At 73.6% G+C, this 57,671-nt stretch carries 43 protein-coding genes (2 of these 43 only partly in view); 26 read left to right on the top strand and 17 right to left on the bottom strand.

Features of this window, described 5'->3' with window-relative positions; all coding sequences use genetic code 11:
• Both A6A06_RS20080 and A6A06_RS20075 read right to left on the bottom strand, forming a co-directional pair.
• Window positions 1-1,417 carry the 5' portion of a non-ribosomal peptide synthetase gene (locus A6A06_RS20080; RefSeq protein WP_073762662.1) on the bottom strand. The gene continues 4,538 nt to the left of window position 1, outside the view, so 1,417 of the gene's 5,955 nt are visible here — the first part of the coding sequence; it begins with the start codon at window positions 1,415-1,417; the stop codon falls past the left edge of the window.
• A 123-nt stretch (window positions 1,418-1,540) separates the two neighbouring features.
• The gene (locus A6A06_RS20075) at window positions 1,541-2,449 is read right to left on the bottom strand and encodes a LysR family transcriptional regulator (protein WP_073762661.1); all 909 of its coding nucleotides are present in this window, start codon (window positions 2,447-2,449) and stop codon (window positions 1,541-1,543) included.
• A 72-nt stretch (window positions 2,450-2,521) separates the two neighbouring features.
• Here A6A06_RS20075 and A6A06_RS20070 point away from each other — a divergent pair, with 72 nt between their 5' ends.
• Window positions 2,522-3,532 (top strand): EamA family transporter, encoded by a 1,011-nt coding sequence (locus A6A06_RS20070; protein ID WP_242440836.1) that lies wholly within the window; start codon window positions 2,522-2,524, stop codon window positions 3,530-3,532.
• Here A6A06_RS20070 and A6A06_RS20065 read toward each other — a convergent pair.
• Complete coding sequence (locus tag A6A06_RS20065) at window positions 3,504-5,456, bottom strand: sigma-54-dependent Fis family transcriptional regulator (protein ID WP_199931010.1); 1,953 nt, start codon at window positions 5,454-5,456, stop codon at window positions 3,504-3,506. The genes A6A06_RS20070 and A6A06_RS20065 overlap by 29 nt on opposite strands.
• Before the next feature lie 258 nt (window positions 5,457-5,714).
• Here A6A06_RS20065 and A6A06_RS20060 point away from each other — a divergent pair, with 258 nt between their 5' ends.
• Window positions 5,715-6,050 carry a hypothetical protein gene (locus tag A6A06_RS20060; RefSeq protein WP_073762660.1) on the top strand — a complete coding sequence of 112 codons (336 nt, stop codon included), beginning with the start codon at window positions 5,715-5,717 and terminating at the stop codon, window positions 6,048-6,050.
• A 10-nt stretch (window positions 6,051-6,060) separates the two neighbouring features.
• Here the strand turns inward: A6A06_RS20060 and A6A06_RS41850 are convergent, their stop codons facing one another.
• Together A6A06_RS41850 and A6A06_RS20055 are read right to left on the bottom strand one after the other, a co-directional pair.
• Window positions 6,061-6,219 (bottom strand): hypothetical protein, encoded by a 159-nt coding sequence (locus A6A06_RS41850; RefSeq protein WP_199931009.1) that lies wholly within the window; start codon window positions 6,217-6,219, stop codon window positions 6,061-6,063.
• A gap of 102 nt (window positions 6,220-6,321) precedes the next feature.
• On the bottom strand, window positions 6,322-6,549 hold the full coding sequence (locus A6A06_RS20055) for a DUF5133 domain-containing protein (protein ID WP_073763252.1): 228 nt from the start codon (window positions 6,547-6,549) through the stop codon (window positions 6,322-6,324).
• A gap of 196 nt (window positions 6,550-6,745) precedes the next feature.
• On the opposite strand from A6A06_RS20055, the gene A6A06_RS20050 reads away from it, so the two are divergent.
• From A6A06_RS20050 to A6A06_RS19995, 12 genes are all read left to right on the top strand, one after another.
• Window positions 6,746-7,540 (top strand): SDR family NAD(P)-dependent oxidoreductase, encoded by a 795-nt coding sequence (locus A6A06_RS20050; RefSeq protein ID WP_073763251.1) that lies wholly within the window; start codon window positions 6,746-6,748, stop codon window positions 7,538-7,540.
• Between the two features lie 70 nt (window positions 7,541-7,610).
• Window positions 7,611-8,948, top strand: a complete 1,338-nt coding sequence (locus A6A06_RS20045; protein WP_079194157.1) for an erythromycin esterase family protein — start codon at window positions 7,611-7,613, stop codon at window positions 8,946-8,948.
• Between the two features lie 100 nt (window positions 8,949-9,048).
• Window positions 9,049-10,341 carry an XRE family transcriptional regulator gene (locus A6A06_RS42880; protein ID WP_242440835.1) on the top strand — a complete coding sequence of 431 codons (1,293 nt, stop codon included), beginning with the start codon at window positions 9,049-9,051 and terminating at the stop codon, window positions 10,339-10,341.
• Window positions 10,342-10,575: 234 nt separating this feature from the next.
• Window positions 10,576-11,337, top strand: coding sequence for a DeoR/GlpR family DNA-binding transcription regulator (locus A6A06_RS20035; RefSeq protein ID WP_073762659.1), 762 nt, complete (start codon window positions 10,576-10,578; stop codon window positions 11,335-11,337).
• 212 nt (window positions 11,338-11,549) lie between these two features.
• Window positions 11,550-12,926: an ABC transporter substrate-binding protein gene (locus tag A6A06_RS20030; RefSeq protein ID WP_443333769.1), complete on the top strand. Its 1,377-nt coding sequence runs from the start codon at window positions 11,550-11,552 to the stop codon at window positions 12,924-12,926.
• Window positions 12,907-13,902, top strand: coding sequence for a carbohydrate ABC transporter permease (locus tag A6A06_RS20025; RefSeq protein ID WP_443333762.1), 996 nt, complete (start codon window positions 12,907-12,909; stop codon window positions 13,900-13,902). Before A6A06_RS20030 ends, A6A06_RS20025 begins: the two co-directional genes overlap by 20 nt.
• Entirely contained in the window at window positions 13,899-14,765 is an 867-nt protein-coding gene (locus A6A06_RS20020; RefSeq protein ID WP_073762658.1) for a carbohydrate ABC transporter permease, read from the top strand. Before A6A06_RS20025 ends, A6A06_RS20020 begins: the two co-directional genes overlap by 4 nt.
• Window positions 14,762-15,754 (top strand): zinc-dependent alcohol dehydrogenase family protein, encoded by a 993-nt coding sequence (locus A6A06_RS20015; RefSeq protein WP_073762657.1) that lies wholly within the window; start codon window positions 14,762-14,764, stop codon window positions 15,752-15,754. The genes A6A06_RS20020 and A6A06_RS20015 overlap by 4 nt, the downstream gene beginning before the upstream one ends.
• 187 nt (window positions 15,755-15,941) lie before the next feature.
• A complete protein-coding gene (locus A6A06_RS20010; protein WP_073762656.1) occupies window positions 15,942-16,925 on the top strand; it encodes a GNAT family N-acetyltransferase in 984 nt (327 codons plus the stop codon).
• The gene (locus tag A6A06_RS20005) at window positions 16,922-18,241 is read left to right on the top strand and encodes an extracellular solute-binding protein (RefSeq protein WP_073762655.1); all 1,320 of its coding nucleotides are present in this window, start codon (window positions 16,922-16,924) and stop codon (window positions 18,239-18,241) included. Before A6A06_RS20010 ends, A6A06_RS20005 begins: the two co-directional genes overlap by 4 nt.
• Before the next feature lie 63 nt (window positions 18,242-18,304).
• Entirely contained in the window at window positions 18,305-19,318 is a 1,014-nt protein-coding gene (locus A6A06_RS20000; protein ID WP_073762654.1) for a carbohydrate ABC transporter permease, read from the top strand.
• Window positions 19,315-20,187, top strand: coding sequence for a carbohydrate ABC transporter permease (locus A6A06_RS19995; RefSeq protein WP_073762653.1), 873 nt, complete (start codon window positions 19,315-19,317; stop codon window positions 20,185-20,187). Before A6A06_RS20000 ends, A6A06_RS19995 begins: the two co-directional genes overlap by 4 nt.
• Window positions 20,188-20,194: 7 nt before the next feature.
• Here A6A06_RS19995 and A6A06_RS19990 read toward each other — a convergent pair whose 3' ends face one another.
• Complete coding sequence (locus tag A6A06_RS19990; protein WP_079194156.1) at window positions 20,195-21,523, bottom strand: MFS transporter; 1,329 nt, start codon at window positions 21,521-21,523, stop codon at window positions 20,195-20,197.
• Window positions 21,524-21,711: 188 nt separating this feature from the next.
• On the opposite strand from A6A06_RS19990, the gene A6A06_RS19985 reads away from it, so the two are divergent.
• Window positions 21,712-22,452: an AraC family transcriptional regulator gene (locus tag A6A06_RS19985; protein WP_338015924.1), complete on the top strand. Its 741-nt coding sequence runs from the start codon at window positions 21,712-21,714 to the stop codon at window positions 22,450-22,452.
• Here the strand turns inward: A6A06_RS19985 and A6A06_RS19980 are convergent.
• The gene (locus tag A6A06_RS19980) at window positions 22,418-23,047 is read right to left on the bottom strand and encodes a ScbR family autoregulator-binding transcription factor (protein WP_073762650.1); all 630 of its coding nucleotides are present in this window, start codon (window positions 23,045-23,047) and stop codon (window positions 22,418-22,420) included. The two genes, A6A06_RS19985 and A6A06_RS19980, sit on opposite strands and share 35 nt — an antisense overlap.
• Window positions 23,048-23,306: 259 nt before the next feature.
• On the opposite strand from A6A06_RS19980, the gene A6A06_RS19975 reads away from it, so the two are divergent.
• Complete coding sequence (locus tag A6A06_RS19975) at window positions 23,307-23,567, top strand: hypothetical protein (RefSeq protein ID WP_073762649.1); 261 nt, start codon at window positions 23,307-23,309, stop codon at window positions 23,565-23,567.
• Between the two features lie 129 nt (window positions 23,568-23,696).
• Here the strand turns inward: A6A06_RS19975 and A6A06_RS19970 are convergent, their stop codons facing one another.
• The 6 genes from A6A06_RS19970 to A6A06_RS42875 all read right to left on the bottom strand — a co-directional run bounded on the left by A6A06_RS19970 (window position 23,697) and on the right by A6A06_RS42875 (window position 40,056).
• Complete coding sequence (locus A6A06_RS19970; RefSeq protein WP_073762648.1) at window positions 23,697-24,521, bottom strand: SigB/SigF/SigG family RNA polymerase sigma factor; 825 nt, start codon at window positions 24,519-24,521, stop codon at window positions 23,697-23,699.
• 239 nt (window positions 24,522-24,760) lie between these two features.
• Window positions 24,761-28,981 (bottom strand): hypothetical protein, encoded by a 4,221-nt coding sequence (locus A6A06_RS19965; protein WP_073762647.1) that lies wholly within the window; start codon window positions 28,979-28,981, stop codon window positions 24,761-24,763.
• Between the two features lie 3 nt (window positions 28,982-28,984).
• A complete protein-coding gene (locus A6A06_RS19960) occupies window positions 28,985-32,614 on the bottom strand; it encodes a hypothetical protein (protein ID WP_073762646.1) in 3,630 nt (1,209 codons plus the stop codon).
• A gap of 206 nt (window positions 32,615-32,820) precedes the next feature.
• Entirely contained in the window at window positions 32,821-36,588 is a 3,768-nt protein-coding gene (locus A6A06_RS19955) for a WD40 repeat domain-containing protein (protein ID WP_073762645.1), read from the bottom strand.
• Window positions 36,589-36,910: 322 nt separating this feature from the next.
• The gene (locus A6A06_RS19950) at window positions 36,911-37,525 is read right to left on the bottom strand and encodes a hypothetical protein (RefSeq protein ID WP_073762644.1); all 615 of its coding nucleotides are present in this window, start codon (window positions 37,523-37,525) and stop codon (window positions 36,911-36,913) included.
• Between the two features lie 221 nt (window positions 37,526-37,746).
• Complete coding sequence (locus A6A06_RS42875) at window positions 37,747-40,056, bottom strand: NHL repeat-containing protein (protein WP_242440834.1); 2,310 nt, start codon at window positions 40,054-40,056, stop codon at window positions 37,747-37,749.
• 563 nt (window positions 40,057-40,619) lie between these two features.
• On the opposite strand from A6A06_RS42875, the gene A6A06_RS41835 reads away from it, so the two are divergent.
• Window positions 40,620-40,925, top strand: a complete 306-nt coding sequence (locus tag A6A06_RS41835) for a hypothetical protein (RefSeq protein ID WP_073762643.1) — start codon at window positions 40,620-40,622, stop codon at window positions 40,923-40,925.
• Entirely contained in the window at window positions 40,919-42,298 is a 1,380-nt protein-coding gene (locus A6A06_RS19920) for a glycosyltransferase (RefSeq protein WP_073762642.1), read from the top strand. Before A6A06_RS41835 ends, A6A06_RS19920 begins: the two co-directional genes overlap by 7 nt.
• 36 nt (window positions 42,299-42,334) lie before the next feature.
• Here A6A06_RS19920 and A6A06_RS19915 read toward each other — a convergent pair whose 3' ends face one another.
• A complete protein-coding gene (locus tag A6A06_RS19915) occupies window positions 42,335-42,763 on the bottom strand; it encodes a DUF3224 domain-containing protein (protein ID WP_073762641.1) in 429 nt (142 codons plus the stop codon).
• A gap of 103 nt (window positions 42,764-42,866) precedes the next feature.
• Between A6A06_RS19915 and A6A06_RS19910 the strand changes: the two genes are divergently transcribed.
• Window positions 42,867-43,871 carry a helix-turn-helix transcriptional regulator gene (locus A6A06_RS19910; protein WP_073763245.1) on the top strand — a complete coding sequence of 335 codons (1,005 nt, stop codon included), beginning with the start codon at window positions 42,867-42,869 and terminating at the stop codon, window positions 43,869-43,871.
• 36 nt (window positions 43,872-43,907) lie between these two features.
• On the opposite strand, the gene A6A06_RS19905 is transcribed toward A6A06_RS19910, so the two are convergent.
• Both A6A06_RS19905 and A6A06_RS19900 read right to left on the bottom strand, forming a co-directional pair.
• Window positions 43,908-48,071, bottom strand: a complete 4,164-nt coding sequence (locus A6A06_RS19905) for a non-ribosomal peptide synthetase (RefSeq protein WP_073762640.1) — start codon at window positions 48,069-48,071, stop codon at window positions 43,908-43,910.
• Between the two features lie 328 nt (window positions 48,072-48,399).
• Window positions 48,400-49,356 (bottom strand): threonine/serine dehydratase, encoded by a 957-nt coding sequence (locus A6A06_RS19900; protein ID WP_073762639.1) that lies wholly within the window; start codon window positions 49,354-49,356, stop codon window positions 48,400-48,402.
• Between the two features lie 273 nt (window positions 49,357-49,629).
• Between A6A06_RS19900 and A6A06_RS19895 the strand changes: the two genes are divergently transcribed.
• Entirely contained in the window at window positions 49,630-50,619 is a 990-nt protein-coding gene (locus A6A06_RS19895; protein ID WP_199931008.1) for a hypothetical protein, read from the top strand.
• A 142-nt stretch (window positions 50,620-50,761) separates the two neighbouring features.
• Window positions 50,762-52,156, top strand: coding sequence for an amidohydrolase (locus tag A6A06_RS19890; protein WP_073763244.1), 1,395 nt, complete (start codon window positions 50,762-50,764; stop codon window positions 52,154-52,156).
• Here the strand turns inward: A6A06_RS19890 and A6A06_RS19885 are convergent.
• Entirely contained in the window at window positions 52,144-53,013 is an 870-nt protein-coding gene (locus tag A6A06_RS19885) for a helix-turn-helix domain-containing protein (RefSeq protein ID WP_073762637.1), read from the bottom strand. The genes A6A06_RS19890 and A6A06_RS19885 overlap by 13 nt on opposite strands.
• A 411-nt stretch (window positions 53,014-53,424) precedes the next feature.
• Between A6A06_RS19885 and A6A06_RS19880 the strand changes: the two genes are divergently transcribed.
• The 5 genes from A6A06_RS19880 to A6A06_RS19860 form a co-directional block, all read left to right on the top strand.
• Entirely contained in the window at window positions 53,425-53,616 is a 192-nt protein-coding gene (locus tag A6A06_RS19880) for a hypothetical protein (protein WP_073762636.1), read from the top strand.
• Window positions 53,613-53,846 carry a hypothetical protein gene (locus A6A06_RS19875; protein ID WP_073762635.1) on the top strand — a complete coding sequence of 78 codons (234 nt, stop codon included), beginning with the start codon at window positions 53,613-53,615 and terminating at the stop codon, window positions 53,844-53,846. Before A6A06_RS19880 ends, A6A06_RS19875 begins: the two co-directional genes overlap by 4 nt.
• 156 nt (window positions 53,847-54,002) lie before the next feature.
• A complete protein-coding gene (locus tag A6A06_RS19870) occupies window positions 54,003-55,787 on the top strand; it encodes an ABC-ATPase domain-containing protein (protein ID WP_073762634.1) in 1,785 nt (594 codons plus the stop codon).
• A 312-nt stretch (window positions 55,788-56,099) separates the two neighbouring features.
• Window positions 56,100-56,951 (top strand): GntR family transcriptional regulator, encoded by an 852-nt coding sequence (locus A6A06_RS19865; protein ID WP_073762633.1) that lies wholly within the window; start codon window positions 56,100-56,102, stop codon window positions 56,949-56,951.
• On the top strand, window positions 56,948-57,671 hold the start of the coding sequence (locus A6A06_RS19860) for an MFS transporter (protein WP_073762632.1). Its footprint extends 800 nt past the window's final position; only the first 724 of its 1,524 coding nucleotides appear in the window; the start codon lies at window positions 56,948-56,950; the stop codon falls past the right edge of the window. Before A6A06_RS19865 ends, A6A06_RS19860 begins: the two co-directional genes overlap by 4 nt.

Raw genomic sequence — 57,671 nt, 5'->3', positions numbered from 1 at the left:
TGTCCCCGTGCACGACCGCCGCCCGGTCCCGGCAGCGCTCCACGACCCGTGCGAACGCGCCGGTCACCGTCTCCTCCGCGGTGCCGGGCGGCCCCACGTTCACCCCGGCCGTGAGCCGCTCCCGTTCGCCGTCCAGCAGGGCGTCGATCTCCGACGGCCGGACGGGCGCGTCCCCCGCGAGCTGCTCCAGCACCCGCGCGAGGCGGGCCGCCAGGGTCTCGGCCGTGTCCCGGTCGAACAGGTCCGGCCGGTAGGTCAGCAGGAACCCGCCGGACAGCGCGTTGAGCACAAGAGGGTAGTGGGCCGCGGCCCGGCCGGTGACCCCGTCGAGCCGGACCCCGCCGCCGAGGTCGCGGGCGGGCAGGCCCAGGGGCAGGTTCTGGCAGACCACCAGCGTGTCGAACAGCTCCCGGACGCCGGTGAGCTGGTGCAGCTCCCCCAGGCCGACGTGCTCGTGGGCGAGGAGCGCGCCCTGCTCCCCGACGAGCCGGTGCAGGAAGCCGTCCAGCGACTCCCGTGCTTCCCAACGCACCCGTACGGGGAGCGTGTTGATGAACATTCCGACCATGTTCTCGACGTCCGGCACGTCCGGCGGGCGGCCGGACGTCGTCGTGCCGAACACCACGTCGTCACGTCCGGTCAGCCTGCCGAGCAGGATGCCCCACGCGGCGCGGACCAGGGTGCTCACCGTCACGCCGAGGGCGCGTGCCCGGCGGTCCAGCGCGGCGTACAGGGCCGCGCCCGCGCCGACCGGAATCTCGACGGGATCCGCCGGTGCTCCGGTCCCCCGGCCCGCCGCCACCAGGGTGGGCCGGGCGCCCGGGAGCACCTGCCGCCAGGCCGCGAGGGCGGCGTCCCGGTCCTGGGCGGCCAGCCAGGACATGTACGTGACGTAAGGCGTCACGGGCGGCAGGCAGGTCCCGTCCCCCGCGTGCTCGTACAGCGTGGCCCATTCGTGCAGCAGGATCGCGAGGGACCAGCCGTCACAGAGAATGTGGTGCAGCCCCAGGAGAATGCGGTGCCGCCCGGCGCCGTGCCGTATCACCGTCACCCGTATCAGCGGTGGTGTGGCGAGGTCGAAACGGCGCAGCCATTCCCGGTCCGCCACCTGGCGTACCCGGGATGCGTCCGCCTCGCCCAGGTCGGTTTCCGTCCAGGGAATGTCCACCTCGCGCAGGACGCACTGTACGGTTTCCCCGGATTTCAGGGTGCGAAAGCCCGCCCGTAACGGCGCGTGCCTGCGCGTCAGCTGTTGGAGAGTGGACCGCAGAAGGCCCGGATCGACCGGTCCCGTGAAATCCAGTGCGGTCTGGCTGCGATAGATGTCGGTGGCCTGCGGATCGTAGCCGGCATGAAAGAACATGCCTTTCTGCATGGCTGTCAGCGGCCATATGTCAGCTAATTCGGGCTTTCCCATGTGCGCGGCCCCCGCTCCGCTCAGCGTCCGCTCAGCACGACATGCCGGTCATGTTAACCAGCTCCGTGCGGCGAAAGGAGCGTCCAACTGTGCAGTGCGCCGGGCGATATTGAGGTGCCCGGGTCAGTCATTCAGGACCCGGGCGGCGCGGGCGCGCAGCGCCGCCAGCCCGCGGGCGATGCCCGCCTGCCGGTGGCTGCCGCGCCGTACGCAGGTCAGCACGCGGCGCAGCGGCCGGGGCTCGCCGAGCACCGGCACCCGCACCACCCCCGCGTGCGCGGCGCAGGAGACGAGGCGCGGTACGAGGCAGACGCCGAGGCCGTGGGCCACCATGGCGAGGACGGCGTGCCATTCCTCGGCGTGGTGGGTCATCCGGGGTGCGAAGCCCGCCGCCGTGCACACCGCGCGGGCCAGCCGGTTCTGGTCGTGGTGGGCGGAGATCCAGTCCTCCGTCGCGGCGTCGGCCAGTTCGACGTGGTCCCGGACGGCGAGGGGGTGCCCGGACGGCACCGCGAGGTCCTGGAACTCGTCGAGCAGCGGCTGCTGGTCGAACCGTTCGTCGTCCTGGGGCGGGCTGCCGGGCACCGGGGTCAGTACGGCGATGTCCAGCTCCCCGGCGAGCAGCTGGCGGAAGCACTCGTCCGTGTCGGTCTCGGTGAGCAGCGCTCCGACCGGCCGGGGTTCGCGCAGCAGTGCCTGCGCGGCGGGCGCCAGGAGCGGGCCCATGCTGGTGGCGAAGCCGCCGACGCGCAGGGTGCGGTACGGGCTGGAGTCGTGCCGGCTGAGGTCCGCCCGTACCCGTTCCCACTGTGCGGTCAGCGCGTCGGCGTGGCTGAGCAGGACGCGGCCGGCCTCGGTGAGGCGCAGGCGGCGGCCGTCGCGCACCAGGAGGTCGGCGCCCACCTGCCGGGAGAGCTGGCGCAGTTGCTGGGAGACCGCGGACGGCGACAGGTTCAGGGCGCGTGCCGTGGCCGTCACCGTGGCCTGGGCGTGCAGGACACGCAGGGTCTGGAGCAGCCGCAGATCGATCATGCGGTGATTCAACACGATGCCGTACGGAAATCCGCGATGGACCCGCACGATCACCGGGCGCAGGCTGGCCGCATGGTGATGAGGCGAAGCAGCGCCGGTACGGATGACGCGCGGGTGCCGCCGTCGGCCGGGAGGGGATCCGGCCGGCCGTCGGCACCGGCGCCGCGGCGGCTCCGGCCGGTTCTCCCCGCGCCGGTGCTCGTCCTGGGCAGCGTCGTCAGCGTGCAGTTCGGCCAGGCTCTCGGCAAAGGGCTGATCGGCGAAGCGGGCGGGCCGTGGGGCGTGGTCGCGCTGCGGCTGTCCCTGGCCTCGGCGGTCCTCCTGGTGTGGTGGCGGCCCCGGCTGCCCGCGACGCGCGGGGACCGCCTGCTGGTTCTCGCCTTCGGTACGTCGATCGCCGGTATGAACCTGGTCTATCCGGCGATGGCCCGCCTGCCGCTGGGAGTTGCCGTGACCCTTCAGCTGATGGGCCCGCTCGCGCTCGCGCTCGGTTCCGCGCGGCGGTGGCGTGACGCCCTGTGGGGTGTCCTGGCGGTCGCCGGTGTCCTGCTGTTCGCGACTCCGGGTCCGGCCGGTTCCCTGCCGCTGTCCGGACTGGCCTTCGCCCTCGCGTCCGCGGCGTCCATGGGGACGTATCTCCTCCTGAGCAGGCGGGTGGGCGCCCGCCTGTCCGGGGGCGGTCCGCTGGCACTCGCGGTGGCGTGGGCGGCCGTGCTCACCGTCCCGTGCGGGCTGCTGGAGAGCGGCGGGTCCCGGCTGGTCCAGCCGCCGCTCCTCGCCGTGGCGCTCGGTGTGGCGGTCCTGTCGTCGGTGGTGCCCTACTCCCTGGAACTGACGGCACTGCGGCGGATGCCGGTCCGGGTCGTGGGAATTCTGCAGAGCCTGGAACCGGTGCTGGCGGGCCTCGCCGGTCTGCTGCTCCTGCGGGAACGGCTGACGGTGGCGCAGTGGGCGGCGATCGGCTGTATCGCGGCCGCGTCAGCCGGAGCGGTCGCCACCGGACGGCCGGAGGCGGCGGGGACGCGACGGGACCGGGACAGCGTCCGGCGCCGCCTCACCGGGCTCTCGCGGGCGCCACGGTGACGCCGTAGAGGCGGATCTTGCGGTAGATGGTGGCCCGGGAGATGCCCAGTTGCCTCGCGGCCGTGTCGCGGTTGCCCGCGGCGTCGTGCAACGCCCGGACGATCGCGTCGCGTTCGGCGGCTTCCCAGGGTGTGAGGGTGCGGCGGCAGGAACTGTGGCACTCCGGCGCGAGATCGTGCGGTTGCAGGTCGGCCTGCCGGCGCCCGCGGGCCGCCTGCTGGAGCACCTGGTTCAGATGCCGTACGTTTCCCGGCCAGTCGAAGCGGGTGAGGACCTGCATCGCCGCGGGCGCGCAGGACACGGTGCCGCCGCGGCCGTGCCGGGCCAGCAGCACGGGGACGAGGTCGCGGATGTCCTCGGGCCGGTAGCGCAGCGGTGCCACCGCCACCGTGCACGGGAAGACGGCACTGTCCAGCGCCGGGGAGACGGCGTCCGCCGGGGCGGTCGGCGGGACCGGCCCCTGCCCGGGGACCGTGTACAGGCCGACCACCCACGGGCCGGTGCCGCGGTTGCGCCGGGCGCCGGTGAGCAGCGCCTCCAGCCGGTACATCAGCTCCCGGCCCGCCAGTTCCAGGTGCTGGAGTACCACCGTGCCGTCCTCGTCCCGGAGTGCGTCTTCGGTGCGGTCCAGTACGTGCGGGGTGCGCGGGCCCGCCGACAGGTCCACGACCTGCAGCCGGTGTCCGGGCCGTACCCAGTGGTGGGCGGCGCGGACCAGCGCCAGCTTGCCCACCCCCGCCTCGCCCACCACGCGGGCCGCGAGCCGCTGCCGACAGGCGGACGCGACGTCCCGGCTCGCGGAACGCCAGGACTGCGAGCCGCCGGCCAGCCCCGGCAGGAGCACCGGGAGCGGGGCCGCGGGCAGCTGCTGCTGCCCGGTCCGCGTGCCGGGCGTCCGGTCCGCCGCGGCGGACGTCCCCCGGCCCTCGGGCAGCGTCATGCCGACGACGCAGCCGATCGGACGGCCGGGCGGGCCGACCAGGGTGCAGCGGGCCCGTACCTCGGCGCCGGAGGCCACTCGCAACGACACGTCGACGCGCTGTCTGCGGCTGCCCGCCGGTGCTGCCAGCAGGTCGGCGGCGAGCGCGCCCGCCTGGCGCAGGTCCTGCGGGTCCAGGAGGCGGACCGCCTCGGTGTTGGCCGTCCGCAGCGTGGGCGTGACCAGGAGCACCGGGCCGCTGGTGCGCCGCCCGGCGGCGAGGAACGCGTCCAGGGCGGCGCGCTCGTCACCGGAGTACCGGTCCAGCATCCGCTCCTCGATGTCGGCGGCGGCCTGCCGTACCACCGCGGCCATCAGCGGGGAGGCGTCCTGCCGCAGACACGTCAGGTTGACGACGCCTTCCTGCCGTCCGGTCAGCGGGTTGCGTACGGGGATGCCTGCGCACGCGGCGCGCTGGAGGGGCTCGGCGAAGTGCTCGGGGCCGAAGACGGTGCTCAGGCGCCGTTCGGCCAGCGCGGTACCGATCCCGTTGGTGCCGACGGCCTCCTCCGCGTAGCTGAATCCCGGTGCCAGGTGCACCCGGTCCATCAGCCGGACGACCGCGGTGTCACCGCCCCGGCGGGTCAGGACGCGGGCCGCGGCGTCCGCGAGGACCACGCCCGCCGTGCAGTCGGCGAGGAGCTGCTCGACGCGGTCGAGGACCGGTGCCGCCGCGGACAGCAGGCGGCTGTCCCAGTCGATGTGTTTCTCCACGTGCGGGACGTGCAGCCGGTCGGCGTCGACCGCGTGCAGGCGGCAGCGTCTCCAGGAGGAGAGGACCGCGTCCCCGGTCCGTGGGTACGGCACGCCGGGTGCGGAGGCGGAGGGGCCTGCCGTGCCGCGTCCGTCCGGTCCGCGCGCCGCTGCCGATGCCTCCGGGGCGCCGCTCAGCATTCGCTCACGTGCCCGCATGACCGTCCGTTCGGGGACATCCCGGAAATCCATGGTTGCAGACATGCCCCGGGCGCCGAACCGCGATCCCCGCGAGCGGATGCAATCGCCCCACCGGGTACGGCACTCCCGCGGCGCGGGCCGAAAGCCCGTCCGCAGCACGGCAGTTGCCGTCGTACCGTCTCAGAGTGAGACATCGCGGCCCAGCGGCGGCGTGCTGTACTTCCGAGTGCGGCAGAACCTTCGAGCGCCGCCCGACGGCAGAGCCTTCACCGGGGGCGTGGCGCTCCGACCTCCACGCAAGGACCGCCCATGCCGATCAGGCCGCAGGAGCCGACCGTGACGCTGCGCCGGAACGGACGCCCGATCACCCTCGACACGAGCCGGCCCCTGGACCAGTGCGCGTTGAAGCTGACCGAGGCGAACCGGTCGGCGCTGGCCGACCTCTTCGCGTCGCTGGACATACTGGAGAATCTGATCGGCCAGATCCGGGACAACGCGCACGACACCGTGTCGGGCGCCGGCACGTGTCTCGCCCAGTCCCTGCACCATGTGCAGACCAGCCTGGCGGCCGTGGAGGCGCTCGACGACCTGACCCGCCATCTGCTGCCCCGGCTGGTGCCGCCGCACGAGAGCGGCAGCGCCTGAGCGGGGGCCGTCAGTCCCGGCCGGCGCGGAGCTCGCTCCAGTCCAGCAGTTCGTTGGCCTCGCGCTCCGTCTCCTTGGCCAGCTGGCGGACCTGGGTCAGCACATCGCCGTGCTCCTCGATGAGACTGTCGTAGATCGGTGGGCCGGCGGGCAGGCGGGCAGCGGTCATCTGGGGTCAGTCCTCGAACCATTCAGCCGCACCGTCCCCCGCCGGCGGCGGGGGTGGGATGCGGAATCTACAACGACGCCGGAACTGCGGACGGAGCGCGTTTCAGGCGGCCAGGAGAGAGTCCTCCCGTACGCCCGTGCCGGGCAGCCGGTGCCTGGCCGCGACCAGTGCCGCATCAACATCCTTCGTTCCGGTGGAAATGCACAGCGAGTAGGCGAGATCGTCCATTCGCCTGCGCAACTCAGGACTGCCGTCCTGCGCACGCAGCACCCGCAATGTCTCGTACTGCTCGACGAGGTTACCCAACACCACCGGGTGCGCCAACAACATCATTCTCTCCTTCCACCACATGATCGCCTTCGCGTCACAGGGGCGGCTACCCCTCCCACGGGCCGCCATGCGCACGGAGAAGGAGATACATCACACGCCTCACGGCTCACACCGTGTCCCGCGCGCCCCGCACACCGGACCCGCCGCACCCGCGATGCTGGCACCGGACGTACACAACAGCGAAGGGAGCCCGGACATGCACATCGATCTCTCCGGCCGGACGGCCGTGGTGACGGGTTCGCCCCAGGGCATCGGCCATGCCATCGCGACCGCCCTGGCGCGGGCGGGCGCGGACACCGTGCTCACCGGCCGCGACACCGGGCGGCTCGACGAGGCCGCCGGGCGGCTGCGGGAGGCGGTGCCGGATGCCACGGTTTCGGGGGTGACCGCCGACCTGGCCACCGAGAGCGGCGCCCGGGACCTCCTGTCCGCCGTACCGCGGGCCGACATCCTCGTGAACAACCTCGGCATCTTCGGCGCGCGCCCCGCCCTGGAGATCACGGACGCGGAGTGGCGCACCTACTTCGAGACCAACGTGCTCAGCGCCGTCCGCCTGATCCGGCTGTACCTGCCGGGCATGAAGGACCGCGGCTGGGGGCGCGTGCAGAACATCGCCAGTGACTCCGCGGTCGTGGTGCCCGCGGAGATGATTCATTACGGCATGTCCAAGACGTCGCTGCTGGCCGTCTCGCGGGGGTTCGCCAAGGAGGCCGCCGGGACGGGGGTCACCGTCAACTCCGTGATCGCCGGGCCGACGCACACCGGCGGCGTCGAGGACTTCGTATATCAGTTGGTCGACCGTGATCTTCCGTGGGACGCTGCCCAGCGGGAGTTCATGCGGCTGCACCGTCCGCAGTCGCTGCTGCAACGCCTCATCGAGCCCGAGGAGATCGCCAACATGGTCGTGTACCTCAGCTCACCCCAGGCATCGGCGACCACGGGCGGCGCGCTGCGCGTCGACGGCGGATACGTGGACGCGATCCTGCCCTGACGGAGCCGGGCCGCGCCCTCCGGGCAGCTGTCCGCACCGGTTCCCCGCCACCGAGAAATGAGCCTGCGACATGCCCGACCACGACCACGAACAGCACCCTGCCCCCGGCCGGGACGACGCCGCCGGGAACGGGTTCGCCGGCCTGCTCCGCGAACGGACCGCGGTGCTCGGCACCCTCGACCCCGGGGAACCGCTCGACGACCTGGAGCCGCTGCGGGCGCTCATCGGTGACGCCCGCGTCGTCGCACTGGGCGAGAACTCCCATTTCATCCGGGAATTCGGCCTGGCCCGCGAACGCGTGCTGCGATTCCTCGTCCAGCGCTGCGGATTCACCGCCCTGGCCTTCGAATTCGGTTTCAGTGAAGGCTTCGCGCTGGACGCGTGGGTCCAAGGAGAGGGCGCCGAGGAGGACTTCGCGCGGCAGACCGAGGCCAACATCCCCATCGGGCTGTCCGGCCCGCTGCACTGGCTGCGCCGCTACAACCGGACCGCGACCCTGCCCGTACGGTTCGCCGGTATCGACGTCCCCGAGGCCGGGGGCTCCCTGCTCCCGGCCCTGGTGCCGGTGGCCGCGTACCTCCGCGAAGTCGACCCGGACGGCCTGCCGCTCGTCCAGGACGCCGTGCGGACCGCCGAGCGGTTCGCCGGCGCGTCCATGGCGCTGGCCGCGCCCGCCTGGGCCGAGCTGGGCGCCGACGAGCAGGACACCCTCACCGCGACGCTGGCGCGGCTGCGTACCCGGCTGCGGGCCATGGAACCGCTGTACGTCGAGCGCGGCGGCCGGTCCGCGTACGACATCGCGCTGCGCCGCGCCGAGGCGGCGTGCCACACCGACCACCAGTTGCGGGCCATGGCCGCGCTGTACGCGGGCGGTGGTTCACCGGCCGACACCTCGGCCCGTGAGGTGTTCATGGCCGACTCGGTCCGGTGGCTGCTGGACCGCTCCGCGCCCGGCACGCGTGTCGTGCTCCCCGCGCACAACGCCCACATCCAGCGGACGCCGGTCTCCTTCGACGGCCGTCTCACCGGACTTCCCATGGGCCTGCACCTGAGCCACGCCCTGGGCGAGGACTACTTCGCCCTCGGTATGACCAGCGTGGGCGGCCGTACCGCCGAGATGCACCTCGACGAGAACACCGCCTTCGGCTTCCGCGTCGAGGACACCCCGCTCGGCGCACCGGAGCCCGGCAGCGTAGAGGCCGCCTTCGCGGAGGCCGGGCTGGGGTCGGACATCGGCCTCGCCGGACTGCGGGGACTGCGGAGCACGGCCCCGGGCGGGGCCGCGGCGGAAACGGGCCCCGACCGCGTCCGTATGCACAGCGGATACCTGCACACCCCCGTTGCCGAAGCCTTCGACGGCCTCCTGAGCGTCCCGGTCTCCACCGTGGCCGACGACCTCGGGTTCTGAACCGGCGCCCCGCTCCTGCCCGATGCCGGGACAGCGGGCGGGCCGGAACGGCACAGTGGAAGCCGGGAGCCGCGCGGGGCTCGCCGGGAATGAGGCCGTCATGACGTACGGGCTGGTGATGACACGTGAGGCGCGGAGCAGGCTGAACCGCCTGCGCCGGGACGACGTCCGGGCGGCGCGGCTCGTCGGGGAGGCGGTCACCGCGCTCCTCGACCACGGCCTGCGCCTGGGACCTCCCCTGGTGGTGCCGGTCGGCGCCGCCCTGCGGGCGGGCGAGCCGCGGGAGAGCCTGGACTACTGGTACCGGCGCCAGCTCACGCTGTTGCAGAAGGTGCGGCAGGCGGTGGCCGATGTGGCGGTGTCGCGGCGGCAGCTCGACCGGCAGGTCACCGAGTTGGGGCGGCAGGCCCGGCGGCTGGCCGATCTGGGGGCGCAGGCCGCCGGGGCGGGCCGTGGGGACCTCGCGGAGGCGGCGAAGGACCGCTGGTCGGTCGTACGCCACCAGCAGGTGCTGCTCGACGCGTCGTGCGCGGACGTCCGCAAGCGGGAGGCCGCGCTCCTCAGGATCAGCCGGCAGGTGCAGAACCAGGTCGACACCTTCCGGTCCCGCAAGGCGGGGGTGGAGGCGGTCCAGCGGGCCGGGCAGGCCCAGCAGGCGGTCCACGACGCGTGCACCGAGGCGGACGGCTCGGCCGCCGAGGACGCGGAGTCGTGCGCCGCCGCGGACGGAGCGGTCGCCGCGGCCCATGCCGCGGCCCGCGACATGGCCGCCGGGGCCGAGCGGCTGGAGCACGAGGTGCGCGGGCCGCTCGGTGTCGGACCGCCGGCGATGGAGTTGTACGAGTTGCGGCTCGGCACGCTGACAGGCCGCGACCTGCGGGTGCTGTGCACCATCGAGACCGGTGGGACCACCGCGGGCAAGGCAGCCGGGGAGGCCGGGGCGGACGCCGGGACCGTGGTGCTGCTCGCCGTGGCCGGGGACCGCACGCAGTGGTGGGACTGGTACGACTACGCCTTGCCGCTGGCCCGCAAGCGCCTGGCCAGGCGCGCGTCGCGGGGCCGGGAGCCCGGCGCGGAGGACGAGGCCTTCTGCGGCAGCCGGACCTTTCTCCACAACTGGTACCCCGGCCGGGACGAGGAGCGGCACGACGGCGCGGCCCGGCTCGTGGCGCGGAACCGGGGACAGCGGCTGGCCGCGGTACGCCGCCGCCGGGGGCTGACGCAGGGACAGCTCGCCCTGCGGATGGGGGTGACGGCCGCCCGGGTGGCGGCGATCGAGGAGGCCGAACCGGGCGCTGTCGAAGTGCGCACCCTCGCGGACTACGTCGAGGCCTTGAGCGGACGGCTGGAGGTCGTGGCGGATTTCGGTACCGAGCGGCTGATTCTCGACTGACACCCCGTCAGTGCACCGGGGAACGGGCCCGGCAGGGACGCGAACGGGCGGGGGCGCGAGGGCCAGGGCCCCGGACGAGGCGGCGGACGCGGGCCCAAGCGGGCAGGTTTTCCGCCATGACGGGCGGCGGAACGCGCCCTTCTGCTTGCTATAAACCTGGTGCCGGGCAGAAACGGGCGGGACGATGACCGAACGGAACGCCGTGGGACCGAAGGAACCGAGCAGGAGAGCGCCGTGAGAGCCGAGGAACGCCAGCACCGCATTCTCGTGCTGGCCCGCCAGGCCGGACGGGTGGACGTCACGGACGTCGCCGGAGAGTTCGGGGTGGCGCGCGAGACCGTACGGCGGGACCTGAGCGAGCTGGAGCGGCGCGGTCTGGTCCGGCGTACGCACGGGGCCGCGTACCCGGTGGAGAGCGCGGGTTTCGAGACGACGCTGGCCCGGCGCGAGACCCAGCAGGTGGCGGAGAAACGGCGGATCGCGGCGGCCGCCGTCCAGCTCGTCGGCGAGGCCGAGACCGTGTTCGTCGACGAGGGCTACACGCCGGAGCTGCTGGCGATGCTGCTGCCCACCGACCGGCCGCTGACGGTGGTGACCTCCTCGCTGCGCACCGCGTCGCTGGTCTCCGCTTCCGACACCACCACCGTGCTGCTCCTCGGCGGGCGGGTGCGGTCCGGGACGCAGGCGGCGGTGGGGTCCTGGGCCCGGGACATGCTCGCCGGGTTCGTCATCGACCTGGCGTTCCTCGGGGCGAACGGGGTGTCGCGGGAACACGGCCTGACCACCCCGGACCCGGCCGTCGCCGATGTGAAGGCGCAGGCCGTGCGGTCGTCGCGGCGGCGGGTGCTGATCGGGGTGCACAGCAAGTTCGGGGCGAGCAGCTTCTGCCGGTTCGCCGCCGTACGGGACCTGGACACGATCGTCACGGACACCGGGCTCTCCGCCCCGGAGGCCCACCGGTACACCCTGCTGGGCCCGCAGGTCCTGCGGGTCTGACGCGAACAGCGCGTCCCCCGCGCGAGGGGCGCACTCCGCCCATTACGGGCGCACGGGGCGTGCGCCCGTGGCGCGCGGTCCGTCGCGCCCGCTGACCCGTGCCCTCGCGCACCAAGACCGTAACGGCCGGTGCGTTCCCGGCATTTTCCCCACAACCCACAGCAGAGAGGTGTCGAGCCGTGCGAGCACGATCTCCCGGAAGGACCGTCCGCCTGTGGCGGTCCCTGCCGCGTACCGGACGGCGGGGTCCGCTGGGACTGGCGGCCGTCGTGGTGGCGGTCTCCCTGTCCCTCGGCGGCTGTTACCGGGGCGCCGGCGCCCTCGGCAACGAGGGCCGGGACACCATCAACGTCCTGATGGTCAACAACCCGCAGATGGCGGACCTGCAGCGGCTCACCGCCGAGCACTTCACCAAGAGCACCGGTATCAAGGTCAACTACACCGTGCTGCCCGAGGACGACCTGCGCGACAAGATGAGCCAGGACTTCTCCAGCCAGGCCGGCCAGTACGACGTGGCCAGCCTCAGCAACTACGAGACGCCCATCTACGCCCGCAACGGCTGGCTTTCCCCGCTCGGCGGCCGGGCCGCGCGGGACACCGGGTTCGACGAGGCGGACCTGCTCGCTCCCGTACGCACGTCGCTGACCGCCGCCGACGGGAAGGTCTACGCGCAGCCCTTCTACGGCGAGTCGTCGTTCCTGATGTACCGCAAGGACATCCTGCGGGACCTGGGACTGACGATGCCCGCGAAGCCCACCTGGCGGCAGGTCGCGGCGCTCGCGGCGAAACTGGACGGGGCGCGCCCGGGGATGAAGGGCATCTGCCTGCGCGGCCAGCCCGGGTGGGGGCAGCTCGCGGCGCCGCTGACCTCGGTGGTGAACACCTTCGGCGGCACCTGGTTCACCAAGGACTGGCAGGCCCGGGTGAACAGCCCGGAGTTCACCGCCGCCACCCGCTTCTACGTCGACCTGCTGCGGACGCACGGGCAGGCGGGTGCCCCGCAGGCCGGGTACACCGAGTGCCTGAACGACATGCAGCAGGGCAAGGTCGCCATGTGGTACGACGCGACCGCCGGCGCCGGTTCGCTGGAGAGCGGCGATTCCAAGATCGCCGGGAAGGTCGGCTACGCGCCCGCGCCGGTCGAGCGGACGGCGAGTTCGGGCTGGCTCTACACCTGGGCGTGGGGCGTGCAGAAGGCGAGCACCCACCAGGACGCGGCCTGGGAGTTCATCTCCTGGGCCTCCGGCAAGGACTACGAGCGGCTGGTGGGCGAGCGGCTGGGCTGGTCGAAGGTACCGGCCGGGAAACGCGCCTCCACCTACCGCGACCCCGACTACCTGCGGCACTCCGGGGCGTTCGCCGCCGCGACGAAGAACGCGATCACCTCGGCCCGGCCCGACGACCCCGGAGTGCAGCCGCGGCCCGCGCCCGGCATCCAGTTCGTCGGCATCCCCGAGTTCTCCGACCTGGGCACCAAGGTCTCCCACGAGGTCAGTTCGGCCATCGCGGGACGGCAGGGCGTGACCGAGGCACTCGACAAGAGCCAGCGGCTGGCGGAAGAGGTGGCCCGTGCCTACGCAGAGCGTTGAGACACGCAACGAGCCGGTCGGCCGGGACGGCACCCGGCGGCCCGGCGGCGCCGCACGGCCCCGCGGGGGCACGAGCGGCGCCCGGCGTGCCGCGGGCTGGGCCCGCCGCGCCCCGCTGCTGCCCGCCCTGGTCTTCCTGGTCGTGGTGACCCAGCTGCCCTTCGTCGCCACCGTCGTCATCTCCTTCACCCGGTGGAACGCGCTGGCGCCCGAAAACCGGGGCTTCGCGGCCCTCGACAACTACAAGGCCGTCTTCACCGACCCCGCGATGCGCTCGGCGATCTGGACCACGGTCCTGCTCACCGTCACCGTCGTGCTGGTCAGCCTCGTCCTGGGGCTGGGCCTCGCGCTGCTGCTGGACCGGAAGTTCTGGGGGCGCGGCGTCGTCCGTACGATGCTGATCACCCCGTTCCTGGTCGTGCCGGTGGCCGCCGCGCTGCTGTGGAAGCACGCGCTCTACAACGCCTCGTACGGGCTGATCAACGGCACGCTGACCTGGATATGGAAGCTGTTCGGCAGCGCGGACCCGCCGCAGCCGGACTGGATGACCGCCTCGCCGCTGGCGGCGGTCGAGATGTCGCTGATCTGGCAGTGGACGCCGTTCATGATGCTGATCCTGCTGGCCGGGCTGCAGAGCCGGCCCGCCGACGCGGTCGAGGCGGCGCGCGTCGACGGCGCCTCCACCTTCGACGTGTTCCGCTACCTCACCCTCCCCCACCTGCGCCGCTACCTGGAGCTGGCCGCACTGCTCGGCACCGTCTACGTCGTGCAGAACTTCGACGCGGTGTTCACCATCACCTCGGGCGGCCTGGGCACGGCCAACCTCCCCTACACCATCTACCAGACCTTCTACCAGGCCCACGACTACGGACGGGCCTCCGCGCAGGGCGTCGTGGTCGTCCTGTGCTCCCTGCTGGTCGCGACCTTCGCGCTGCGCACCGTCTCGTCCCTGCTCCGTGAGGAGGTCACCCGATGAACGCGAGCACGGCAGGTGCCGCCGCGTCCCCCGTACGCCGACGGCGGTATGCCGGGAGTCTGCTGGGCCTGGCCGCCTGGCTCTGCGGCATCGCCTTCTTCCTGCCGGTCGCGTGGATGGTGCTCACCTCCTTCCACAGTGAGGCGGACGCGGCCACCAACCCGCCGAGCGTCGGTGCCGGGCTGACGCTGCACGGCTACCGCGAGTTCTTCGGCGCGGGCACCGGCGTCAGCCCCTGGCCGCCGCTGATCAACTCGCTGACGGCGTCCGTGGCGGCCACCCTGCTGGTGCTGGTGCTGGCCGTCCCGGCGGCGTACGCGCTCTCCATCAAGCCGGTGCGCAAGTGGAGCGACGTCCTGTTCTTCTTCCTGTCCACCAAGATGCTGCCGCTGGTGGCCGGGCTGCTGCCGGTGTATCTGATCGCGCAGAACGCGCGGATGCTGGACAGCATCTGGCTGCTCGTCATCCTCTACACCTCGATGAACCTGCCGATCGCGGTGTGGATGATGCGGTCGTTCCTGGCCGAGGTGCCGGTGGAGATGCTGGAGGCCGCCTCCATCGACGGCGCCGGGCTGCCGACGACGCTGGTGCGCATCGTCGCACCGGTCGCCCTGCCCGGCATCGCGGCCACCGCGCTGATCTCGTTCATCTTCAGCTGGAACGAGCTGCTGTTCGCCCGGGTGCTCACCGGCATCGTCGCCGGGACCTCACCGGTGTTCCTGACCGGGTTCGTGACCAGCCAGGGCCTGTTCCTGGCCAAGGTGTGCGCCGCCGCCACCGTGATCTCCCTGCCGGTGCTCGCCGCCGGGTTCGCCGCCCAGGACAAGCTCGTCCAGGGCCTCTCCCTAGGAGCCGTGAAATGAAGGCCGCAGTGATCAGCGCCCCGGGCCGTGTCGAGGTCACCACCGTCGACGATCCGGCGCCGGGACCGCTGGAGGTCGTCGTGGACGTCGCGGGCTGCGGACTGTGCGGCACCGACCTGCACATCCTGCAGGGCGAGTTCGCGCCGACGCTGCCCGTCGTCCCCGGACACGAGTTCGCCGGCACCGTCGTCGCCGTCGGCGGCGAGGTCACCGGTCTCGCCGAGGGCGACCGGGTCGCCGTCGACCCCTCCCTGTACTGCTACGCCTGCCACTACTGCCGCATCGGCCGCAACAACCTGTGCGAACGGTGGGCCGCCATCGGGGTGACCACGGCGGGCGGCGCCGCCGAGTTCGCCGTCGCACCGGCCGCGAACTGCGTCAAGCTGCCCGAACACGTACGGACCGAGGACGCGGCGCTCATCGAGCCGCTCTCCTGCGCCGTACGCGGATACGACATCCTGCGCTCCCAGCAGCTCGGCACCCATGTGCTGATCTACGGCTCCGGCACGATGGGGCTGATGATGCTCGAACTGGCCAAGCGCACCGGAGCGGCGGGCGTCGACATGATCGACGTCAATCCGCAGCGCCTGGCCACCGCCCGGCAGCTGGGGTGCGGCAACGCGGCGGCCTCCGCCGACGAGCTGGACCGGCCCCGCGGCTGGGACGTGGTCATCGACGCCACCGGCAACGAGCGCGCCATCCAGGACGCGCTGGGCCGCGTCGGCAAGGGCGGGACGTTCCTCCAGTTCGGCGTCTCCGACTACGCGGCGCGCGCCACGATCGAGCCGTACCGGATCTACAACCAGGAGATCACCATCACCGGTTCGATGGCGGTCCTGCACAGCTACGAGCGGGCCGCCGAACTCTTCGCCGCGGGCGTCCTGGATCCGGAGGTCTTCATCAGCGACCGCCTGCCCCTGGACCGGTACGCGGAGGCGATGGACCGCTTCAAGGCCGGACAGGGACGGAAGATCCAGGTCACGCCCTGAGCCGGGGCCGTGGCCGGACCCCGTGGCCCGGAGAAGGGAAGTGAGGCCGGGCGGGTGATAGACGGGGTCCGGTCGCCGCCGGTGCGCACGTCCTGAAGGCCGTGGTGCGGAAGGTGTTGGAGCCTGGTCCCAAGGCGGGGACCATGGACCCTGCCGGCCCGTACGGGACGCGGACGAGAGGACGCCGATGGACCACGCGACTGCGCGAGCGGGCCCGGTGCGTGTCCGGGACTTCGCCCCCGGGGACGGTGCTCCGCTGGTCGCGGCGTGGGCCCGCAGCGCTCCGTACGACGCCGTGACGCGGGAGCGCTTCCGGCGGCAGGTGCTGCTCGACCCGAACTTCGACCCGGCGGGTCTGCGTGTCGCCGTCCGGGGCGGCGAGGTGGTCGGCGCCGCGTACGGTGTGCGGCGGACGGTCCCGGTGGCCGGGAGCGACCTGGAGCCGGAGCAGGGCTGGGTCCCGTTCTTCTTCGTCGACCCGGCCGACCGCCGTGGCGGCCTCGGGCGGCGGCTGCTCACCGGCGTACTCGACTGGCTCGCCGGACACGGCCGCACCCGGGTCGACTTCGCCTCCTACACCCCGCACTACTTCCTTCCCGGCCTGGACCGGGACACCTACCCGGACGCCGCCCGGCTGCTCGCGGACCTGGGCTTCCGGCCCCGCGGCGAAGCGGTCGCGATGGACCGCTGCCTGGTCGGCTACCGGATACCGGACGCGGTGCGGGAGCGGGCCGCCGCGCTGACCGCCGCGGGCCACCGCTTCGGCACGCCGCGGGACGACGACCTGGTGGGCCTGCTGCGGCTGGCCGGGGACGCGTTCGGTCCCGACTGGCCGCAGGCGATCCGCCGGGCGCTGGACGGCGGGGCGCCCATGGACCGCATCGTGACGGCCCACGACCCGTCGGGCCGGGTCGTGGGGTGGGCGATGCACGGGGCGTACGAAGGCCTGATCGAACGGTTCGGGCCGTTCGGGGTACGGGCGGACCAGCGCGGCACCGGGCTGGGCAAGGTGCTGCTGCACCTGGCGCTGGAGCGGATGCGGGCGGCGGGCGCGCACGGGGCGTGGTTCCTGTGGACGGGCGAGCACAGCCCGGCCGGACAGCTCTACAGGTCGGCGGGGTTCTCCACGACCCGTACGTTCCGAATCCTGCGCCGGGAGGTACGGCCATGAAGCGGCGCCGGGTGCTGGCGGGGCTGGCGGGCGCGGCGGTGACCGCGGCGGGCTGCGGCGCCCCCGGCCGGGACGGCAGCGGCCGCCCCGGCGACCCGGTCGTGCTCACGCTGCTGTCGCACTACGCGACGGAGCCGCTGAAGTCGGCGCTGCAACGGGCGGTCGACGCCTGGAACGCCGGGCACGACCGGGTGCACGTACGCACGACGGCGGTCCGTTTCCAGGACCTGCTGACCACGTTGATGGTCCGGCAGGCCGCGGGGCAGGGCGCGGACATCATCCACCCGTACAGCCTGTGGGCCGGGCAGCTGGCGCAGGCCGGGGTGATACGTCCGGCGCCGCCCGGGGACGCGGCCCGGATCGGGCGCGGTTTCGCCCGCCCCGCGGTCCGGGCTGCCTCGGTAGACGGCCGGATCATGGGCTATCCGACGGAGGTGCAGTCCTACGCGCTCTACTACAACAGGCGGCTGCTGCGCGCGGCCGGGGTGGACGGGCCGCCGCGTACCTGGCGGGAGCTGGAGGAGACCGCGTACCGGACCGCGCGGCGCGACCGGCACGGCAACACGCTCGTGCAGGGCTTCGGGCTGTCGCGGACCGACGACGCGACCGTGGTGAACCAGACGCTGGCGCTGCTGGCCTCCCGTGGAGGATCGTTCCTCCAGCCGGACGGCACGCGCAGTGCCCTCGGCTCCCCCGCCGGCCGCGCCGTCTTCGCGCTGGAGCGGCGGCTGATCGACCGGGGCGCGAGCGACCCCGGCATCGACCTGATGAAGGCGTTCCCCGCGGGCCGGGTGGCGATGGCGGTGAGCGGCGGCTGGTGGACCGGCAGCCTCAAGCAGACGATGGGCCGGGACTACCGCGATGTCGCGGTGGCGCCGGTGCCGGGTCCCGCGCCCGGCAACCGGGGCACCGTCACCACCGGCTTCCTGCTCGGCGTCAACGCGCAGAGCAGGCACCCGCGCGAGGCGTGGGAGTTCCTGCGCTGGCTGAACGACGAGGTGGTGCCGACGGGACCGCGGACGGGCGGGGCCGCCGGGGTGCGCGCCACGCGGATGAGCGCCCTTCAGCTGTCGGTCGGCACGATGACCGGCCGCACCGCCGACATGCGGGGGCTGCTGGCCACCGGCGGCGACCCGAACCTCGGCCCGTTCGTCGACGCGCTGGACTACGCCACGCCGGAGCCGAACGGACCGCGCGCGCAGAAGGCCAAGGCCCTGCTGCGCAAGAACATCGAGGAGATGTGGACCGGCCGCCTGTCACCCGACGGCGCCGTACGCAACGCCGTACACCAGGTCGACCAGGAACTGTCCCGCTGACCGCAGGCCCCGCCCCAGGGGCCTCCACCCATCGGTCCGCCCGTCCCGAAAGGCTGGTGCTGCATGGCGACAACGGTCGGAAGCACGGACGGGGACGGCGCGGAGGGCGGCAGAGTCGCCGAGAGCCGCGGCTACGAGGGCGGCCGACGGGGCGTACGGGCGGCCGGGAGCCGCACCCGCGCCCCGGCGCACCGGCACCGGCGCCGTCGGCAGACCGTCATCGCCTACCTCTTCCTCACCCCCAGCCTGCTGTTCTTCGCCATCTTCCTCGTGCTGCCGCTGCTGTTCGCGGTGCTGCTGTCGCTGTCCCGCTGGGCAGGCTTCGACCTCGCCGACATACGGCCGGTGGGTGCGGACAACTTCGCCGCCCTCTTCGCCCGCGGCTCGTCCTTCCTGACGCCGGTCCTGAGCAACACGCTGCTGTACGCGCTGGGCACCGTGGCCCTGGCGCTGACCGGCGCCGTCCTCGTCGCCCACTGCATCACCAACCTGCGCTTCCAGGGGCTGTGGCGCACGCTGTACTTCCTGCCGATCGTCACGACCGTGGTCGCGGTCGGCAACGTGTGGAAGTACATGTACGAGCCGGGCGGCCTGGTCAACGGGGTGCTCAACGCGCTCGGCCTGCGCTCGGTGGCCTTCCTCCAGGACCCGGCGACCGCGCTGCCGTCGGTCGTGGCGGTCCAGGCGTGGGCCTCCCTCGGGTCCGCCATCCTCATCCTCACCGCGGGCCTGAAGGCGATCCCCCGCTCCTACTACGAGGCGGCGGAGCTGGACGGGGCCGGCCAGTTCACCGTCTTCACCCGCATCACGCTGCCGCTGCTGCGGCCGTCGCTGCTGTTCGTGTGCGTGACCCAGTTCATCACCGGGCTCCAGTCGTTCGCGCTGATCATCGTGATGACCGGTGAGGGCGGGCCGGGCGACGCGACCAACGTCGCCGCACTGGAGATGTACCAGCGGGCGTTCAAGTACGGGGACTGGGGTTCCGCGAGCGCGGCGGCCCTCGTGCTGTTCGTCCTGATCCTGGTGATCACCCTGGCGCAGTTGTGGCTGTTCCGGCGGAAGGGAGAGGACGCGTGAGACGGCCGAGGCGCTTCCCGTGGCTGTCGTACCTGCTGGTGGGGACGGGGGCGGTGGTGACGGTCGTACCGTTCCTGGACATGCTGCTGACCTCGTTCAAGGGGCCGGGCGAGTACGGCAGGCTCCCGTACCGCTTCCTGCCGGAGGCCTTCGAACTGTCCAACTACCGGGAGGCGTTCGTCCAGCTGAACCTGCCGCTGCTGTTCCGCAACAGCGTCGTGGCCACCGCCGTGATCACCGGTTCGGTGCTGCTGACGTCCTCGCTGGCGGGCTACGCCCTGGCCAAGCTGCGCTTCCCCGGCCGCGACCTGATCTTCCGGCTGGTGCTCGCGACGATGATGTTCCCGCCGTTCGTCTTCTTCATCCCGCACTTCCTGATCCTCGTGCACTGGCCGCTGGCGGGCGGCAACGGGCTGCTCGGCGACGGCGGCGCCGGGCTGACGGTCAGCCTGGCCGCGCTGGTCATGCCGTTCCTGGTGTCCGGGTTCGGGATCTTCCTGATGCGGCAGTTCATCGTCTCCGTACCGGACGAGATGCTGGAGGCGGCCCGGATCGACGGCGCCGGGGAGTTCACGGTGTGGTGGCGCATCGTCGTACCGCAGACCAAGCCGGTGGCCGTGACCCTCGCGCTGCTCACCTTCGTGGGCGCCTGGAACGAGTACATCTGGGCCCTGCTGGTCTCCACCGCGAACCCCCGCCTGATGACGCTGCCGGTGGGCATCCAGACCCTGCAGAGCTACCTCGACCCCCACCGCATGGTGCCCGTCATGATGGCCGGGCTCATGCTGAGCGTGCTGCCGGTGCTGCTGCTGTTCCTCCTGTTGCAGAAGTACTACATCCGGGGCGTGATGCTCAGCGGTCTCAAGTAGGCGCGCTTCAGGCGGTCTGCGGTTGCGGCAGCTTCGTGTCCGGCGCGGGCGTGCCGGTGTCGTAGCGCCAGAACGGCCGTACGGCCAGGGCTGCCGCGGCGACCAGGACGAGGCACACCAGCGCTCCGCCCGACCATGCGAGGGTCAGGCCGGTGGCGGAGGCCATCGCCCCGGCCCGCAGGTCGGCCAGGCGCGGCCCGCCGGCCACGACGACCGTGAACACCCCCTGGAGCCGGCCGCGCATCTCGTCCGGTGCGCAGGTCTGCAGGATGGTCTGCCGGTAGACGGCGCTGACCAGGTCGGCGGCGCCCGCGCAGATCAGCAGCCCCACCGCGATCCACAGGCTGTCCGTCGTCCCGGCGAGAGCGATGGCCACCGTCCACGCCCCCACGGCGAAGAGCAGGGCGCGCCCTTGGCGGCGTACCGTGCCGATCCATCCGCTGAAGGCGGCGGCCGCGATCGAGCCGATGGCGATGGCGCAGTAGAGCAGGCCCGCACCCCCGTGGAAGCGGGTGGCGGCCGCCTCGGGGAACAGCGCCGTGGGCATCGCCAGCACCATGGCGGCGATGTCGACCGCGAAGGACATCCACAGCACGGGGCGGGAGGCGATGAAGCGCAGGCCCTCCCAGACCATCCGCACCCCTCCGCGCCGCGCCGGCTGTGCCGTGGCCGGTATCGGAGGGAGGCGCAAAGTGGAGTGGAGCAGGGCGGTGAACAGCACCGCGTCGGCCGCGTAGGCCCAGGCGAACCCGTGCGGCAGGCCCACCAGAGCGCCCGCCATCAGCGGTCCTGCGACCGATGCCAGGTTGCCCGCGGTGAAGTTCAAGGTGTTCGCCGCCGGTACCAGCCCGGCGGGCACGACACGGGGGATGATCGCCCCCCGGGCGGCGGAGGACACCGCGAACGACGCGGTCTGTACGGCCACCAGCAGCATGAGCAGCCCCACGGACCCGATGTCCAGCAGGGCCTGGGCCAGCAGGCCGAGGGTGACCGCCCAGGTCACCGTCGCCGCGCCGAAGTACAGCCGCCGGCGGTCGACCCGGTCGGCGATGGCACCGCCGTACAGGCCGAACACGATCAGCGGGACGAGACCGGCCAGTCCGGTCAGGCCCACGTACAGCGACGACCGGGTCAGCCGGTACACCTCAAGGGGGACCGTCACCTCGGTGATCATGGTGCCGACGAAGGACAGGGCCTGCCCGGCCAGCAGGCGCCGGTAGGCGGGCACGCTCAGCGGCCGGGTGTCGAGCGCGGCGCCGCGCAGGCTTCTTCCCACGCTGCCCAGGAAGGCGGTCCGGCCCTTCGTCCGCGGAGCGGGAGATCGTGTCGTACGCATGCCCCCCACACTGGTGTACGCAACTAAGGTGAGGCTTCCCTAATTCTGCCGTCGAGTATCGGAAAGCGGCCACCACCCGTACGGACGACCGGACCCCTCCGTCAACCGGCAGCCCTGCGGTACTCTCCTGCGAAATGCCGGGGAACAGCCAGCCGCACGCACGGCCGAGGAACACACGACACGACCACGTGGCCGGTGAGACGATCGGCCGCCACCGCCACGCCTTCCACCAGCTCATCTACGTCAGCACCGGCGTCCTGGCCGTCCGGACCGAAGCGGCCTCCTGGATCGCGTCGAGCGCCCGTGCCATGTGGATCCCGGCGAACACCTGGCACCAGCACCGGGTCTACGGCCCCAGCCACGTGCACACCATCGGATTCGCTCCGGACGCCCCGCCGCTCCGCTCGGTCACGCCCACCGTGATCTCCGTGGACCCGCTGCTGCGGGAACTCCTCATCGCGTGCAGCGACCCGGACCTGTCCGAACGGGAACTGGACCACATCCAGACCGTCACCCGCGACCGGCTCGAACGCGCCCACGTACAGCCCGTCGTCCTGCCCACTCCCCGGGACCCCCGACTGGTCCGTGCGTGTTCCCTGGCGGCGGACGATCTGGCCCGGCCCCGCACCATGGCGTGGCTGGCGCGCCACTCCGGCGCCGGTGAGCGCACCCTGGCACGGCTGTTCCGTACCGAGTTCGGCATGACCTACCCGCAGTGGAGGACCGCCACCCGGGTCTTCCACGCCATGATCCAACTGGCCGAAGGAGCCACCGTCACCGAGGCCGGCCACCGTTGCGGATGGGCGACCACCAGCGCCTTCATCGACGCCTTCACCCGCACCCTCGGCCAGACACCCGGCGGCTACCGCGCCGCGCTGCGCGGCAGCCCGCCCCTCAGCCCCGCACCGGACCGCCCCGCCGCTCCGTGAAGGTGACCAGCGGCCGGACGTCGTCGGTGGCGATGCCCGGCAGCAGGTACCGCCACAGGGTGACGACCCGCTGGTGCAGGTCGGAACGGCCGGTCGAGATCTGGGACAGGAGCTGGGTGCCGGAGTAGGAGCTGACCAGCACCCAGGCCAGGTCGTCCTCGTCCACGTCGGGCAGCAACTCCCCCTTGCGCCGTGCGGCCCGCAGCTGTCCGGCGAACTCCTGCACCCAGTACTGGTAGGGGGCGTCGTCCTGGACACCGAACTCGCCCTGCTCGATCGCCAGGCGCACCCCGGCCCGCAGTGCCGGGTTGGTCTGCAGTTCCCCGGCGAGGTACAGCGTGATGTCGACCAGCCGTTGCAGGCCGTCCTCCCCGGGCGGCAGCTCCAGCCCGTTGCCCTGTTCGATCATCACGGCGTGCGCCAGGGCCTCCTTGGAGGGGAAGTGGAAGTACATTCCGCCCTGGGTGACCCCCGCCCGCTTCATGATCTTGCTGACACTCGCGCCGCTGAATCCGAACTCGTCGAACACCTCGGAAGCCGCCCGGAGAATAGCCTCCCGCGTCTTGACCGCCCGTTCCTGCACTGACCGCACCATTTCCCTCGGCAAACATGTGAATGGTACGAAGAAAACGCGCGCCCTGCCGCATCGGTACCGGCCCCGGGCGTGATGTGGATCACCATGGCGGACCCGGCCGGGCGGCGGCCACCGGTCCGGCGGGCGCGGCGGCGGGCCGGTCCGTCACCGTACGCGGCGGTAGCCCGTGCGGCGCAACCCGTTCGCCAGCCCCCGCGTGCGGCGCGTCCCGTCCCGGGTGAGAGTCGTCTCAACATCCCCCCTCCCCTGAGGAGAGACCATGCGTCGCACAGCGATAACCGCCGCCGGCATCATCGCCGCCGGGTTCCTCGCCGCCACTCCCGCAGCTGCCGCCCCCGCGGGCGGCGGAGGCAAGCACATCTCGCACCACACCGCCAGTCACCACAAGGTCGCCTATTACGAGGGCCTGAACGTGGGCGGCGTGGACGGCGTCACCCTCAAGGAGGCCGGCGCCGCCTCCCATTCGAAGCACAGCGACTTCGAAGCCCACAAGCACTATTACCACCACTGGGTGCGCTGACCACACGCCGCCGGCCCCACCACTTCCGACCCCGCCGTACTGGCCCGCAGCCCTCCGTCCGGTTTCCGGTACGGAGGGCTGTGCCACGGGCCGGAGCACCCCGGACAGCGGCGCGGTCAGGCCCCGGAATCAGGCCGCGGCCCGCAGCTCCTCGTCCGTGCTGCGGTCGACGTCGGCCCGTACGCGGGCCAGGGCGCGGCTGATCAGGCGGGAGACGTGCATCTGGGACAGGCCCAGTTCGGCGGCTATGGCGCTCTGCGTCATGTCCTTGAAGAACCGCAGGTAGAGGATGCGGCGTTCGCGGTCGGGCAGCCGGGCCAGGGCGGGCTTGACCGCTTCGCGGTCCTCTATGAGCCCGAACCGGCCGTCGGCCACGCCGAGGGTGTCCATGAGGGTGTAGTCGTCGTTGTCGCCGCTGCGGTCCAGGGCCACGTCCAGCGACAGGGACCGGTAGGTCTCCAGCGCCTCCAGCCCGAGCACCACGTCGTCCTCCGCGAGCCGGGCGTGCCCGGCGATCTGCGCCACGGTCGGCGACCGCCCGTCCAGGGTCGTGCTCAGTTCCCGTACGGCCTTGCGGACCTTGTTGCGCAGTTCCTGGGTGCGCCGGGGCACGTGCACGTCCCAGGTGTGGTCGCGGAAGTGCCGCTTGAGTTCTCCGGTGATGGTGGGTATGGCGAACTGCTCGAAGGCGTCGGCGCGCTCCGGGTCGAAGCGGTCGACCGCCTTGACCAGACCGAGGGCGGCAACCTGCTTGAGGTCGTCGAGCTGCTCCCCGCGCTCGCGCAGCCGCACGGCCTGACGGTGCGCCAGCGGCAGCCAGGCGGTGATCACACGCTGGCGCAGGCGCTCCTTCCTGGGGCCGTCCGGCAGCGTGACCAGCAGCCGGAGTTCCTTGCTGGTGTCGGGGTCGTCGTAACGGCGCCCGTGGCGGCGCGCGATCGTGGTGGTGGCCATCGCCGGCTCTCCTTAGACGCTGGTGGGCGGTTCGCAGGCAGATGAGTGGCCACTCACCGGAAAACGGCAGACTGGCCCCTCTGTGACGGGGTGCCTGCGGTTCCGAAGCACTGACGCTCTTGTGTCCCGGCGATCCGCGCCTCACACTCCGGGGCCGGAGAATTTTTTCCGGCCCCGGAGCCGGCCCCGGAGCCGGGCGCGGCGGAGTTCGACGGGGCCGCCGACGGGCCGCGAAGCCCTCACTCCTCCAGCACGATCCGCCCGAACACCGTCGTCGTCAGCCCGAAGAAGTCCGCGTGGACGAGCCGCCGGGACACCGGGCGGGTGACGCCGTTCGCGGTGAGGGTGCCGGTGGCCGTCGTGCGGTCGGTGAAATAGGTCTCGGACTCCTCGACGAGCAGCCGGTGGAAGTTGGGGGAAGGGAACCGGCCGGGGGGCGGGGCCAGTTCGCCGGTCCAGACGAAGCCGGTGCCGCGGGGGGTGCAGGCCAGTTCGGCCGTGGCGTCGGTCGCCGTCCAGTCCAGGTCGCCCGCGGAACGGGCCCGCTGCTGCACGGTGACGGTGACGCGGCGGCTCGCCGCCATGCCCTCGCGTCCCGGTCCGGCGAACTCGCCCGCGTCGTTGGCGGCGGCCGGGCCGCTCAGCTCGACGCGGATGCGGCCGTCGGCCGTCATCGCGGCGGTGACCGTGCGCGTGGGCATCAGCTGGACGAACTCCCCGGTGACCACTTTCGACAGGTGGAGGGAGTCGACGGCGTACGGCTGGTAACGGGCGAACGCGGGCCGCAGGTACGGGAAGTAGGCGGGGCTGTCCGCCAGGTCGCCGAGGTCCACGTCGATGTCGCAGGCCCACAGGCCCAGCCGCTCGTCGTACACCGGGGCGTACGCGGCGGCCGTCACCGTCGCGGGTGTGCCGCCGACGGTCTCGGCGAGGAGGCGGTCCGTGGCGGTCACGGCGGCGTTCGGGAAGTTGGCGGGGCGCAGGCGCGGCAGGACGGAGTCGTCGGCCCACACGGGGTCGGTGCCGCAGCGGGTGACGAGTTCGGCCGGCAGGCCGCTGCCCGGGTCGAGGACGACGGCGAGGAGTTCGTCGTCGCCCGACGAGAACCAGGGCCTGCGGAGGTATACGCGCACGCCCGCGGTCCTGCGGGTCCTCGTCACCCGGTGCGCGTCGGTGTCCACCGTGTGTTCCCAGGTGAAGGTGGGGACGGTGTGGCTCACTTCGGGCGGCTCGGGCCGGCGGGTGGCCGGGACCGGCCAGCCCCGTCCGGCGGGGCCCGCGGCGGCGGGGCCCCTGCTGGTGATGAGTTCGGGCCGGTCGGTGATCGCCGGGTGGAAGTACTCGCGGAAGCGGGTGGTCGCGGTCGGTGTGTAGGTGACGTTGCGGTGCCGGGTGTCGCGGAAGTCGTGCCGTACGCCGCTGAACGAGAGGGTGTCCCTGCGGGGGCCGGGGGTGAGGTCGCCCACGTGGTCGTAGCCGGTCACCCGGCGGGGCGCGGCTTCCCTGACGTCGTCGAGCCACTCCTCCCAGGTGGCGTCCAGGTCGATGCGGCCGGTGCTCCTGGCGTGCAGGGAGACCGTGCCGTCGACGGACGCGAAGGTCTCTCCGGCCGTACGGCGGAACCGCAGGTCCGCCAGGGACGGTGCCCGCAGCGGCTTCTCGACGGCGTGGACGAGGGTGATCTCCGTCCACGGGGTGAGCATCCAGTTCTCGCCGGCCGCCGACGCCGCCGTCAGTTCGCGCTGCTTGTCCGGGGTCAGGCGCAGCGGGTCGTTCCACAGGGGCGAGGCGGTCAGCAGCCGCCAGACGCGGAACAGCCGGAGGTCCTCCTCCGCGATGCGGCAGCTCATGCGGACGGTCACGACCTCCGCCTTCGGTACGTACACGGTCAGGACGCCGCCCGTCGGCGGGTCCGGCGGGCGGTCCCCCTCCACGATGCGCAGCCGCAGCGGCCTCGCCTGCGGCCAGGTTCCGGTGAAGTCGTAGGTGCGGTGGGGAGTCGTGCCGGTGCCCGGCAGGCCGCGCAGCGCGATGCCGCGGGCGGGGACGTCGGGCAGGTACGGGAGCAGGAGCTGGGCGGCGTCGTGGACGACGTACTCGCCGGTGTGCAGGCCGTCGCCGCGGGCCACCGGCAGCTCGGTCAGGGGGGAGGTGTCGTGCGGGCTGTGCTTGGCGACGTGGATCTCCCCGGCGGCCTTCAGGTCACGGGTGACGCGCGGGTCCTCGGGGAGGCCGACCACCGTGTCGAGGTAGCTGCCCGCCTCGCGGGACGCGGCGGCGAAGTACTGGCGGCGCAGCGTCTCCGGTTTGCCGGGCCCGAAGACGGCGTCGTACACGCCGTGCTGCTCGGCCATCTGGAGGGCGCTCTTGGGCGGGCTGATGTGCCGTTCGTCGAAGGCGCGGTAGCGGCGGTCGAGGCCGTCGGCGGGCGAGGTCCGCTCGTGGTCGGGGACCTGCGGGTTGCGGAGGTCGGCCCATTCCCCGGGCGACAGCGGCCGTCCGGAGTCGTCGACGGTGCTGCGGATGACCAGGTGCGGTTCCGACTCGCCTTCCAGGAACGGCCACCTCGGCACGATCACGGGCGGTGGTACGGGTTCCCAGCGGCCGTAGGTGACGGGTTCGGTGGCGGTGCCCTCCACGGCGGGGGCCGCGGGGCCGAGGCTGTTGCCCGCGAGGTCGACCAGGCGGGCGCGCAGCCGGTAGGTCCGGCCGTAGCGCAGGGCGGGCAGGGTGCCGGGGGTGGGCCGGAACGTGGCGGCGAGCGGGAAGCGGTCGGAGATCTCCGGGGCCGGCACCTGCGGCCGGTTGTCGGCGCCGAGGGTCCGGCCGGGCGGCGGGGCGGCCAGGCTCCAGCCGTGCCAGCCGAACAGCGCCTGGTGGACGTAGAGCTGGTGGTCGGCGACGCGGTCCCGGGTGACGGCGGACGCCTTGACGTGGCCCTCGTCGGGTGCGGCGGTCAGCGGTACGACCGGGGCGCCGGGGCGCCTGATCGCGTACTCCCCCGTCCGCGCGCACAGCGGGTACCAGACGGCGACGCGTCCGGTCCGCTCGTCCGCCACGCCGACGTCGACACGCAGGCCGCGGACGAGGTGCGCGGCGTCCAGGACCGCGGCGGCCACGGGACCGCCGCCGGCGCCGACGCCCGCCGCGTGCCGGGCGTCGGCCTCCATCTGGTCGGCCAGCGTCCGGTCGCGGTCGTCGTGGACGACGGTCAGGCCCGCGCCGTGCAGGGCCGGTACCGCGGTGGGGTCGGCGGCGACGGCCGTGCCCGGTTCGCCCGTGCCGCTCAGGTACTGGTCGATGACGCGGGAGAACTCGACGAACTTCATCGCCGCGCCGTCGAGGTCCAGGTCGGTGGTGTGCACGTCGGCGGCGCCCAGCTTGAGCATCCGGTGGCCGTGGAAGCCGTCGTCGGCGGCGTACGGTTCGAAGCGGCGGCCCGGGACGTGGCGCAGCGCCGTCCAGGGGCGCAGGGCCTCGTCGGTGTTCAGGTGGCCCTGGGCGGCCGTGAAGGTCACGCGGGCCTGCCACCGGTCGGCGAGCCCGGCCGGGGGTGTGACGAGCAGGTCGAGGGCGAGGCCGAAGCGGCGCAGGAGTTCGGGGTAGTCGGCGAGGAGGGCGCACGCGGTGTGGAAGTCGAGGTCCGGCTTCGCCGGGGGCGGTTCGGCTTCGGGGGCCGCCGGGGACGGTACGGCCGCCGAGGGCGCGGGCCGCGGGGCCCGGTCGTAGAACCGGTACATCTCGGCGAGGCCGAGCAGACCGCTGTCCCGCGTGTAGTCGCGTGCGGCGCGGTCCATGTGCCGGGGGCGGTAGCGGTTCGGGTCCGCGGCGGCGCCCTGCCTTCCGGTGATGAGGTCGTCGAGGCGCGGGTAGCTGGTGCCGACCTGGCCGGCGAAGGCGCGGATCGTGCTGGTCAGTACGTCGCGGAGGTCGCTGCCTTCGGGGTGGTCCCAGCTGGGGGGCGGTTCCGTCGTCGCGCGGGGGCGCGCCGCCGCGCCGTTCTCGGCGCTGCCGCCCGTCGGCGGGTTGGCCCGGCGGCCTGCCGTGGCGCTCACCGCCGCCTCGTACAGGGCCGTGACCTGGTCGTGCACCGCACCGGCGGGGAAGGAGCGCAGGACCGGGAGCTGTTCCGCGGTGGCGGCGAAGGCGCCGGTGGGCGCGTGGACCACCGTGTCGGACGGGAACAGCTTGACCCACAGCGCGCTGTCGGCCGGCGGAAAGCGCCCGGTCTGGGCGGTGGCGGGGACGAGGGCGCCCGGCCCGGTGGCGCCGGGCGCCAGGAACTCGACCTGGAGCGCGGGCGCGTACGCCCGCAGGGTCTCCGGCCAGTCCAGGAAGCGGCGGAAGGCGTCGAGGCGGGTGCCGCCGGTGAGGCGGGGGCTGACCAGCACCGTCAGCCGGAGCGTGCCGTCGGCGGCCGGGCCGTCGGGCAGTACGGTCCACCGGATCGTGTCGGGCATGGCTCAGCTCACTTCCGCGAAGGCGGTGCAGTACTCGGTGACGGGGTCGCGCCGGGCGCCGGTGGCCGGGTCGGTGTAGGGCGCCATCATCTCGGCGAAGGCGGGCGGCCGCGGCGGCTCCTCGGCCGCCCCCGCGAGCGGGGCGGGGGCGGGGCCGCTGCCCACGAAACGTTTCTCGCACTCGATCGTGACCGACTGGGACCAGAAGCCGATGTGCACGCTGACGGAGATCCTGGCCCGCCCGTAGACGGTTCCGGTCGCGGTCTCGAAGGTGAGGTCGAGGTAGATCTCGATGGAGGCGGAGACGATGCCGAGGACGTCGACCTCGCCGCGGGCCCGGAAGTAGCCGGTCAGCCGGGATTCGCCGGTCCGCAGTTCCAGACGGAAGTAGATCCCGGCCATCACGGACAGGCTGCCGCTGGCCACACCGAAGTTGAGGGAGACGGCGGCGCCGAATTCGAGGCCCGCCTCCAGCACGGCCACCCGCTGGGGTGTCAGGACGATGCCGAAGAATCCGCCGCCGCCCAGCAGGGAGACGGTGAGCCGGAAGGGGGCCTGCCGGCTGCAGAAGGAGAAGCCGATCTCCAGTGACCTGCCGATGAAGGGCAGGTCGAGGTAGGCGTCCAGCCGCAGGTTCTCCAGGCTGAACACGCCGATGGCCAGGTTCGGCAGCGGCAGCCCGTACCGGGCGACGATGCCGGAGGGCGTGACCTGGATGCCGGGCGGGTCGCTGAAGCCGTCCACCGGGATGAGCTTGCGGAGCGTCTGGACGAAGGAGAGCGGGCCGATGAAGTCGACGCTCTTGAGGACGACGTCGATGTCGGGTTTGCGTCCGGCGCGCGCGACGAAGCGGACGTGTTTGAAGCTCAGCCGCAGCGCGTTGAACTTTGGTACCAGGATGAGGGAGAAGTTCTCCAGGCTGCAGCTGACGTCGGCGCCGACGCCGAGGTCCCGGCGCAGGGAGCCGCGCAGGTCGACGACGAGGGACAGCCGTCCGTCGGCGTCCGGCAGGAAGACCGGCGAGCCTCCCAGGAGGACGGGCTGGATGTCCGGGTTCCACTCCAGGCGCGCGTTGACGGTCTCGGGCAGCCGGAAGCCGTTGGCGGCCTGCTGCACGGCGTCGCGCAGCGCGACGACCTCTCCGGCGGCCCTGGTCCAGGTCGCGATCTGCTGCTGGACGCGGGTCAGCAGGGTCCGTACGCCCGGGTCGGTGCCGGCGGGCAGGGTGTTCAGCAGGGTGCCCAGGGCGGTGGCGAAGGCGGCGAAGGCGGCGTCGACCTGCTGCATCGTGATCGGGCCGGTGCGGCCGGCGAGCCCTTGGGCGATGAAGTCGCCGACGACGGTGGCGAACTTCTCCGCCGTGTCGGCGACCTGGCGGGCCGCGGGCGGGTAGCGGTCGAGTTCGTGGGCGAGCAGTTGCCGGGCGCGGCCGAGGTCGGAGAGGAAGCCGGTGACCGCGCTGACGGTCTCGGTGAAGAAGTTGGGCACCTTCAGGGCCTTGCCCAGCCCGTCCACACCCTTGATCACCTCGGCCAGCGGGACCACGCCCAGCAGGCTCGGACCGACCGCGTCGAGGACGTCCAGCGGCCGGAAGAACTCCTCCGGCCGGAAGGTCCCGTCGGCGATGAGGGCGAGCGGGTCCTGTCCGCCGACCGGCGGGACGCCCGAGACCGGCCCGGTCAGGCGGGACAGGCCGGACACGATCATGCTGGGCGCGGTGAGGCCGCCGGACCGGTCGCGCTGCCCGCCGAAGTCCATCCGCAGCGGCTGGTCGGCGGGGGTGAGCAGATTCAGGAAGACCTGCCCCGCGTTGGCCTTGCGCACCGGTCCGCCGACGGTGTCGAAGCCGGACAGGGCGTACCGCCGCGCGTAGGCGACGGGCACGGTGGCGTCCGCGCCGCTGAGCCGGCCCACGGCGGGCACGGCGGCCTGCGCCCACCGCAGTTGTGGCAGGAACTGGGCGTTCTTCGACACGGCCCGGTCGCCCGGCGCCGGATCGGCCAGCGCGGGCGGCGCCGCCATGCCCCACACCATCCGGGTCACGTCGAGCCGGGTGTCGTCGGGCCGGAGGGTGGGCGCGAGGGCCACGGACTGGCCGAGGAGGTCGGCGCTGGCCTCGGCCGGGTGCTCCGCCGCGGTGGCACCGGCCGGCGGGTTGCGGTCCAGGGCGTTGTACTCGGCGACGGCCGCGGCGAGTTGGGCGCCCGTGGCCAGCGTCTCGTCGAGGAACAGCAGCGGGGTACGGAACTCCACCGTGTTCCCGCCGTGGTCGACCGCGGTGACCTTGAAGTGGAACGGCTGCTCGGCGGGTGTCGCGGGGAAGAACTTCCGCCGGTCGGCGGGTGGGACGAGGTTGGGCGTCTCCACCGTGTCGAGGCGCACGCTGGTGAAGGGGAACAGCACGTTCGCCAGGTCGCTCGCGGGGTCCGGCCCGGCGGGCAGCGCGGTGTTCGGGTCGTACGTCCGCAGCGGCTGCCGCACGACGACGAACTCCCGCTGGATCAGGTAGGCGGCCCGCGAGTCGTCGAACTTCCGCTCGGTGACGCGGACGTACACCGCCTTGTGCCCGAAGGGGCACAGGAAACCCTCCCGCATCACCCGGACGTAGTGGTCGCGCCCCATGGCCGCGCGGTGGCGCCACTCGGAGAGGGAGACGCCGCGCGGCCGCTGCGGCCAGGTGCCGAGGCCGTCCAGCCAGCCGCCCGCCGCCGAGAGCATGAGCAGCCGTACGGCGACGGGCTGCGGGGTGTACGGGGTGCCGTCGGGCTTGAGGAGTCCCGCGCCGGTGGTGAGGTCGACGATGTCCCGCCGGTCCTCCGGCTCCAGCGCCTGCCGGAACGCGTACGGCGCGCCGGGATCGCCGCCGCGTTCCCGGTTCCAGACCGCGCGGACGGTCCCGGCGTCGAGCCGGGTGTGCCAGAGTTCGGTGCGGGCGCCGGGCGCGGGCGCCGGAATGCGGCCCCGGTGGATCCACTTCCCCTTCTGTGAGGGGGACAGGTAGAGCCGGTAGGGCAGTTCGACGCCGGTACGCAGGCGGGCGGGGTCGGCGAGCGGGTCCTGCGGGCCGGCCGCGACGGCCGCCGCTCCGGGGTCCGTCCCCGCGGCCGTCACGCCCGCCGCTTCCGCGAGGGCTCGCGCGGTCTCCGGGCCGTGGCGGGCGGTGAGTTCGGCCGTCGTCCGCAGCAGCCGCACCAGAGCCATGGCGCGGACCGCGGCGTCCCGGCCGTCCGGTGCCGCGGGCGGCGTCCGGAGGGTCGAAGCCGCGGGGGGTGCGTCCGGTTCGCGTGCCGCGTCCACGACGCGCAGCGGGAGCCTGCGCATGGCGTCGAGCAGCCCGTCCTCGGTGAACGGCACCGCGTCCCGCGGGCCCACCTCGAAGACGAGGACGCTCCGGCCGCTGAGGAGGGAGCCCACGGGCAGGTCGCGGGACTCCCCCGGCACTTCGTCGCTGAAGGCCTGTTCCACCGTGTGCTGCGGTCCGAAGGTGACGGCGATCCAGGCGTCCGTCTGTGCGTCGGCGCGCACCAGTCGTCTGTCGCCGCCGGACCCTTCGACCGCCAGCCCGGTGAAGCCGAAGGACAGGTCCAGCAGGTCGGTGCCGCGCAGCAGCCGCAGTGCCGCCGGAGTGCTCATGACGCCCCCTCGCCCTGCGCGCCGTCCGGGGTCTTCCCGTCCTCGCGCGCAGCCCCGCTTACCTCCTACCTCCAACGGCGCAGCCGCACCAGGCGGTACGTAGCACTCCAACAGGGCTACGTTTGTTCGGAGTTACACCTGAAGGTGGCGCTCCGGATGCCGGGCCGCCAGCCCTGCCGGAAGCGCTCAGGGGCGAGCCGCGGGCGTCACCGGCGGCACGCCTTGTGCTGCGCCTCGCCCGGCAGGTACTTGACGTGTTCTGCCGGAGTGAGCTCGCGGTTCACGGCGTGACAGATCCTCTGGACGGCTTCGGCGGGGCCGGGCAGGGCCACCTCCCGCACGCGGACCACTCCGTCGGTGCTGCCGCTGGCCAGGGTGCGGCCGTCCGGGCTGAAGGTCACCGAGCGTACGAGGCCGGTCTGGCCGGCATAGGTGGCACGGGACTGCCCGGTGGCCACGTCCCACAGCCGTACGGAGCCCGTGTCGCGTCCGCTGGCGGCCAGGGTCCGGCCGTCGGGGGCGAAGGCCACCGCACCCAGCGTGCCGATGGTGTGCCCGGTGATGGTGGCCCGGACCGTGCCGGTGGCCACGTCCCACAGCCGTACGGAGCCGTCGGCGCCGCCACCGGCCAGAGTGCGGCCGTCCGGGCTGAACGCGACCGCCCCGGCGTCGCCGCGGGGCCCGGCGAGGACGGTACGGATCCGGCCGGTGGCCACGTCCCAGAGCCGTACCGGGCCGTGCAGACTGCCGCTCGCCAGGGTCCGGCCGTCCCGGCTGAAGGCGACCGAAGTGGCCGGGCCGGTGCGGGAGGCGGGCAGGGTCCGGGTCCGCCGGGTGACGGCGTCCCACAGCCACAGCGCCCCGGACGTGCTGGTCCCGGCCACGGTGCGGCCGTCCGGACCGAAGGCGACCGCTTCGCCCTTCAGGCGCGCGAGGGTGGCGCGGAGCCTGCCGGTGGCCACGTCCCAGACCCGCAGACCGCTGCGTCTGCTGGTGGTGGCGAGGGTGCGGCCGTCGGGGCTGAAGGCCACCGCGCGGACCCGGTCGCGCCGGTCGCCGTCGGGGCGCCCGCCGAGGACCCGGCTCCCGCGCGTGGCCAGGTCCCAGACGCGTACGGCTCCGTCGTCGCTGCCGCTGGCCAGCGTGCGGCCGCCCCGACCGAACGCCACCGTGCCCACCGGCCCGTCGTGGCCGGTCAGCGTGGTGAGCGTGTCGCCGAGGGCGGTGTTCCACAGCCGGACCGTGCCGTCGTCGCCGCCACTGGCCATCGTGTGCCCGTCCGGGCTGAACGCCACCGAGCTGACCCGGCGGGCGTGTCCGGGCAGGGTGCCGAGGTTCGCTCCGGTGGCCACGTCCCACAGGCGTACGGTGCCGTCGTCGCTGCCACCGCCCAGGACACGGCCGGAGGGGCCGAACGTCATCGCGATCACGGACCCGGCGGGCCCGGCGAAGGTGGAACGGGGCCTGCCGTCGGCCACGTCCCACAGCCGGATCGAGGCGTCGTTGCTGCCGTAGACGGCGAGCGTGCGCCCGTCGGGGCTCAACGCCACCGCCCTGCTGCTGCCCGCGGGCCGGACGAGCCGGGCGGTGGCGGTGCCGGGGGCCACGTCCCACACGCGGACGGTCCCGTCGAGGCTGCCGGTGGCCACCGAACGTCCGCCGGAGGCGAAGGACAGCGAGACGACCTTCCTCGTGTGACCGCGGAGCGTCGCGAAGAGCGCGCCGGTGGCCGCGTTCCACAGGCGTACGGTGCCGTCGGTGCCACCGGTGGCGAGGAGGCGGCCGTCCCGGCTGAACGCCGTGGCCGCCACCGGGCCTCCGTGCCCGGCGAACGTGGCGCGCGTGCGGCCGGTGGCCACGTCCCACAGCCGCCAGCCGCCCTCGCCGGTGCTGCCGGCCAGGGTGTGCCCGTCGGCGGCGAAGGCCAGCGAGACGAGGGCGCCGACGGGTGTGGCGAGGGTGGCGCGGGCCGTGCCGGTGGCCACGTCCCACAGCCGTACGGAGTGGTCGCGTCCGCCGCTGGTGGCGAGGGTCCTGCCGTCGGGACTGAACGCGACCGCCCGCACCCCGCCGGGGTGCGCGGTCAGCCGGCGCCGCAGCGGAACGTCCACGGCGGAGAACAGCCCGGCGGCGGCTTCCGGGGTGGGCGCCGTCCGGTAGGCGTGGACCGCCAGGAGCGAGGCCAGATCCGGCCGGGCCTCCAGGAGCGCGGACGACTGGGCGGCGAGCTGCCGCGACAGGGAGATCCGCTGGGCGGCGAGCGCCGCGTCGCGCCGCCGTTCACTGGTGCGGAACTGGTCCCAGGCGAGCAGCCCCGCCACCAGGGCGAGGACCAGGAGGGCGGACACGGTGGTGGCGAACCGGCGCAGGCGCCGGGTGGTACGGACGGCCGCGTGCCGCTCGCGGGCGCGCGCCGCGGTGCTGGCGGTGAGGAAGGCGCGTTCCCTCGGGGTGAGTTCGTCGGGAGCGACGGCGGGTGCCGGGGCGGGAGCCGCTTCCGGGACACGAACCTGTTTTGGGGCGGACGGCCCGGCCGGAGCGAACGCCTCCTCCGCGGCGTCCAGGCGGGTGCCCCGGTACAGCGCACCCGGATCGCGGTCGAGTTCGTCCCACAGCCCGGCCGCCTCCGTCAGCCGGCGGTGCACGATCAGGCGTCCGCGGTCCTCCTCGATCCAGCCGCGCAGCCGGGGCCAGGACGTGATCAGCGCTTCGTGGGCCAGGTCCACGGTGTCCTGGTCCACCGTGATCAGGCGGGCCCTGGCCAGCCGCTCGACCACCCGGGCCGCGGCCGGATCACCGGCGTCCAGCTCGTCCCGGGCCGCGGGGCGGCGGGTGTCCGGGGTCCCTTCGCTCGGAGTGATCAGGCGCAGCAGCATCCGGCGGGTCGTCCCGGCCTGCCGCGGCGAGAGCCGGCCGTAGAGGTCTTCGGCGGTCTGGGCGACCGCGCCGTGGACGCCGCCCGCCGATTCGTACGCCTGGAGCGTCAGGGTGCGGCCGCGGCGGCGGCGCCAGGTCTCCAGCAGGACGTGCGACAGCAGGGGCAGGCCGCCGGGCTCCTCGGCCATCTCCTCGACGAGGCGGGCGGTCAGGGCCCGTTCGACGATCAGTCCCTCGGCGGCCGCGGGCTTGACGATCGCCTCCCGCAGTTCCTGCGGTGACATCGGGCCGATGGGCAGACTCGCCTCCTGGATCACGCCGGCCAGTTCCCGGTGGGCCAGACACCGGCCGTAGAAGTCCGCGCGTACGCCCAGCACCACCCGCAGCCGGTTCGCGGGGGCGTGGGCCGTCAGGATCCGGCCGATGAACGCGTTCCGTTCCCCGGGGTCGGCGCAGAGCGTGAAGATCTCCTCGAACTGGTCCACCACCAGCCAGGTGTCCCCCGGTGAGGGGGCCGGGGAGAACAGCCGTCCGGCGTCGCGCTCCGGGTGGGCGCCGGGGGTCAGGACGCGGATCGCGGCGGGCGGGCGCAGGGACGGGTCGGCGGCGGGCTGTTGCAGGCGGGCGATGAGGCCCGCGCGCAGCAGGGAGGATTTGCCGCTGCCGGACGGGCCGAGGACCGCGACGACCCGGTGTTCGCGCGCCCGCCGCACCAGGCCGTCGGTGAGCCGTCGGCGGCCGAAGTAGCGCGCGTGATCGCCCGGTTCGAAGCGGGCCAGGCCGCGGTAGGGCGGGACGGCTCCGTCCGCGTCCGCTTCGAGGGTTCGGGCCGCGTCCTCCCGTACGGCCTCGTGCCAGCGCCGCTGCCACCGCTCGGCGTCCCCGCCGCACGCGGCCACGTATGCCAGGGTCACCGGCAGGGACGGCAGTTTCTCCCCCGCCGCTGCCTGGGACAGCACGGCGGCCGAGTAGGACACGCGTTCCGCCATGGCCCGGTAGGTCGGGCTGCCCGCCTCCAGGCGCAGCTTGCGCAGTTCGAACGCGAACCGCTGTACCGGTCCCGCGCCGGGATCCACGGGCTTTTCGCGACGCCCCATGCGGCCTCCGCCGAGCTGACCGGACAACCTGTCACGGTACAAAGCCCGGTGTGGCGCCACAAGGGCGGTTCCGGCCGCGCGCGGCATTGATTACGTGCACGGAAACGGGCTGCCAATCAATGGACCGTGCGGTGAAGTGGGCCGTACACGCGCCGTCCCACGGTGCCCGCGTCCCGTACGGGACGGGGGCAGGAGCGGCGCACGATCGCACCGGGGTGCGGCCGGTGGGTGGACGGGCACTCTTACGGGGGTAGGGTGCCCGGCGCCCTCCGCGGGCCCCCGGGCCCGCGGTTCCCGGGAGCCCCCGGGTCCGGGCACCGGGTCACGTCAGCCGCATCCCGTTGGCCGTGACGATCGCGTCGTAGGAACCCTTGAGTCCGCCCTCGCCCACGTAGCACCGGTAGCCGCTGGGCCTGTCGATCGGCACCAGCTGCACCGCGGGGGCCTTGTCGCAGCGCAGCGACCTGGCCGCCGAGCCCCCGTACATCCCGTACTGCTTCCACGCCCGTGCCCGCATTCCTTCGGCGGTCAGCACGCCGCCCTTGGTCGGCGTGGCCGTGTACTGCATCAGAATGAAGCCGCCCTTGGTCTCGACGCGGAACGGCACGTCGACGCCCATGTACTTCACGGTGCAGGTGAACGTCTGCGCGTTCTCCCCGACCTCCGCGGTGTCGCAGGAGCTGCTGGTCGGCTTGGGGACCGCGCCGCCCATATAGAGCACCCGGCTCTCCAGGTCGTACTTGATCTGCTCCAGCACCGGCGCCTTCTTGCCGGGCGCGGGGTGCTGGGGCGATACCTTCTCGGACGGCGATGCCGTCGGGCTCGGGACCGGTGTGCCCTTGGTGAGCAGCGGGTCCTGTGACGACCCGCAGGCGCTGGCCGCCGTGACCGCGAGGGCCACCGTCGCCGCTGTACGTATCCACTTCTTGCGCTGCACTGCTGCTTCCCCGTTTCCCCGTTGCGCGCCGGTCGCCCAGCGCCTGCGCGCGGTGTTTCCGAACCGCCCGATCTTAAGGTGCGCGCGGCGAAGCGGAGGGAGGGGGTACGGATACGGGCGGGCGGCGCGGGCCGCCGGTCTCCGCGGCCTCGTGCCGGAGGCGTGTCCGGGCGGGCCGCCGGAGGGGCCGCCCGCCCGGACACCGGGTCACGCCGGGCGCGTCACTGTACGCGCGCGCTCAGCGGTACCGGCTCGTGCCGGCCCAGCACGTACTGGCCGTCGCCGGACTCGGTCCCGGACGGCGTGCCGGGCAGGGCCCGGATACCGATGGTGTAGACCACCGCGGTGCGGTCCTGGCCCGTGGTGTTGACGTGCGGGTTGCTCCGCACCGACAGGATCTTGCCGTCGCCCTCCAGCCGGCTGTCCAGGTTCCCGGTGACCGGCGGCTTGTTGTAGTAGTAGCCGTACGTGGCGGCGCCGGTGAAGGCGAAGCCGGTCGGCGCGATGAACTGCTGGTCGACCGTGCCCGGGTCGACCGGCCGGCCGTCCGGTGCGGAGATCTCCACGTTGAAGGTGCCGGTCCCGCCGGGCGCGAGCCGCGGCACGGACTCCTGGCGGACGGTGAGCCGCCGCTCGTCGCCGCCGCCGGCCGCTTCCGTGACCCGTCCGGAGAGCTGGACGGGCGTGTGCTTGCCGATGACGGCGACCCCGTCCGTGTACAGGCCCGGCCGGGCTCCGGACTCGGTCTGCAACGGGAGCGAGTAGACCAGCGAACCGCTGTCGCTGAGGGTGGTGTTGAGGTGCGGGTCGGACTCCACGATCAGGGTCCGGCCGCCGTCCGCCACCTGGTACGGGAGGTCCCCGGTCACCACGCCGGACGGGGTGTCGTAGTAGCCGTACACCGGCTGGCCGCTGAAGACGAAGCCGGTGGGCGCGTGGAACCGCTGGCGCACGACACCCGGGTTGACCGAGGTGCCGCCGGGCGCTGTCAGCCGCAGGTTGAGGCGGGTACGCCCGCCCGGCGCCGCCTGGGGCACGCCTTCCTGGACGACGGTGAGCCGCGTCTCGTCCCCGGCGGAGCTGTCCGTGACGGTGATCAGCAGCGTCTGGACGTTGTCCTTCAGGTTCAGCTCGCCGCCGTACTGGATCTCCAGGGTGGCCTCGTACGTCGCGGCCGCCGCCGTGGGACGCGCGGTGACCTGGAACACCCCGTCGAACGAGCCCTGCTGCGGCGCCAGTTTCTGGCCCGTGAACGTACGGGAGCCACGCTGCCCGCTGAACTCCGGTCCGCCCTCGAACGCGTCGGGCAGGGTCAGGACGACGGTGACGTCCTGGCCGTCGGCCGTCGCCGGGCCGCGGTTCCTGATCCGGCCGCCGAGGTGGAACGGGATGCGGCGCTGGACGGTGGCCGGGGCGACGACCTCGCAGTAGAGGTCCGCGCCCGGCGGCACCGGCGGGACGACGCTCGCCACGCCCGCGACCTTGCGCACCCGGTGGTTGTACTCGTCGGCGATGTACAGGTTGCCCTGGTCGTCCACCGCCACGCCCCAGGGCTGGTACAGCTTGGTGGCGACGGCGGGGCCGCCGTCGGAGACGTAACCGGGGCTGCCGTTGCCCGCGACGGTGGTGATGATGCCGCGGGTGTCGACCTTGCGGATACGCTCGTTGTCGTCGTCGACGATGTAGAGGTTGCCGGCGCTGTCCACGGTCACGTCCCGGACCTGGCGGAGCCGGGCGGAGACGGCGGGTCCGCCGTCTCCGGTGTAGTCGGAGTTGCCGTCGCCCGCGACGGTGGTGATGTTCTGGCTCCGGTCGACCTTGCGGACCCGGTGGTTGTAGTCGTCCGCGATGAAGACGACGCCGGATCCGTCCACGGCCACGCCACGCGGGAAGTAGAGCCGCGTCGCGGTGGCGGGACCGCCGTCGGAGATGTAACCGGCCTCGCCGTTGCCCGCGATCGTGGTGATCAGACCCTGCCGGTCGATCTTGCGGACGCGGTGGTTGTTGGTGTCCGCGATGTAGACGTTCCCCTCGCGGTCGACCTCCAGCCCCCAGGGCTCGTTCAGGGGTGTGGCGGTGGCGGGGCCGCCGTCGGAGACGTAGCCCGCGTTGCCGTTGCCCGCGATCGTGGTGATGATGCCGCGGGTGTCCACCTTGCGGACGCGGTGGTTGGAGGAGTCGGCGAGGTAGACGTTGCCCGCGCCGTCGACCGCCACGCCCGAGGGGTTGTAGAGCTTGGTGGCGGTGGCCGGGCCGCCGTCGGAGACGTAACCGGCCTGGCCGTTGCCCGCGACGGTGGTGATGATGCCGTTGGTGTCGACCTTGCGGATGCGGTGGTTGTACGTGTCGGCGATGTAGAGGTTCCCGCCCTTGTCCACGGCCACCGACCGGGGATCGTAGAGCCAGGTCGAGACCGCGGGACCGCCGTCCGACTGGTACCCGGCGTGGCCGTCGCCGGCCACCGTGACGATGTAGCCGTCCGGGATGGCGGACTGCGTGCGTGCGCTGAACTCCTGCGTCTGTGCCGTCACTGCAGCGGCTCCTGGGTCGGAGGGTCGATGACGAACGTCCCGCGCGAAGCCGTCCCGGACAAGGGGAAAGAAAACCCCTCCCATTTCCTCTGGCACGGACGGGACGACGGCGGGCAATACCGGCCGGGCGGAATGGCGGAATGGCACCGCGGGGTGAACTGCCGAATGGTGAAACGGCTACCGGCCTTCTCGCACGGAGCCCCCGCGCAGAATTCTCCCCATGGCGCTCTCCGGCAGCGTGGACGGAAATCCACCGGCCTGCCGACGAAGCTAACTCCGCCGTCCCCGGAGGGGCAACGGGCCCGGTACGGCCGGGTGGCTCGATCCGGCCACGAGCACCGCCGACGGCGGTACAGGACTCCTGGTGGTCTCGCGCCGTGCACCCGGCCGGTCCCGCGCCGGACGGCGTGAAATCACCGGCTGCGGCCATTTCCACGGCGCGTCGCGGTCTGGCCAGCGATCCCATTCTGGGTGACAGTGGTCGGAGCCCGCCTGCGTTTCCCCTGCCGCCGCGTCGCGCCGCGACCGGAACTCTTCTTTCCGCCCGGAGGTGCCACCGCGCCATGTACACCGGATTCATCTGGCCGACGGCCGGCGGTGTGGCGGCGGTACGCGCCGGGCGCGGCGGCGCGCTGGCGGCGGCGATCGGTGCGGCGGTGGTGCCCGCCGGGTTCGTGCTGGGCCGGGAGATCCAGCGGCGGCTGGACCGGAGGCGGCGGGCGCTCCCGGTACGGGCGCCGGTACGGCCCGGCTTACCCGTACCAGCGGCGGCTCCCGCGATCCGCCCCTTCCCGCCCCGCCGCCCACGCCCGGCCACCGCCCCGGCAGCCGTGCCGTCCGCCCGCCGGAAACCAGGAGACCCATGCTGAAGCACCGGCTCATCAAGGCCGCCGACGCGGTCGGCCACACGGTCATCGCCATGTCGGCGGGCTATCTCGCCGTCGCCATGGGCGCCGGCCTGTTCGAACTGCGCCGCCAGAAAGCCCGGTTACGGGTCCAGGGCGACACGGCGTACGGCAGCCCCCACCGCGGCCGCCGCGACCACCGCCACCTGTACGCCCTGATCCCGTGCCTCAACGAGGAGTCGGTGATCGGCACGACGGTCGACGGGCTGCTCGGCCCGCGCACCACGGTCGTGGTGATCGACGACGGGTCCGACGACGGTACGGGCCGGACCGCCGAGCAGGCGGGCGAGGCGGCACGCGCCGACGGGCGCGAGGGCGAGGTGACGGTGCTCCGCCGGGAGCTGCCGGACGCCCGCCAGGGCAAGGGCGAGGCCCTCAACCACGGCATCGTGCGGGTACGGGAACGGGTCGCGGCGCGCGGCCAGGACCCGGCCGAGGTGGTCGTGTGCGTCATGGACGCGGACGGCCGGCTCTCCACCCGGGCGCTGGCCCGGGTGCTGCCGCTGTTCGACGACCCCAGGACCGGCGGCGTCCAGCTCGGCGTCCGCATCCGCAACCGCCGCGGCAACTTCCTGACCTGGTTCCAGGACTACCAGTTCTGGGCGATGGCCGCCGTCACCCAGTTCGGCCGCAACGTCACCTCCACCGTCAGCCTCGGCGGCAACGGCCAGTTCACCCGGCTCTCCGCGCTGGACGGGCTGGGCGCGCGGCCGTGGTCACGGTCGCTGACGGAGGACCTGGACCTGGCGATCAGCCTGGCCGTACGCGGCTGGCGGCTGCGCACCACCGCCCACGCCTCCGTCGACCAGCAGGGCGTCAGCGAGCTGCGGCGGCTGATCCGGCAGCGCACCCGCTGGTACCAGGGCCACATGACGGCCGGCCGGCGGATGGGCGAGATCTGGCGGGCGCCGCGGCTGGGACACCTGGCCGCGCTGGAGATGTTCTCGTACCTGCTGGTGCCGTGGGTGCTGGACCTGCCCTGGTCGCTGCTGTTCCAGTACTGCCTGATCTGGTTCCTGCGCAGCCCCAACGTCCTGGTGCTGCGCGGCCGTCCGGCCGCCGCGGTCGACGGGACCCGGCTGAGATGGCCGGTCAATCTGCTCGCCTGGTACCTGCTCACCTTCGCGCCCGCCCTCGTCACGTCCTGGACGTATCTGCGCCGGGACCGGTCGGTGGGGGTGGCCCGAGCCCTGCTGCTCGGCCACTCCTTCGTCGTCATGAACTACCTGTCGTTCCTGTGTGCCTGGAGTGCGTTGTTCCGGATGCTGCGCGGGCAGACGGGCTGGACCAAGACGACGCGGGAGGCGGAGGCCGGACTGGCGACGGCCGTCGCATGAGGGACCGGCCGGGCCGCCCCGGCCACCGCCCGCGGCTCAGCCGAAGTCGTAGTCGAAGGTGTACGGGACCGACGGGCTGCCGTGCTCGGCCGTGAACTCACCGGTGCCGCGCAGACCCGCCAGATCGCCGGTGGCCGAGCCCGGCACGACCTCGAACGTGCAGTGCACGCTCCCCCGGTCGCCGAACGAGCCGCGCTCCTCGACGGCGAACGTGCCCCGGCGCCCGTCGATACCGCCCTCCAGCAGTTCCATGCCGGTGAAGGTGCCGGTCTTCTCCGTGACGTAGACGATGGTGTACTCGCAGACCGTGTGCGCCGCCTCGATGCCCCCGGAGAAGGCGTTGGTGACGGCGGCGTGGGCGAGGCGCGGGAAGCCGCCGTCCGAGTTGAGGGCGTGCTCCTTCCAGTCGGCGTACGTGAAGTGTCCGGTGGTACGGGTGCGTCCGGTGGTGGTCTGCGCGGGCATGGCGGTCCTCTCGTCCGGCCGCGCGGTGCGGTCCGCGCGGCGTGATCGCAGTCTGGCCGCCGTACCTGACACCTTCTGTCAGGTACGGCGCGACAATGGCCTCATGCGCGCCGACCGCCTGCTCTCCCTCCTCCTGCTGCTCCAGAACCGGGGCCGGATGACCGCTGCCGAACTCGCCGCCGAACTGGAGGTGTCCCCGCGCACGGTCTACCGGGACGTCGAGGCGCTGGGCGCCGCGGGCGTCCCGGTCCGCTCCGAGCGCGGCCCGGACGGCGGCTACTCCCTCATCGACGGCTACCGCACCCGGCTGACCGGGCTGAACGACGCGGAGGCGGAGTCGCTGTTCCTCGCCGGCGTACCGGGGGCCGCGCGGGAACTGGGCCTGGGCGCGGTCCTGGCAACGGCCCAGCTCAAACTCCAGGCCGCGCTGCCACCCGGCCTGGCGGACCGCACCCGGCGCCTCCAGGACCGCTTCCACCTGGACGCCGCCGCCTGGTTCCGGCACGCCGACCCGGTCCCCCACCTGGCGTCCGTGGCGCGTGCCGTCTGGGAGCAGCGGGTGCTGCGCGTCCACTACCGGGCCTGGGGCGGTGCGGTGGACCGGGAGCTGCGCCCGCTCGGCCTCGTCCTGAAGGGCGGCATCTGGTACGTGGTGTCCTGGGCGGACGGCACCCCGCCGGGCGACGGCACCGTACGGACGCGGACCTACCGGATCTCGCGCCTCGTGAGCACGGAGACGACGGACACGCCCTTCGAGCGGCCGGCCGCCTTCGATCTGGCCGCCTGTTGGGAGGAGTCCTCCCGGGGGCTGGAGGCCAGGCTGCACCACTCGACGGCACGGCTGCGGATATCGCCGCGTGCGCAGCGGCTGCTGCCCATGCAGTTCGGTACGGCCGGCAGCCGGGCCCTGGAAGGGGCCGGGCCGCCGGACCGCGAGGGCTGGGTGCTGGTGGACCTGCCGGTCGAGACCCCGGCCGTCGCGGTCGGCGATCTCCTGCGGCTGGGCACGGAGGCCGAGGTGCTGGGCCCGCCCGGACTCCGCGCCGCGGTCGCCCGTACCGCGGCCGAAGTGGCGGAGCGGTACGCGGCGTCGGAGCCGGATGCCTGAGCCGCGCGTTCCTTACGGAACCACGCTGTCCGGTCCTTACGGAACCACGCTGTCCGGTACGGCCACCGCGGAGTCCAGGTGCGCGGCCACCTCCGGGCCGATCCTGGCCAGCGGTCCCGCCTGGGTCATGGCGTGGTGGGTGCACGCGACGTCGTGGTTCTCGATGTGGCCGGTGACCAGGTGGCGCCACGCCTCGGCGGTCGGCGCGTGGGCGGGTTTGCCCTCCGTGGCGTGGAAGTACAGCAGGTCGCCGTCGAAAATGCCGTCGGAGAAGGTCGGCAGCAGCTTCACCGAGTTGGTGAACACCTCGGTGACGGCGGTGAGCCGGTCCTCATCGAGCGCGGGGTGCTCGTTCAGCGAGCCGAGCAGCCCGTCACCGCCGCTCTGCCCCCGCAGCACCGACGCGACGCCGGGAACGGTCAGCGGTCGCGTGAAGGTGTCCGGGGCGTGGCCCGCCGCCTCCAGGAGCAGGGACAGGATGTCGTGTTCCGTCACGGCGGGGTCCGTCGTTCCGTGCGGGTCGATGGGGCACGAGTCGAGCATGGCCAGCAGCGCCACCCGCTCTCCCCTGGCCTGCAGCCGGACCGCGATGGCGTGGGCGAGCGCGCCGCCGAGTGACCAGCCCAGGAGGTGGTACGGCCCGGCGGGCTGGACGGCACGGAGCTGCCCGACGTAGTCGGCGACCATCTCCTCGAAGGTGGCGGGCAGCGCCGCGCGCCGCTCCAGGCCGCCGGCCTGGAGCCCGTACACCGGGACGTCCGGCCCCAGGTGGCGCAGCAGACCCGCGTAGCACCAGCTCAGGCCGCCGGACGGGTGGACGCAGAACAGCGGGGGCCGGGTCCCCCGGGTGCGCAGCGGCAGCAGCGCCTCGAAGCCGTCCGGTCCGCCGCCGGTCCGGAGCACCTTGGCGAGACCGTCGACGGTGGGCGCTTCGAACAGCGCGCGGATGGACAGTTCGGCGCCCAGGGCCGAGCGGATGCGGCTGATGAGCTTGGCCGCCAGCAGGGAGTGACCGCCGAGGGCGAAGAAGTCGTCGTCGATGTCGACCTGCCGTACACCGAGCACCTCGGCGAACAGCGCGCACAGCACCTTCTCCTGGGGGCTCCGCGGCTGCCGCCCGTTGCAGGCGGCGGGCGCTCCGGGAGCGGGCAGCGCGGCACGGTCCAGTTTGCCGTTCGACGTCAGCGGGAGCTGGTCCAGGAGGACGAAGGCGCCCGGGACCATGTACTCGGGCAGGCGCGCGGCGGCCCAGGCCCGCAGGGCGTCGGCGTCGACCGGGCCGGAGCCGGGAGTCGTGCGGCCGGATCCGGCGCGCCGCGCGGCGGGGATGCGGCCGGCCGCCGCGCCGCTCGCGGCCGGTACGACGTACGCGGCCAGGCGCCGGTCGCCCGGGGTGTCCTCCCGTACGGTGACCACCGCGTGGGCGACGCCCGGGTGCCGGGCCAGTGCCGTCTCGACCTCGCCGGGCTCGATGCGGAAGCCGCGCACCTTGACCTGGCCGTCGGCGCGGCCGAGGTATTCGAGGATGCCGTCGGGTGTCCACCGCGCCCGGTCCCCGGTCCGGTACATGCGCGAGCCCGGCGCGCCGCAGGTGCAGGGCACTCCGGGGTCGCCGCAGGTCCCGGCGGCGGAGCCGCTGCCCGCGTGGGCGAACGGGTTGGCGACGAACCGCTCCGCGGTCAGCGCGGGCCGGCGGAGGTAGCCGCGGGCGATCTGGTCGCCGGCCAGGTACAGCTCCCCGGGAACACCGGCCGGTACGGGGTTGAGCGCGGCGTCGAGCACGTACGCCTGGACGTTGCGCCCCGGACGCCCGATGACGGGCTGTTCCCCCTGGTCGGCGATGCGGCAGTACACGGCGTCGACGGTGCACTCGGTCGGCCCGTAGTAGTTGTACGCGGTGGTGCCGGGCAGGGTGCGCAGCGTCTCCCACAGGGCGGTGTCGACGGCCTCGCCGCCCACCATGAGGATGCGCGGCCGGTGCCGTTCGCCGGTGAACAGCCCGGCGGCGATCAGCTGGTGGAGGTAGGTGGGGGTGAGGTCGAGGAAGTCGATGCGCCGGTCGGCGATATAGCCGACGAGGGCGGGCGGGTCGAGCCGTACGGCGTCCTCGACGAGGTGCAGTTCGTGGCCGGCGGCCAGGAACAGCGGGCCTTCCCAGGCGGTGTCGAAGGAGAACGCGGCGGTCAGCGCGGTCCGCAGGCGGCGCCGGGCCGCGGCCGTCTCCGGGTCGATCAGTTCGGCCCGGTGGTCGAAGAACAGGTTGGTCAGCTGGCGGTGTTCGACGACGACGCCCTTGGGCTGCCCGGTGGAGCCGGAGGTGTAGCTGACGTACGCCGGGTGGCGCGGCGCCAGGGGGGCCCGCCGGTCGGCGTCCGTGGGGTCGGTGTCCGGGCGGAGGTCCAGTTCCCGCGCGGCGGCCGGGTCGTCGAGGCACAGCGCGGTGGCGGTGCCGGGCAGGTGCCCGGCGGCCGCTGCCGTGGTGACGACGCACACCGGGCGGGTGTCGGCGAGCAGGAAGCGGATGCGTTCGGCGGGCAGGCCGGGGTCGACCGGTACGTACGCGGCGCCCGTCTTGAGGACCGCCAGCAGCCCCGCGAGGTGCTCGGCCGTGCGCGGCAGGGCCAGCGCCACGAACGTCTCGGGTCCGGCGCCTCGCTCGATCAGGGCGTGCGCCAGCCGGTTGGCGCGGGAGTTCAGCGCGGCGTACGAGAGGGTGGCGTCGCCGCAGACGAGGGCGGTGGCGGCGGGCGTGCGGCGGGCCTGTTCCTCGAAGAGCGCGGGCAGGGTGGTGGCCGGCACCGTACGGGCGGTGTCGTTCCACCCGGTGGTCACCCGGCGGCGCTCCGCGGCCGGCAGCAGGTCGATGCCGCCGACGGTCTGTTCGGGGTCGATACCGGCCAGGGTGTCCAGCAGGGCCAGGAAGCGGCGCTGGTGGGCGGCGGTGGTCTCGGCGTCGTAGAGGTCGGGGTCGGCCTGGAAGTCGATGCGCAGACAGCCGTCGTCGGTCCGTTCGTAGACGTTGACGCCGAGACCGGCGACCGGGCCGTTGGAGAGGTTGTGCAGGGTGGCCGGGTGCCGTCCGAAGGTCAGTTCCGGGTCGTACCGCATGATGTTGATGCCCCAGTCGCCGAGGAGGCCGCCGGTGTGCCCGGCGCCCAGCTCCTGGACGAGGTGCGGCGAGGGGTAGCGCTGGTGGCGCAGCAGTCCGCGGGCCCGCTCGGAGGTGTGCCGCACCAGTTCGCGCACGGTCGTGTACGGCCCCAGTGCGACCTGGAGCGGGAGGATGTTGGCGACCATGGACGGCGCGCTGCGCGGTACGGCGCCGACCCGGCCGGTCACCGTCAGGTCCAGCGTCACGTCGGTGGACCCGCTCATCCGGTGCACGTACAGCGCGAGGGCGGCCATCGCGACCACGGGCAGCCCCGACCGGGTCTGCCGCGCCAGGGAGCGCAGTCCGTCGGCGGCGGGTGCGGGGAGGTGCCCGGTCTCGCGGACGAAGCGGTGCGGGACGGTGGCCAGCCGGCTGGCGAGGCCGGTGTCGGTGGCCCGGCCGGCGAAGCGCTCGGCCCAGTACGCGCGGTCGCGGGTGAAGCGTTCGGAGGCGCGGTAGTCGGCCTCGTCGGCGAGCAGTTCCTCCAGCGTGCCCAGTCCGCTGGGCGGGCACTCCTCACCGGCCTCCAGTGCGGTGTAGATCCCGGCGAGGCGCTGGATGAGGAGCGAGAAGCCGTAGCCGTCCAGGATGATGTGGTGCAGCGCCATGTACAGCACGCTGTGGTCGTCCGGGAGCAGCAGTACGGCGAAGCTGAACAGCGGGGAGCGGCGCAGGTCTGCGGGCTTGCGCAGGTCGGCCCACATCCATTCCTCGGCGCGCGCCCACGGGTCGGCCGGCGGGCCGGCGGCGGGGCCCGCCGCGTCCCGCAGGTCGACGACGGGCAGCGGCCAGTCGTCCGCGAGGTCGGGCACCTGCCAGACGCCGCCCTCCTCGTCGGTCTCGAAGCGCACCCGCACGGCTTCGATGTCGGCCACGGCGCGGCGCACCGCGGTGCTCAGCACGGCCAGGTCGACCGGGCCGTGGATGTCCACGTACTCCGCGGCACGGTAGATCGGGTTCTCCGCGTCCAGCTGCTGGGAGAACCACATTCCCGTCTGCGCGAAGGTCAGCGGCAATCGGCGACCGCGGTGGCCTGGCTTCCTGTTCATGCGTGCCGTCTCCTGACGAAGGTGCTGGTGTTCAACGGCGGCCGGGGCCGGTGGCGGGCCACGCGTCCGGCCGCAACTCACGCGCCGTACAGGGCCAACGAGCACCACATGACGGGTGTATCGGTTCGTCGGCAAATCTCTTTGGACAGGTGTGCGGAGACGGGGGCGGCCTGCGGGCCGCGGGCCGCCCGTGGCGGCGCTGACGCGCAGCTCACGGGCGGAACAACGAGGGGCGCGCGGGGCGGTACCGGGCGCCGGGCGGCTTGCCCGCGCCCGGCCCGGCGGTCATGCGTACGTCGAAAACGTGCGCCAGGACGGGCCGTGAGTGTCACTCACCGGGGTGTACGAGGTCCGACGGGTCGGTGTTCGCGCCGCACACGACGACGCACACCCGCTCTCCCGGCGCGGGCCGGTAGGCCCCGGTCCGCAGCGCGGCGAAGGCGGCTGCCGTGCCGTGCTCGACCGCCAGCCGGCGGTCGTCCCACAGGTCCCTGCGCGCGGCCAGGATCGCCTCGTCCGGGACGAGCAGCGAGACCGCCTCGGCCCGCTGTGCCCAGTGCAGTGCCATGCCGCTGGCGCGGCGTGCGCCCAGCGAGTCGGCGGCGACGGAGTCGACCGTGACGTCGACGACCCGGCCCGCCTCGATCGCGGCGTTCAGCGCCCGGCAGTTCTCGGGCTCGACGGCCACGACCCGTACGCCGTGGTGGTGCGCGGCCGCGGCGACGCCGCTGAACAGCCCACCGCCGCCGACCGCGACCACCACCGTGTCCAGACCGGGCAGCGCGGCCCGGATCTCCTCCAGCAGGGTGCCCGCGCCGGCCGCGATCAGCGGGTGGTCGTACGCGTGCGACTCCAACGCCCCGGTCCGCGCGATGTGTTCCCTGGACGCCTCCAGCGCGGCGGCGTACTCGGAGCCCGCCCGGCGTACGTCGGCGCCGAGCCGGCGCAGCCGGGCGACCTTGACCGGCGGCGCGGTCTCGGGCAGGAACACCGTCGCCGGGATGCCGTGGCGGCCCGCGGCCCAGGCGCAGGCCAGCCCGGCGTTGCCCCCGGAGGCGATGGCCACCCCGGCCTCGGGCAGGGTGCCCGCCTCCCGGTGCGCGGCGATGAAGTTCGCCGCGCCGCGGGCCTTGAACGAGCCGGTGTGCTGGGTGAACTCGTAAGCGAGCCAGCCGTCGCCGGGCCCGAAGCCGCCCGGGTCGACCGGTGCGACGGTGACCGGGCGCACGTCACCGGCGATCCGGCCGGCCGCCGCCCGCACGTCCTCGTAGCCGATGCTGTTCATCGCGGACCACTCTCCCGGGGGTCGGAACGTCGCATGTCGTGTCACGGTGCCGTCCGGCGGGCCGGCTGGACCGCCCTCCCGTCCGGACCCGGCCAGTTGGTCACGGCCCGCTCCCGGGCGTCCGTCCTCCCCCGCCCCCACCAGGGGCAAAAGTCCCGTCCCCGTCAGGACTTTCCGCCCTGGCTCCCGGGACCGCCCGGAGAAATGATCTTGGTATGCCGGGCCGGCGGCGTGTCCGAGCCGCCGACCGACCGAAGGAAAGTACCGCACGTCATGACATTACGTACGCCGGCCGTGGTCGCCTCGTGTGCCGCGGTGGCCCTCTCCGTGGGGCTGCTCCAGGCACCCGCCGCTCAGGCCGCCGACCGGCCCGGCCGGCCGCAGCCGTCCGCCGCCCGGTCGCTGGACAACGTGCTCTGCATCTACAGCACCGAGATCACCGACCGCACCACCGGCGGCTACGTCTGGGACACCGGCAAGCGGGCCCACGCACTGTGGAAGAGCGACGGCTTCCAGAAGCAGTACGGGAAGCTGTCCTACGCCGAGCAGACGAACAAGCTGCTCTACGAACTGAACGTGAGCCAGCACGTGTTCGGCCACAGCTGGCTCGTGCACTTCAATTCCGGCGGAAAGCTGCACCGGAAACTCGACGGAGGCGAAGAGGCCCGCTACGACACCTATTCCTTCCAGCCGGACGACCCGGACGGCACCAACGGCGACGGCTCCCCGGTCGACGGCATGTCCGTCAACTACACCGGTTACGACATCAACGTCCCCGGCAAGCCCCTGGTCGAATGGGACCGGCCGAGCCGCAAGCAGGACCAGGGCCAGGCGTACTCCCCCCGCGCCGCACACTGCACGGCGCTGACCGGCGCGCAGCAGAACTCCTTCCGGCAGGAGATCGGACGGCGCGCCGCGCTCGACGAGAAGTACACCCTCCTGCCCAGCTGGAACTTCCTCGCGACCGGTGGCTGGGCGGGCACGCCCGCCAGGAACTGCACCACGTTCGCCCTCCAGGTCTGGGACGCGACGATGAAGGACACCCCGGCCGAACGCATCGACGCGCCCGCCGGCTATCCCGCCGCGGACATCGACAAGCTGGGCGGCAAGGTCCCCGGCGACCTGACGCAGAGCGAGTTCTCGGCGTGGATCCCCGCCCTCGCCGGCAAGTGGATCCGGGAGAAGAACGGCGGGCAGGACGAGAACGCGGAGGTGCCGCGCTTCGCCGACGACGCCCTCGCGCCGGCCGTCGGCGCCCGGTAACCCCCGCAGCGTCCACAGCCGGGAAGCCGCGTGGGCGGCTTCCCGGCTGCGCGGATTCCCTGCTGCGCGGATTCCCGGCTGCGCCCCGCGGCCACCCCGTGCCATGGTCGTGGCACACCGCCCCACCCGGCAGGAGGCCGCCATGCCCGCCCCCGCACCGCACCCCGACGCGGCCGCCGCCGCACCGGGACCGCCCCGCCCCGCCGACCTGGTGATCGAGGGCTGCACCGTCCTCGTCCACGACGACCGTGACGGCATCGGCTTCACCGAGGACGCCGCGATCGTCGTACGCGACGGCCGCATCGCCGCGGTCGCCCCGGCCGCCACGGTGACGGACCTGCCCGCCGCCGAACGCATCGACGCCCGGGGCCAGGCCGCCGTACCCGGACTGATCAACTGCCACACCCACGCGCCGATGGTGGTGTTCCGGGGCAGCGCCGAGGACCTGCCCGTCGAGGAGTGGTTCAACGACCGGATCTGGCCGGCCGAGACCCACCTCACGGACTCCGACGTACGGCTCGGCGCGCGGCTCGCCTGCGCCGAGATGATCCGCGGCGGGGTCACCACGTTCGCCGACCACTACTTCGCGATGGACGAGGTGGCCGACGCCGTGACGGAGAGCGGGCTGCGGGCGGACCTGGGGTGGGCGTACTTCTCCTCACAGGGCCCGGCGGGCCGCGAACGCTCCCTGGACTTCGCGCTGCGCCGCCGCGGCGGGGCCGGCGGCCGGATCACCACCTCGCTCGCGCCGCACGCGACGTACACCGTCTCGGAAGCCGACCTCCGCGCGAGCGCCGGGCTCGCCCGCGACCACGGCCTGCCGGTGCACCTCCACGCCGCCGAGAACCGCGACCAGACCGAGCGGAGCCTGGCCCGGCACGGCCGCACCCCGGTCGAGACGCTGCACCGCGCCGGTCTCCTGGACGTCGGCGTCCTCATCGCCCACGGCACCGGCATCCTCGAACGCGACCTCCCGGTCCTGAGCCGCGGGACGGGGCGCATCGGCGTGGCCTCCGCGCCCAGGGGCTACCTGAAGTTCGCGTGGGACACCACTCCCGTACGGCTGCTGCGCTCGATCGGCATCCCGGTCGGCCTGGCGACGGACGGGGCCGCGTCGAACAACACCCTGGACGTCTGGGAGAGCATGACGCTCACGGCCCTGGTGCAGAAGGCGGCGGAAGGCGACCCGCGGTGGCTGACGGCCCGTCAGGCCCTCGGCCACGCGACCACCCAGAGCGCCCGCGCGCTCGGCCTGGACGGCCGGATCGGGCGGCTCGCCCCCGGATACCGGGCCGACATCGCCCTGGTGGACCTGACCGGCCCGCACGTCCAGCCGGTGCACGACACCGCGACCGCCCTGGTGCACTGCGCCCGCTCCGGCGACGTACGCACCACCGTCGTCGACGGCCGCGTCCTCATGCGCGACCGCCGTCTGCTCACCCTCGACGTCCCGGCCATCACCGCCGAACTCCACGCCCGGCTGCCGGCCCTGCTGGACCGCGGCCACGGCGGCCGTATCCAGCACTACGACGGCTGACCCACCGCGTCCAGGTACGCCCCCAACGGCTGGAGCGGCGTCCACAGTTGCTCGAAGTAGGCGGCGAAGTAGGACATGTAGGTGGGGTCCTGCACGCTGAAGCCGTTGAGCTTCTGGCGGGCGCCGCCGGAGAAGGCCAGGAAGACGGTGCTGTCGTCGATCAGCGCCATGTTCAGGCCGTCGGCCGCCGCCGTCCACCGCAGCACGCTCGCCTCATAGGTGAGGATGTGGTCCGTCTCCCCCCGGTGCCGCCGGGCCCAGGCGAGGACGTCCCGGTCGGGCACCCCGTCCGTCTCCGGGACGCCGATGATGCGGCGGACGCTGCGCTGGTCCTCGGTGTCCGCGCGCGCCCAGTCCAGGATGTCCGCGAAGTAGTCGGCGGACGCCTTCGTCGTGTACTGGTCGGGCGGGTAGCGGCGGGTATACGTCACCCTGATCTCCGACCGCGCGGCCCGGACGCACCGGGCCGCCGCGGTGTAGAACTCGGGGTTGCTGCGGTACCAGGTCGCGGCGAGCAGCGCGTCGCCGCCGACGTCCGGCAGCACCGCGGGACGCGCGGCCCCGTCCTGGCCGCCGGGCCCCCTGCGCAGCGCGTCGAGGCGGCGCTTCGCGTCCCGCCACCGGTCCAGCCAGTCCGCGGGCTCCGCCCCGCACGCCGTGACGAACGCCGAGGTCAGCTCCCAGCTGGGGAAGCGGCGCCCGTTCAGCATCGCCGACACCGAGCTGCGGCCGCACCGCATCTGGAGGGCGAGGCTGGCCTCCGTGGGTTCGAAGCACCGCAGCCGCAGTTCACGCAGCTGGCCCGCGAACGCTTCCACGGGCTCCGGTACGGGTGAGGACGCGGGCCGTTCGGTCAATGGATCATCATCCCCCGGGTGCGCGGCGGCGCGGTGCCACAGAAGGCCCGCGCCTGTCCGTCATTGTCCGCCTGTGCCACCGCTGTTCGCCAGTGTTCGCCGGTACCCGCCCGCGCCGCCGTGGTGCTCAGGAATGCCTGCGCCCGTCTCCGGGCCATTGGCCCAGGTGGGCGCGGGGCCGACACTTCCGGTGTACGGGCCGCGCGACGTGGCGCGGCACGACGGCGGGGAAGGGGCACGCCATGTGACCTGACGGACCACCACGACCGACCACGCGACCGGCGGGCGGGAAAACCCCGTGCCGCCACCGGCACACGAAGAGGCCGCTCCCTGGTGCTTCTGGCGGGAAGCAGGGAACGGCCTTCTGCCGAATTCAGGAAACCCCGTGTTCTTCACCCACAAGGAGACCTCGTGTTCGTCGATTGCAGGATAGCCCTTCGCTGTACGGGCATCGCCTTCGTGGCCGTGCTCATCGTGGGCGTCACCCTGGTCACGCCCTCCCCCGCCGGTTCCCCCTTCTCGCAGGACAGCCTCTGGGTCCTGCTCCTCGCGTCGGCGCTCACCCCGGCCGCCGTACCGGGCGGAACGAGGTGGGGACGTTGACCGGATCGCCGAAGGCCGCGGCCTGCCGCCGGTGCGGGGCCCCGGACCCGGAACTGCGCACCTGCACCGCCCCGGTCGTCGACTGCACCGGCCGGCTGCTCGTCGCCACGTCCGTGATCTGCGCGTGCGGCGCGGCCACCCTGGTCGGTCTGCGCCCGGCCCGTACGGCTGACGGCGGGGACGCGCGGGCGGACGTGTCCCGGCAGCTCTTTCCGTTCGCCGTGTACTGACGGGCCGGGCCGGTGACCGGCTGCGGGGCGGGGGCACCCGGCCGCGGCCGGTCGCCCGTCCGCGTGCGACGGCACGGGGAATGTCTGGGTATCGTCGGCCGTCGGACCGGTGACCGGCCGGTCACCGGATGACGCAACGCGAAAGGTGCAGGCGCTGTGCGACGCCCTCAAGGCCGCGACCACGACCGCGGCCGTGAACACGGCCGGGACCGCGGGCACACCCGTGGCCACGGCCGTTCCCAGGACCGGCAGCGGGCCGAGCGCCCGCAGGGAATCCGCGACGGCCTGGCCGGGGAGCTGCGCCGGATGGACGGCGCCTCGTACGGCAGGTACAAGTCGCTCCTCGGCTCGTGGGCCATGCCCGGCTTCACGCTGGAGGTGATCCGCGGGCAGTCCGACCCGTACGCGCCGCCCGCGCGGGTCGCCCTGCGCGTACCTGCCGAGGAGGCCGGGTTCCCGGCGGACCTGTGGGAGACGCCCGTCCGGCGGCGGGCGCTGGCGAGCTATCTGGCGCGGCGGGCCGCCGAGGCGGCCGACCACCGGGCGCTGCGGGTGGACGCCGGCGGCCAGGAGGTGCTGGAGCGCAGTTCCTGCCTGGTGGACGCGCGGGACGGTTCGGTGACGCTGCGCCTGGGCGTGGACCTGCCGGGGCACGGCCGCCGCATCGACGGGCACGCGGCGGAGCACGTCCTGTGCGGCCTGCTGCCGGAGGTCGCCGGGCGCGCCCTGCGGTACGCGGCGCTGGACGCCGACGATGTACGGGCCTTCGCGGACACCGTCGAGGACTCGGACGCGCTGCGCGCCGCGCTGCCCGGCCTCGGCCTGGTCGCGTTCGTCGCCGACGGCGCGGTGCTGCCGCGGCGCAGCGGCGTGGACGACCGCCCGGCGGCCGGCGGCGGGGTCGTCCCCTTCGCCTCCCCCGCGGAACTGCGGGTATCGGTCGAGCTGCCGCACGCCGGGACGGTCACCGGCATGGGCGTACGCGAAGGGGTCACGCTGATCGTCGGCGGCGGCTTCCACGGCAAGTCGACGCTGCTGCGGGCGCTGGAGACCGGTGTCTGGGACCACGTCCCGGGCGACGGCCGCGAGCGGGTGGTGGCCGGGCCCGACACCGTCAAGATCCGTTCGGAGGACGGGCGCCGGGTCGAGCGGGTGGACGTGCACGCCTTCGTGGACCACCTGCCGAGCGGCGCGGACACCACCGACTTCCGTACCGACAACGCCTCCGGCTCCACGTCGCAGGCCGCCTCCCTGTGCGAGGCCGTCGAGGTGGGCGCGGGCGCCCTGCTCATCGACGAGGACACCGCGGCCACCAACCTGATGATCCGTGACGCGCGGATGCAGGCGCTGGTCGCCAAGGAGCGGGAGCCGCTGACGCCGTTCGTGGACCTCGTCCGCTCCCTGCACCGGGACCACGGGGTCTCGACCGTGCTGGTGATGGGCGGGTCCGGCGACTACATGGAGGTCGCGGACCAGGTGATCATGATGGACGCGTATCTGCCGTCCGACGTCACCGAGCGGGCCCGCGCGCTGGCGGCGGTGCCGACCGGCCGGACCGCCGAGGCGGACTCCTTCCCCGGCGTCGCGCACCGACGCCCGGACCCCGGCTCGCTCGACACGTCGGTACGCGGCCGGTCCCGTATCCGCTCGCGCGGCGACGACGGGCTGACCTTCGGCGAGCACGACATCGACCTGCGGGCCGTCGAACAGATCACGGACGCGCGCCAGGTGGTGGGCATCGGCCTGGCCCTCGAACTGATGGTGCGACGCGGGTACGTGGACGGGAAGCGCACGCTGGCCGAGGCGCTCGACCTGCTCGACGGCGACCTGGAGGACGGCGCGCACCAGCTCCTCGCCGTGCGGGACGAGGACTTCGCGCTGCCGCGCCGCCACGAGGTCGCGGCGGCCCTGAACCGGCTGCGCGGCTTGCGGGTTCGGTGAGGCGGGGCCGGTGAGACGGGGCCGGTGAAGCGGGTTCGGTGAGATCGGGGGTCCGGTGGCGGGTCCGGTGGCGGGTCCGGTTCAGGCCGCCTCCTTGGCCTTCCGGGCCCGCACTGCCGAGACGCCCGCGGCGCAGACGCGCCGCGTCCCGGGTGGCGGAACCCTCCGACACGGCGCGCGTCTTCCCACGTCCCAGCGTTGTCGCAGGTCAACGTGGGTGGCGTAACGTCGGGGAAATCTCCGGACCCTAGGTTGGGCGGGCGCCCGGCACCGCGTCGCCCGGCGTGCCCCGAGCCGAGTTGCGGAGGTCCCATGGCCGCGTCGTCACCCGACCCGACCGCTCCGGCCGGTGCCCGCGCCCGGCCCCGCGCCGACCGGGCCCGGCAGGTCGCCGAGGTGCTGCGCCGGCAGATCGCCTCCGGCGCCTTCCCGTCCGGCGTCCTGCCCGACGAGCGGAGCCTGATCGCCGACCACGGCGTCTCGCGGAACACCGTCCGCGAGGCGCTGGGCGTACTGCGCGACGAGGGCGTGGTGCGGCGGCGGCAGGGCGTGGGGACGGTGATCCGGCGCCGTACCCACGAGCACACGCTGGAGCAGCTGACCGGACTGGCCGAGACCCTGTCGGCGTACGGGCAGGTCAGCAACGAGGTGCGGGTCGCGGACGTGGTCCGGCCGCCCCGCGAGGTGGCACGCAGGCTGTGCGTGCCGGACGGCGGGCAGGTGGTGTACATCGAGCGGCTCCGTCGCCTCGGCGAGGACCCGCTGTCGCTGGACCTGACGTATCTGACCACCGACATCGGACAGCCGCTGCTCGCGGCGGACCTGACGGGCCGGGATCTGTTCGGCCTGATCGAGGAGTCCGTCGGCGGCCCGCTCGGCTCGGCGAGCGTGACCGTGCACGCGGTCAACGCGGACCCCGGCACCTCGGCACTGCTCGCAATCCCTCCCGGGCAGGCGGTGTTCACCGTCGAGCGGCTGACCCGGCTGCCAGACGGGCGCCCCGTGGACCTGGAGTTCCTGCGTATCCGCGGTGACCGGCTGGCCTTCCGTGCGGAACCGGTCCGGGGCGCCGGTCCCGGGAGCCCGCCCGGCGGTCCCGGCAGCCCACCCGGCACTCCCGGGAGCCCGCCCGGCGGTCCCTGCCCGGTGGGAGACGGCGGATGACCCGCACCGTGCCCGCCGTCACCGCCACCCCCCGCATCCCCGGCCCCGCCACCGGCCCGCGCCGCTCCACCGTCGCGGTGATGTGCCTGTGCGTCACCCTCGTCGTCGGCATGGTCTCCGCCGTCAACCTCGCCATTCCGTCGCTGTCCCGCAGCCCGCTGCACCCCTCCGCCGAGGCGGTCGTATGGGTCGTGGACGGGTACGTGGTGTTCTTCGCCTGCCTGCTCGTCCCCGCGGGCGCGCTCGCGGACCGGCTGGGCCGCAAGGGCACCCTGCTCGGCGGGATGGCCCTGTTCACGGCGGGGTCCGCGCTGTGCGCCGCCGCGCCCGGCATCGCCGTGGTGATCGCCGGTCGGATGCTCAGCGGGGTCGGCGCCGCCGCGGTGCTGCCGACGACGCTGGCCCTCCTGGTCGCGGACGCGGCGCCGGAGCGCAGGCCACGGCTGGTGGCGGTGTGGGCGTCGATGACGGGGCTGGCGGCGGTGCTGGGCAACGTCGGGGGCGGAGCGGCCCTCCAGACCGGTTCCTGGCGGGCGCTGTTCCTGTGCGTCGTGCCGCCGTCCCTCCTGGCCCTCGTCCTGATCGCCGTCCGCACCCCGCTCGCCGTACGCCACGACCGCCCCGTCTCCCCGGTCTCCGCAGCCCTGCTGACGACCGGCTTCCTCGCTCTGCTGACCGGCATCGTCTCCGGGCCGGAGTCGGGTTGGCTGGGCGCCCGCA

Source organism: Streptomyces sp. CB02923, from assembly GCF_001905005.1.
GTDB lineage: Bacteria > Actinomycetota > Actinomycetes > Streptomycetales > Streptomycetaceae > Streptomyces.
Note: the sequence above shows the minus strand (reverse complement) of the source record. Positions and strands in the feature narration are given on the sequence as shown.

What these genes read in the sequence shown, in the direction of transcription:
- A6A06_RS20075 (WP_073762661.1), bottom strand. Translation starts at nt 2,449, where the DNA reads ATGATCGATCTGCGGCTGCTCCAGACCCTGCGTGTCCTGCACGCCCAG.
- A6A06_RS20070 (WP_242440836.1), top strand. Translation starts at nt 2,522, where the DNA reads ATGGTGATGAGGCGAAGCAGCGCCGGTACGGATGACGCGCGGGTGCCG.
- A6A06_RS20065 (WP_199931010.1), bottom strand. Translation starts at nt 5,456, where the DNA reads ATGGATTTCCGGGATGTCCCCGAACGGACGGTCATGCGGGCACGTGAG.
- A6A06_RS20060 (WP_073762660.1), top strand. Translation starts at nt 5,715, where the DNA reads ATGCCGATCAGGCCGCAGGAGCCGACCGTGACGCTGCGCCGGAACGGA.
- A6A06_RS41850 (WP_199931009.1), bottom strand. Translation starts at nt 6,219, where the DNA reads ATGACCGCTGCCCGCCTGCCCGCCGGCCCACCGATCTACGACAGTCTC.
- A6A06_RS20055 (WP_073763252.1), bottom strand. Translation starts at nt 6,549, where the DNA reads ATGTTGTTGGCGCACCCGGTGGTGTTGGGTAACCTCGTCGAGCAGTAC.
- A6A06_RS20050 (WP_073763251.1), top strand. Translation starts at nt 6,746, where the DNA reads ATGCACATCGATCTCTCCGGCCGGACGGCCGTGGTGACGGGTTCGCCC.
- A6A06_RS20045 (WP_079194157.1), top strand. Translation starts at nt 7,611, where the DNA reads ATGCCCGACCACGACCACGAACAGCACCCTGCCCCCGGCCGGGACGAC.
- A6A06_RS42880 (WP_242440835.1), top strand. Translation starts at nt 9,049, where the DNA reads ATGACGTACGGGCTGGTGATGACACGTGAGGCGCGGAGCAGGCTGAAC.
- A6A06_RS20020 (WP_073762658.1), top strand. Translation starts at nt 13,899, where the DNA reads ATGAACGCGAGCACGGCAGGTGCCGCCGCGTCCCCCGTACGCCGACGG.
- A6A06_RS20015 (WP_073762657.1), top strand. Translation starts at nt 14,762, where the DNA reads ATGAAGGCCGCAGTGATCAGCGCCCCGGGCCGTGTCGAGGTCACCACC.
- A6A06_RS20010 (WP_073762656.1), top strand. Translation starts at nt 15,942, where the DNA reads ATGGACCACGCGACTGCGCGAGCGGGCCCGGTGCGTGTCCGGGACTTC.
- A6A06_RS20005 (WP_073762655.1), top strand. Translation starts at nt 16,922, where the DNA reads ATGAAGCGGCGCCGGGTGCTGGCGGGGCTGGCGGGCGCGGCGGTGACC.
- A6A06_RS20000 (WP_073762654.1), top strand. Translation starts at nt 18,305, where the DNA reads ATGGCGACAACGGTCGGAAGCACGGACGGGGACGGCGCGGAGGGCGGC.
- A6A06_RS19990 (WP_079194156.1), bottom strand. Translation starts at nt 21,523, where the DNA reads ATGCGTACGACACGATCTCCCGCTCCGCGGACGAAGGGCCGGACCGCC.
- A6A06_RS19980 (WP_073762650.1), bottom strand. Translation starts at nt 23,047, where the DNA reads ATGGTGCGGTCAGTGCAGGAACGGGCGGTCAAGACGCGGGAGGCTATT.
- A6A06_RS19975 (WP_073762649.1), top strand. Translation starts at nt 23,307, where the DNA reads ATGCGTCGCACAGCGATAACCGCCGCCGGCATCATCGCCGCCGGGTTC.
- A6A06_RS19970 (WP_073762648.1), bottom strand. Translation starts at nt 24,521, where the DNA reads ATGGCCACCACCACGATCGCGCGCCGCCACGGGCGCCGTTACGACGAC.
- A6A06_RS19965 (WP_073762647.1), bottom strand. Translation starts at nt 28,981, where the DNA reads ATGCCCGACACGATCCGGTGGACCGTACTGCCCGACGGCCCGGCCGCC.
- A6A06_RS19960 (WP_073762646.1), bottom strand. Translation starts at nt 32,614, where the DNA reads ATGAGCACTCCGGCGGCACTGCGGCTGCTGCGCGGCACCGACCTGCTG.
- A6A06_RS19955 (WP_073762645.1), bottom strand. Translation starts at nt 36,588, where the DNA reads ATGGGGCGTCGCGAAAAGCCCGTGGATCCCGGCGCGGGACCGGTACAG.
- A6A06_RS41835 (WP_073762643.1), top strand. Translation starts at nt 40,620, where the DNA reads ATGTACACCGGATTCATCTGGCCGACGGCCGGCGGTGTGGCGGCGGTA.
- A6A06_RS19920 (WP_073762642.1), top strand. Translation starts at nt 40,919, where the DNA reads ATGCTGAAGCACCGGCTCATCAAGGCCGCCGACGCGGTCGGCCACACG.
- A6A06_RS19915 (WP_073762641.1), bottom strand. Translation starts at nt 42,763, where the DNA reads ATGCCCGCGCAGACCACCACCGGACGCACCCGTACCACCGGACACTTC.
- A6A06_RS19910 (WP_073763245.1), top strand. Translation starts at nt 42,867, where the DNA reads ATGCGCGCCGACCGCCTGCTCTCCCTCCTCCTGCTGCTCCAGAACCGG.
- A6A06_RS19905 (WP_073762640.1), bottom strand. Translation starts at nt 48,071, where the DNA reads ATGAACAGGAAGCCAGGCCACCGCGGTCGCCGATTGCCGCTGACCTTC.
- A6A06_RS19900 (WP_073762639.1), bottom strand. Translation starts at nt 49,356, where the DNA reads ATGAACAGCATCGGCTACGAGGACGTGCGGGCGGCGGCCGGCCGGATC.
- A6A06_RS19895 (WP_199931008.1), top strand. Translation starts at nt 49,630, where the DNA reads ATGACATTACGTACGCCGGCCGTGGTCGCCTCGTGTGCCGCGGTGGCC.
- A6A06_RS19890 (WP_073763244.1), top strand. Translation starts at nt 50,762, where the DNA reads ATGCCCGCCCCCGCACCGCACCCCGACGCGGCCGCCGCCGCACCGGGA.
- A6A06_RS19865 (WP_073762633.1), top strand. Translation starts at nt 56,100, where the DNA reads ATGGCCGCGTCGTCACCCGACCCGACCGCTCCGGCCGGTGCCCGCGCC.